The organism is Paenibacillus sp. DP01, assembly GCF_044784315.1.
Taxonomy (GTDB): domain Bacteria; phylum Bacillota; class Bacilli; order Paenibacillales; family Paenibacillaceae; genus Paenibacillus; species Paenibacillus polymyxa.
In genome coordinates this window covers 4,224,460-4,282,130 of the sequence record NZ_CP173059.1, presented here as the reverse complement: position 1 = coordinate 4,282,130, position 57,671 = coordinate 4,224,460, and the positions used below count along the sequence as shown (strand labels likewise).

General features: G+C 46.9%; 45 protein-coding genes and 1 riboswitch (2 of these 46 only partly in view). Of the genes, 36 read left to right on the top strand and 9 right to left on the bottom strand.

Going from position 1 to position 57,671, the window contains the following annotated elements:
* Both ACH59B_RS18715 and ACH59B_RS18710 read left to right on the top strand, forming a co-directional pair.
* Positions 1-287 carry the 3' portion of a PRC-barrel domain-containing protein gene (locus ACH59B_RS18715; RefSeq protein ID WP_016819088.1) on the top strand. The gene continues 235 nt to the left of window position 1, outside the view, so only the last 287 of its 522 coding nucleotides appear in the window; its start codon lies off the left edge, out of view; the stop codon is at positions 285-287.
* A gap of 10 nt (positions 288-297) precedes the next feature.
* Entirely contained in the window at positions 298-510 is a 213-nt protein-coding gene (locus tag ACH59B_RS18710) for a hypothetical protein (protein ID WP_013311529.1), read from the top strand.
* Positions 511-687: 177 nt separating this feature from the next.
* Here the strand turns inward: ACH59B_RS18710 and ACH59B_RS18705 are convergent, their stop codons facing one another.
* Entirely contained in the window at positions 688-2,661 is a 1,974-nt protein-coding gene (locus tag ACH59B_RS18705) for a methyl-accepting chemotaxis protein (RefSeq protein ID WP_017426724.1), read from the bottom strand.
* Positions 2,662-2,872: 211 nt separating this feature from the next.
* On the opposite strand from ACH59B_RS18705, the gene ACH59B_RS18700 reads away from it, so the two are divergent.
* The 11 genes from ACH59B_RS18700 (at position 2,873) to ACH59B_RS18650 (ending at position 16,301) form a co-directional block, all read left to right on the top strand.
* Entirely contained in the window at positions 2,873-3,940 is a 1,068-nt protein-coding gene (locus ACH59B_RS18700) for an AI-2E family transporter (protein ID WP_016819086.1), read from the top strand.
* Between the two features lie 350 nt (positions 3,941-4,290).
* Positions 4,291-6,924: an alanine--tRNA ligase gene (alaS, locus tag ACH59B_RS18695; protein ID WP_017426725.1), complete on the top strand. Its 2,634-nt coding sequence runs from the start codon at positions 4,291-4,293 to the stop codon at positions 6,922-6,924.
* Between the two features lie 136 nt (positions 6,925-7,060).
* Complete coding sequence (locus ACH59B_RS18690; RefSeq protein WP_007431624.1) at positions 7,061-7,321, top strand: IreB family regulatory phosphoprotein; 261 nt, start codon at positions 7,061-7,063, stop codon at positions 7,319-7,321.
* A gap of 9 nt (positions 7,322-7,330) precedes the next feature.
* Complete coding sequence (gene ruvX, locus ACH59B_RS18685) at positions 7,331-7,747, top strand: Holliday junction resolvase RuvX (RefSeq protein ID WP_016819084.1); 417 nt, start codon at positions 7,331-7,333, stop codon at positions 7,745-7,747.
* Between the two features lie 13 nt (positions 7,748-7,760).
* Entirely contained in the window at positions 7,761-8,063 is a 303-nt protein-coding gene (locus tag ACH59B_RS18680) for a DUF1292 domain-containing protein (protein WP_013372606.1), read from the top strand.
* Positions 8,060-8,365 carry a DUF1292 domain-containing protein gene (locus tag ACH59B_RS18675; protein WP_017426726.1) on the top strand — a complete coding sequence of 102 codons (306 nt, stop codon included), beginning with the start codon at positions 8,060-8,062 and terminating at the stop codon, positions 8,363-8,365. The genes ACH59B_RS18680 and ACH59B_RS18675 overlap by 4 nt, the downstream gene beginning before the upstream one ends.
* Positions 8,366-8,459: 94 nt before the next feature.
* Positions 8,460-9,488, top strand: coding sequence for an endolytic transglycosylase MltG (gene mltG, locus ACH59B_RS18670; protein WP_026065403.1), 1,029 nt, complete (start codon positions 8,460-8,462; stop codon positions 9,486-9,488).
* An 11-nt stretch (positions 9,489-9,499) separates the two neighbouring features.
* Positions 9,500-10,429, top strand: coding sequence for a peptidase U32 family protein (locus ACH59B_RS18665; protein WP_016819081.1), 930 nt, complete (start codon positions 9,500-9,502; stop codon positions 10,427-10,429).
* Between the two features lie 32 nt (positions 10,430-10,461).
* Positions 10,462-11,793 carry a U32 family peptidase gene (locus ACH59B_RS18660; RefSeq protein ID WP_013372602.1) on the top strand — a complete coding sequence of 444 codons (1,332 nt, stop codon included), beginning with the start codon at positions 10,462-10,464 and terminating at the stop codon, positions 11,791-11,793.
* Between the two features lie 224 nt (positions 11,794-12,017).
* Complete coding sequence (locus ACH59B_RS18655; RefSeq protein ID WP_017426728.1) at positions 12,018-14,267, top strand: methyl-accepting chemotaxis protein; 2,250 nt, start codon at positions 12,018-12,020, stop codon at positions 14,265-14,267.
* A 258-nt stretch (positions 14,268-14,525) separates the two neighbouring features.
* Positions 14,526-16,301, top strand: a complete 1,776-nt coding sequence (locus ACH59B_RS18650) for a penicillin-binding protein 2 (RefSeq protein ID WP_017426729.1) — start codon at positions 14,526-14,528, stop codon at positions 16,299-16,301.
* On the opposite strand, the gene ACH59B_RS18645 is transcribed toward ACH59B_RS18650, so the two are convergent.
* Positions 16,289-17,443, bottom strand: coding sequence for an AI-2E family transporter (locus tag ACH59B_RS18645; protein WP_016819077.1), 1,155 nt, complete (start codon positions 17,441-17,443; stop codon positions 16,289-16,291). The two genes, ACH59B_RS18650 and ACH59B_RS18645, sit on opposite strands and share 13 nt — an antisense overlap.
* 178 nt (positions 17,444-17,621) lie before the next feature.
* Here ACH59B_RS18645 and ACH59B_RS18640 point away from each other — a divergent pair, with 178 nt between their 5' ends.
* Entirely contained in the window at positions 17,622-19,070 is a 1,449-nt protein-coding gene (locus tag ACH59B_RS18640; RefSeq protein ID WP_017426730.1) for a polysaccharide deacetylase family protein, read from the top strand.
* 84 nt (positions 19,071-19,154) lie between these two features.
* On the opposite strand, the gene ilvD is transcribed toward ACH59B_RS18640, so the two are convergent.
* From ilvD to ACH59B_RS18625, 3 genes are all read right to left on the bottom strand, one after another.
* Complete coding sequence (gene ilvD, locus ACH59B_RS18635; RefSeq protein ID WP_016819075.1) at positions 19,155-20,843, bottom strand: dihydroxy-acid dehydratase; 1,689 nt, start codon at positions 20,841-20,843, stop codon at positions 19,155-19,157.
* Positions 20,844-21,186: 343 nt separating this feature from the next.
* Positions 21,187-21,435: a KGG domain-containing protein gene (locus tag ACH59B_RS18630; RefSeq protein ID WP_013372595.1), complete on the bottom strand. Its 249-nt coding sequence runs from the start codon at positions 21,433-21,435 to the stop codon at positions 21,187-21,189.
* A 174-nt stretch (positions 21,436-21,609) separates the two neighbouring features.
* Positions 21,610-22,644, bottom strand: a complete 1,035-nt coding sequence (locus tag ACH59B_RS18625; RefSeq protein WP_017426731.1) for an acyltransferase family protein — start codon at positions 22,642-22,644, stop codon at positions 21,610-21,612.
* A 314-nt stretch (positions 22,645-22,958) separates the two neighbouring features.
* Here ACH59B_RS18625 and ACH59B_RS18620 point away from each other — a divergent pair, with 314 nt between their 5' ends.
* The 4 genes from ACH59B_RS18620 (at position 22,959) to mgrA (ending at position 26,391) form a co-directional block, all read left to right on the top strand.
* Complete coding sequence (locus ACH59B_RS18620) at positions 22,959-23,765, top strand: alpha/beta fold hydrolase (RefSeq protein WP_017426732.1); 807 nt, start codon at positions 22,959-22,961, stop codon at positions 23,763-23,765.
* Positions 23,766-23,779: 14 nt separating this feature from the next.
* Positions 23,780-24,550, top strand: coding sequence for an HAD family hydrolase (locus ACH59B_RS18615; protein WP_017426733.1), 771 nt, complete (start codon positions 23,780-23,782; stop codon positions 24,548-24,550).
* On the top strand, positions 24,547-25,287 hold the full coding sequence (locus ACH59B_RS18610) for an NAD-dependent protein deacylase (RefSeq protein ID WP_017426734.1): 741 nt from the start codon (positions 24,547-24,549) through the stop codon (positions 25,285-25,287). The genes ACH59B_RS18615 and ACH59B_RS18610 overlap by 4 nt, the downstream gene beginning before the upstream one ends.
* A gap of 84 nt (positions 25,288-25,371) precedes the next feature.
* Complete coding sequence (mgrA, locus tag ACH59B_RS18605) at positions 25,372-26,391, top strand: L-glyceraldehyde 3-phosphate reductase (RefSeq protein WP_017426735.1); 1,020 nt, start codon at positions 25,372-25,374, stop codon at positions 26,389-26,391.
* Positions 26,392-26,528: 137 nt separating this feature from the next.
* Here the strand turns inward: mgrA and ACH59B_RS18600 are convergent, their stop codons facing one another.
* Positions 26,529-27,395, bottom strand: coding sequence for an AraC family transcriptional regulator (locus tag ACH59B_RS18600; RefSeq protein ID WP_017426736.1), 867 nt, complete (start codon positions 27,393-27,395; stop codon positions 26,529-26,531).
* 220 nt (positions 27,396-27,615) lie between these two features.
* Here ACH59B_RS18600 and ACH59B_RS18595 point away from each other — a divergent pair, with 220 nt between their 5' ends.
* The 10 genes from ACH59B_RS18595 to ptsP all read left to right on the top strand — a co-directional run bounded on the left by ACH59B_RS18595 (position 27,616) and on the right by ptsP (position 40,511).
* Positions 27,616-28,794 carry a galactokinase gene (locus ACH59B_RS18595; protein WP_026065404.1) on the top strand — a complete coding sequence of 393 codons (1,179 nt, stop codon included), beginning with the start codon at positions 27,616-27,618 and terminating at the stop codon, positions 28,792-28,794.
* Position 28,795: 1 nt separating this feature from the next.
* Positions 28,796-29,785 carry a UDP-glucose 4-epimerase GalE gene (gene galE / locus ACH59B_RS18590; RefSeq protein WP_016819067.1) on the top strand — a complete coding sequence of 330 codons (990 nt, stop codon included), beginning with the start codon at positions 28,796-28,798 and terminating at the stop codon, positions 29,783-29,785.
* A 17-nt stretch (positions 29,786-29,802) separates the two neighbouring features.
* Positions 29,803-31,446: a UDP-glucose--hexose-1-phosphate uridylyltransferase gene (locus ACH59B_RS18585; RefSeq protein ID WP_017426738.1), complete on the top strand. Its 1,644-nt coding sequence runs from the start codon at positions 29,803-29,805 to the stop codon at positions 31,444-31,446.
* A 184-nt stretch (positions 31,447-31,630) separates the two neighbouring features.
* On the top strand, positions 31,631-32,794 hold the full coding sequence (locus tag ACH59B_RS18580; RefSeq protein ID WP_016819065.1) for an iron-containing alcohol dehydrogenase: 1,164 nt from the start codon (positions 31,631-31,633) through the stop codon (positions 32,792-32,794).
* A 173-nt stretch (positions 32,795-32,967) separates the two neighbouring features.
* On the top strand, positions 32,968-33,486 hold the full coding sequence (locus ACH59B_RS18575; RefSeq protein ID WP_013372583.1) for a hypothetical protein: 519 nt from the start codon (positions 32,968-32,970) through the stop codon (positions 33,484-33,486).
* A 48-nt stretch (positions 33,487-33,534) separates the two neighbouring features.
* Positions 33,535-35,070 carry a flotillin family protein gene (locus tag ACH59B_RS18570; protein ID WP_017426739.1) on the top strand — a complete coding sequence of 512 codons (1,536 nt, stop codon included), beginning with the start codon at positions 33,535-33,537 and terminating at the stop codon, positions 35,068-35,070.
* Positions 35,071-35,262: 192 nt separating this feature from the next.
* Positions 35,263-36,135: a glucose PTS transporter transcription antiterminator GlcT gene (gene glcT / locus ACH59B_RS18565; protein WP_017426740.1), complete on the top strand. Its 873-nt coding sequence runs from the start codon at positions 35,263-35,265 to the stop codon at positions 36,133-36,135.
* A gap of 239 nt (positions 36,136-36,374) precedes the next feature.
* Positions 36,375-38,420 (top strand): glucose-specific PTS transporter subunit IIBC, encoded by a 2,046-nt coding sequence (ptsG, locus tag ACH59B_RS18560; RefSeq protein ID WP_017426741.1) that lies wholly within the window; start codon positions 36,375-36,377, stop codon positions 38,418-38,420.
* 110 nt (positions 38,421-38,530) lie between these two features.
* A complete protein-coding gene (locus tag ACH59B_RS18555; RefSeq protein ID WP_013372579.1) occupies positions 38,531-38,806 on the top strand; it encodes an HPr family phosphocarrier protein in 276 nt (91 codons plus the stop codon).
* Positions 38,799-40,511, top strand: coding sequence for a phosphoenolpyruvate--protein phosphotransferase (ptsP, locus tag ACH59B_RS18550; RefSeq protein ID WP_017426742.1), 1,713 nt, complete (start codon positions 38,799-38,801; stop codon positions 40,509-40,511). Before ACH59B_RS18555 ends, ptsP begins: the two co-directional genes overlap by 8 nt.
* A 127-nt stretch (positions 40,512-40,638) precedes the next feature.
* Here the strand turns inward: ptsP and gcvPB are convergent, their stop codons facing one another.
* The 3 genes from gcvPB to gcvT form a co-directional block, all read right to left on the bottom strand.
* Positions 40,639-42,135 carry an aminomethyl-transferring glycine dehydrogenase subunit GcvPB gene (gene gcvPB / locus ACH59B_RS18545; protein WP_017426743.1) on the bottom strand — a complete coding sequence of 499 codons (1,497 nt, stop codon included), beginning with the start codon at positions 42,133-42,135 and terminating at the stop codon, positions 40,639-40,641.
* Positions 42,132-43,487 (bottom strand): aminomethyl-transferring glycine dehydrogenase subunit GcvPA, encoded by a 1,356-nt coding sequence (gcvPA, locus tag ACH59B_RS18540; RefSeq protein ID WP_404302357.1) that lies wholly within the window; start codon positions 43,485-43,487, stop codon positions 42,132-42,134. Before gcvPA ends, gcvPB begins: the two co-directional genes overlap by 4 nt.
* Before the next feature lie 124 nt (positions 43,488-43,611).
* Positions 43,612-44,712 (bottom strand): glycine cleavage system aminomethyltransferase GcvT, encoded by a 1,101-nt coding sequence (gene gcvT, locus ACH59B_RS18535; RefSeq protein WP_193189980.1) that lies wholly within the window; start codon positions 44,710-44,712, stop codon positions 43,612-43,614.
* Positions 44,713-44,888: 176 nt separating this feature from the next.
* Positions 44,889-45,081: riboswitch (glycine riboswitch) on the bottom strand.
* Between the two features lie 302 nt (positions 45,082-45,383).
* Here gcvT and gcvH point away from each other — a divergent pair.
* The 8 genes from gcvH to pulA all read left to right on the top strand — a co-directional run.
* Complete coding sequence (gcvH, locus tag ACH59B_RS18530; RefSeq protein ID WP_016819056.1) at positions 45,384-45,782, top strand: glycine cleavage system protein GcvH; 399 nt, start codon at positions 45,384-45,386, stop codon at positions 45,780-45,782.
* A gap of 426 nt (positions 45,783-46,208) precedes the next feature.
* Positions 46,209-47,687, top strand: a complete 1,479-nt coding sequence (locus ACH59B_RS18525; RefSeq protein WP_016819055.1) for a PTS mannitol transporter subunit IICB — start codon at positions 46,209-46,211, stop codon at positions 47,685-47,687.
* A gap of 82 nt (positions 47,688-47,769) precedes the next feature.
* Positions 47,770-49,854, top strand: a complete 2,085-nt coding sequence (locus tag ACH59B_RS18520; RefSeq protein WP_404302354.1) for a BglG family transcription antiterminator — start codon at positions 47,770-47,772, stop codon at positions 49,852-49,854.
* On the top strand, positions 49,851-50,285 hold the full coding sequence (locus tag ACH59B_RS18515; RefSeq protein ID WP_340865288.1) for a PTS sugar transporter subunit IIA: 435 nt from the start codon (positions 49,851-49,853) through the stop codon (positions 50,283-50,285). Before ACH59B_RS18520 ends, ACH59B_RS18515 begins: the two co-directional genes overlap by 4 nt.
* Positions 50,282-51,427 carry a mannitol-1-phosphate 5-dehydrogenase gene (locus ACH59B_RS18510; RefSeq protein WP_404302351.1) on the top strand — a complete coding sequence of 382 codons (1,146 nt, stop codon included), beginning with the start codon at positions 50,282-50,284 and terminating at the stop codon, positions 51,425-51,427. The genes ACH59B_RS18515 and ACH59B_RS18510 overlap by 4 nt, the downstream gene beginning before the upstream one ends.
* Positions 51,428-51,637: 210 nt before the next feature.
* A complete protein-coding gene (locus ACH59B_RS18505; RefSeq protein WP_404302349.1) occupies positions 51,638-53,791 on the top strand; it encodes a DUF454 family protein in 2,154 nt (717 codons plus the stop codon).
* Positions 53,784-55,439 (top strand): thiol reductant ABC exporter subunit CydC, encoded by a 1,656-nt coding sequence (cydC, locus tag ACH59B_RS18500; RefSeq protein WP_404302347.1) that lies wholly within the window; start codon positions 53,784-53,786, stop codon positions 55,437-55,439. The genes ACH59B_RS18505 and cydC overlap by 8 nt, the downstream gene beginning before the upstream one ends.
* 308 nt (positions 55,440-55,747) lie before the next feature.
* Positions 55,748-57,671 carry the 5' portion of a type I pullulanase gene (gene pulA / locus ACH59B_RS18495; protein WP_404302345.1) on the top strand. Its footprint extends 605 nt past the window's final position, so only the first 1,924 of its 2,529 coding nucleotides appear in the window; the start codon lies at positions 55,748-55,750; the stop codon falls past the right edge of the window.

Below are 57,671 nucleotides of genomic sequence, written 5' to 3'. Positions count from 1 at the left end.
ATGATATACAACATACGTACTTGCTTGGACCCGGTAAACTGAAGGATTTATCCGTGCTAACAGAGGAAGGGCTTATGCTCGGGCACATCTCGGATGTTTATTTTGACCAGGAAATGGGCAATAACATAATAGGCTTGGAAATCAGCGATGGTTTTGTATCGGATATTATTGAAGGGCGGAAATGGCTGCCCTGCACCGAAGATATGTCCATCGGGGAAAATGCTGTTATGGTTCCCCCGTTAAGCGAGCAGCGTCTGGAAAAAGCCATATATTCTGTTAATGGATAGGGTGAGTTTATTGAGATGTCCGAATTGTAATTCCAAAGATATCGGAAAAATTGGCTCCCATCAATTTTATTGCTGGGGATGCTTTATCGAACTTCAAGTGAATGGTGAAAAAATGTCTGTCTACCAAGTGGAAGAGGATGGAACGCTCAGTTCGCTGGACGACTTATTCTTTGGAGATGAGATGGCACAACAGGACTTGCCGCAAATTCACGCTTCTTCCTAAGTTTGACTCGGGAAGTGGACAGGCTGTTTACGAAGAGGTGTGATCTTCCCCCTATGGCCTAACATATAGCTAAGTGGGTTGGATCATGCTTAATAAAAAATGGAGAGGGTGTCCCGAACGGCTATTGGCCTGGGGGCACCCTCTTTTGTATATCCTTTCTTGTGAAGATGGCTAGTTTTACAATTTAAAGCGTTTGACCTCTTCCAATAGAAGATCTGCATGAGAATCAAGTTTGGCAGAAAGGTCGGCAATATTGTTCATAGCATGACCTTGTTCTTGTACTGAGGAAGCTACTTCCTCGGTAGATGCTGCACTTTGCTCAGAAACAGCGACAACGCTGGAGATGACATCAGAAATATGTCCGGCATTTACACGCAGATGATCTGCTGCAGCAGAAACATCTTCAATTTGGGCAAGCATGTGCTGAGAAGCGCCACGTATGGATTCAAACGCCTGTCTCGTTGCAATGGCAGCATGCTCCTGCTCTACAGTTACAGCAAGAGCCTTCTTCATTTCTTCCGCGCTTTGTACTCCCGCAATTTTAATTTCTTCCAGCTTACTCATGATACTGTCACTGGAGCTACCTGCTTGTTCGGCCAGCTTTCTCACTTCTCCCGCGACGACGGCAAAACCTCGTCCGTGTTCCCCGGCCCGTGCCGCTTCAATGGATGCATTGAGGGCCAGTAGGTTTGTTTGTGCGGCGATATCGTGGATGGCCCCGGCCAGCCGCCCAATATCCTGGGTTTTCAGCGTGAGTGAATCTACCGCTTCTCCTGCCGCAGTGGTTGTTTGTCTGGACTCGGCTGCCAGTTTCGCTTGACGCTCTGCTGTTTCATAGCCGGCCAGCACAGCAGAATCAGTTTCGAATACAGCAGTTTGGGTCCGTTTGACACTTTCGCCAATCTGGTTGATGGAGCCTGTCATGTGTGTCAGCTTCTCAGAACCGGAATATACCGCCTCGGCTTGGTCGCTGGCTCCTTGCGCTAGCTCCTGAACTGCACTAGAAATTTGTGATGCAATGGTTCCTGTATCTTTGGCGTGTTGGTGCATATCATGGGAAGCGGAACTGACATCGCTAGCTGTATCTGATACCTTGCGCAACAGGTGAGAGAGATTGTCTGACATGAGGTTAAAATCTGTCCCCAGACTGGCAATTTCATCTTTACCCTTAATATCCACACGAGCGGTCATATCGCCTTCAGCTATCCGTTTGACATTTGTTTGGAGTCTGCGAATCGGCTTGATAAAGTTGTTTGCCGCCCAAATCGCCAGCAGCATAGCAACGACTAAAATGATAGCAACAGTAATAATCAACTGATTACGAGTAGAGTAATATTCCTGAAAAGCAATATCTTTAGAAATAGACAGGCCTACAATCCAGCCTGTGCTAGGCATTCTTTTAAAATAAAGCTGACGGTCACTGCCGTTGTAGCTATAGTCTGTTTTTCCCGAAGCTGTGCTGAGCAGGGTCGCGGTCGATGATCCTAACTCGGGGGTTTCCTTGAGGTTTTTGCCAGCCAGCTTGTTGTCTGGATGCGCGATTACGACTCCCTTTTGGTCAATCAGAAATGCGTAGCCCAATCCGTTCAAGTCTATGCCTTTAATCATTTTTGTCATATCGTTGAGCATAATATCCTCGCTGACTACCCCGGTGATCGAGCCGTTGGCATCCTTGAGAGGTTTAGCAATGGAAATGGTGAAGTCATTGCTGCCTGCATCAGTATAAGGTGAGGAATAGTACATTTCTCCCTTGGTTTTGGCGTCCTTGTACCACGGACGAGCGCGAGGATCGTAACCCTCTTCAAACCAGCCAGATCCATCCCAGTAAGATCCATCTTCATACCCTGCATAAATGTTGGAAATATTTTGATCCTTATAGTTTTGGAAAGCTGCTTTCAGAGATGCTATTTTGGCATCTGATGAAATATCGCTGGATTCCAGACTCGCAGCTAATGATTCAATAATTTCAGCTTTGCCGCCTGTCCATCCGTCGAGCTGATTGACGGTTTCGGAAGCTTTGCTGTTCATAAGCTCTTGGATATCATGATTGGCCTGATTTTTAACACTTGTCATGCTAATGACGGACAAAGGCCCAGCTGCAACGATTACAATGCAAGTGAAAAGGAGAATAAGCTTCATTTTTAAGTTCATGTAACGACCCCCGATGTTTCAGAAATGTGAAAGCTTAGGATAGTGCTTTGTACTTATATCGTCAGATCGAATGACTTTGTTTATTGTTTTCATCCATTTTCATCAATTTTTCGCAATGGTTATTAATGGGACATCTCAGACTGGCGGGAAGGATTAAAGTACAGGTACAGGCATATACTTAAAGGAGGCTAGTCCGGTAAGGGGGCACAAAATGGACCAATTAACGAAAAGTAGACTGTTCCGGTACGGCATATGGACGCTGCTGGGACTCGTCATTCTATATTTTATCTGGCTGCTGAGACCTTTGTTTTTTCATTTGTATGAATTTCTGAAAACAATCATTGCTCCGTTTGCGGTAGCGATGATCATCTCCTATGTACTTAATCCTGTAGTGAGTATGCTGGGCGGTCGAAAGGTGCCTCGTAGTGTAGCTGTACTGCTTATTTACGCTGTGTTTTTGGCCAGTCTTATTGTGATCCTGATGAATCTGATTCCGATGTTCATTGAACAACTGGATGAGCTGAATGAGCATCTGCCAGAGCTGACCATGCATGCGCAGGGACTAATGACGAATATGGACAGCGGTATTTTACCCCAAGGGGTGCGTACGGGGATGAATCAATGGTTTTTCCAACTGGAGAATCGGATGGCTACTGGGATTTCTACCTTTATGGACAACATCGGTGGGATGATCAACATGTTGTTTAATGTGTTCATCGTACCTTTTCTCATTTTTTATATTTTAAAGGATTTTGACGTGTTTGAACGGACGATTGTTTCTTATCTCCCGCGTTCTCGTCGTAAGGCGATTGTATCGGTGCTTAAGGAAATTGATCAGGCGCTTGGCAACTATGTCAGGGGCCAATTGCTGGTGTGCGTCATTATTGGCGTAATGGCGTATATTGGATATATGCTGATTGGCATGCCTTATGCGCTATTGCTGGCCGGAGTTGTGGCTCTTTTTAATATTGTTCCATATCTGGGCCCCTTTTTGGGCGCTGCACCGGCAGTAATTATGGCTTCTACGGTTTCCTTAAAAATGGTGCTTTTAGTGGTAGTCGTTAATTCCTGTATTCAAGTTCTTGAAAGTAATGTAATATCCCCTCAGGTGGTAGGGCGAACGCTGCACCTGCATCCGTTAGCCATTATTTTCGCTCTGCTAGTGGGTGGGGAAATTGCGGGAATTGCTGGCTTGATCTTGGCAGTTCCAGTGATGGCTGTTTTGAAGGTAGGGCTTCAGCATTTTTTTGCATATTACGTCAAGCGAAAAACAATCTAATTTCGTCTATATCCCAGATGCATGCTGTCTGAAATCGCGTTGACACGGCTAAATGACACGGATATACTGAATTGAGTATGTTTAAATGTGTTTATCCAGTAGGGAAAGCTCATTTCGGAGTGCGGGCTGAACCCGCCGGGATGCTCCCGTTACCAGTGAAAACAAGGCGATCGATCGTCCGTTAAGCAGATGTTGGTGTGCGCTTGCACATGTGGCATTTCGTACAGAGGGGACGGCGATAACCAGGGTGGTACCGCGATACAATCGTCCCTGATCCGTTCAGGGGCGTTTTTCTATTTTTTATGGCCTGTGCCAGAAACCAGTGACACCATAATTAGGAGGCTACTTATATGAAAGCTAGTGAAATCCGCTCCAAATGGCTGGAGTTTTTTGAAAGTAAGGGACATGTGATTGAACCAAGCGCACCGCTTGTTCCACACAAAGATCCTTCCCTGCTATGGATCAATGCGGGTATGGCGCCGCTTAAGCCTTATTTTGACGGACGCGTAAAACCAGAAAATCCACGTATCGCCAATTCGCAAAAATGTATTCGGACGAACGACATTGAAAATGTCGGTAAAACGCGTCGTCATCATACGTTTTTCGAAATGCTTGGGAACTTTTCTATTGGCGACTATTTCAAGGAAGAAGTCATCACATGGGCGTGGGAGTTTCTGACAGACCCGAAATGGATCGGCTTTGATCCAGAACGTCTGGCTGTAACGGTATATCCTGAGGATGAAGAAGCGTACAAGCTGTGGAATGAAAAAGTTGGACTTCCGGCTGAACGTATCATCAAACTGGAAGACAATTTCTGGGATATCGGTGAAGGCCCTTGCGGACCTTGTACGGAAATTTTTTATGATCGTGGCGAAGCCTACGGCAGCGACATGACAGACCCTGAAATGTATCCAGGGGGAGAAAATGAGCGTTATCTGGAAGTGTGGAACCTCGTATTCTCACAATTCAACCATAACAAAGATGGCAGCTACACGCCGCTTCCCAATAAAAATATAGATACAGGAGCTGGTTTGGAACGTTTTGCATCCATTTTGCAAAATGTCGATTCCAATTTTGATACGGATATCTTCCAGCCACTAATCCAGAAAACGGCTGCCATGGCAGGAGTTAAATATAACGACAATGTGGACAGTGATGTGGCTCTCAAGGTCATTGCTGACCATGTTCGTACCGTGACTTTCGCGATTGGTGACGGTGTACTTCCTTCCAACGAAGGACGGGGTTACGTCATTCGCCGTTTGCTGCGCCGGGCTGTTCGCTATGGAAAGATGTTGGGCATGAACCGTCCATTTATGTTTGAACTGGTGGAAACCGTTGGGGACATCATGGGCGTGTACTACCCTGAAGTCGTGGACAAGCGTGATTTCATCATCAAGGTGATTAAAACAGAAGAAGAGCGTTTCCATGAAACATTGACAGACGGACTAGCTATTTTGGCTGATATCAGTGCTCAGGCAAAGGCCGAAGGCCGCAATGTCATTAGCGGAGCAGATGCTTTCAAGCTGTATGATACGTATGGGTTCCCATTTGATCTCACAGAGGATTATGCGGACGAGCAGGGCTTGAAAGTTGATCGTGAAGGTTTTGATGAAGCGATGCAGGAACAGCGTCAACGTGCGCGTGATGCTCATCAAGACAATGCCAGCATGAAGATTCAGGGCGGAGCTTTGTCCGATCTGGCGGTTAAAAGTGAATTTGTTGGATATAATGACCTCATAACTGAGTCCAAAATTGTGGCAATTGTATATAATGATATGCTGGTGGAGAGTGTTAGTGAAGGGCAGTCCTGTCAAGTCGTGCTGGATGTGACTCCTTTCTATGCTGAAAGCGGCGGGCAAGTCAGTGACCATGGCTTACTGCGTGGTGGAACGGTAACCGCGAAGGTTGAAGGGCTGTTCAAGGCGCCGCAAGGTCAGCATGTGCATCAGGTCGTTGTAGAAGCCGGTGAGCTAAACGTAGGCGACACGGTAAAAGCTGAAGTAGATCAGGCTTCACGTGGAGAAATTGAGAAGAATCATACGGCTACGCATTTGCTTCACAAAGCGCTTAAAGAAGTACTGGGTGACCATGTCAATCAGGCGGGTTCCTTGGTAGAACCTGGGCGTCTGCGTTTTGACTTCTCCCATTTTGGTAGCATTACCCCAGAAGAGCTGGCAGATATTGAACTGCGGGTTAACCGTGCCATCTGGAGCCAACTGGATGTGACTATTGAACTGAAACCGATTGACGAAGCCAAGGCGCTTGGAGCGATGGCGTTGTTTGGTGAGAAATATGGTGATATTGTACGGGTCGTTAAGGTTGGCGATTACAGCATCGAGCTGTGCGGAGGGTGTCATGTCAGCAATACTTCGCAAATTGGCTTGTTCAAGCTTGTTAGCGAGAGCGGCATCGGATCAGGTGTACGTCGTATTGAAGCAGTGACCGGACGTTTTGGTTTTGAGTACATGGAAGGTCAATTAGAGCTGTTGAAGGTGTCGGCTGGGCTGGTTAAATCCAAGCTGTCCGAGGTGCCAAAACGCATCGAATCTTTGCAGCAACAGATCAAAGACCTCAGTCGTGAAAATGAATCACTGCAAAGCAAGCTGAGCGCTATTGAGGCGGGTCAACTGACTGATCAGGTTGTGCAAGCTGGCGGAGTGCAGTTGTTGGCTGCACGCGTGCAGGCCTCCAGCATGGATGCGCTGCGTGCGATTGCTGATGAGCTGAAAAGTAAGCTTCCTGCAGCTGTGCTGGTGCTAGGCGCTGCAATGGACGACAAAGTTAATTTTGTCGTTGCTGTCCCAGCTGAGCATACCAAGGCAGGACTTCATGCAGGTAAGCTCGTGAAAGAAATTGCGGCCGTATGCGGCGGCGGTGGCGGCGGACGACCTGACATGGCGCAAGCCGGGGGTAAGGATGCGAGCAAGCTGGACGAAGCACTTCAACGTGCACATGAATTGGTGTCAGCAGCCTCACAAGGATAAAGTTCGATAATTTTTGCGGATTTTTGGAAAAAAACGGACTTAGACATTTCCTTGAAGGGCTTTGCTTATGGTATGATATAAAAGAATAAGCTGGCATAAACATGTACACATGTTTTGTGGAAGCGAGGTGTCAACAATGGATTCCATGGACAAAACGGTCAAATTTAATGTCAAGGCGGATGAGAAGGAAGCTTCTGCTCAGGAGATTTTGTTGACCGTATATGATGCGTTGGTAGAAAAAGAATACAATCCGATCAATCAAATCGTCGGGTATTTGCTATCCGGTGATCCGGCTTATGTGCCACGGCATAATAATGCTAGAAGCCTGGTGCGTAAAAAAGAACGCGATGAATTGATTGAAGAGCTGGTTCGTTTCTATCTCGCTAAGCATCGTTAGGAGACAGGCATGAAAGTAATGGGATTGGATTACGGGGATCGCCGAATTGGGGTCGCCGTAAGTGATGCCTTCGGCTGGACCGCCCAAGGATTGGAAGTCATAGAACGACGCGGTGACGACAGCGAGTTCGGTAAAATTGCAAATTTGGTTCGTGAACATGAAATTGGTGAGGTTGTTGTAGGCTTGCCGAAAAATATGAACGGAACCGTGGGTCCACGCGGTGAGATTTGCATTGAGTTTGCGAACCGGCTCAAGGAGTTACTGGGTTTACCCGTTCACCTTTGGGATGAACGGCTGACGACGCGTTCGGCAGAGCGTGCGCTTCTGGAGGCCGACGTCAGCCGCAAAAAACGCAAGCAGGTGGTAGATAAACTGGCCGCAAGCCTGATCTTGCAAAATTATTTGGACGCACACAGTACAAGGTGAGGGGGATTTCGTAATGGCTGAAAATCAATTGGGTATGGAAGAAGAGCCGGAAATTATTTATATTGCCGATGACGAGGGCAACGAGGAAGAGTTCGAGGTCATTATGAAGTTTGAGGTAGATGGTTCCGAAGCGAAGTACATGATGGTTGCGCCAGTGGACCCTGAAGCTGATGAGTCCGATGTGTACGCCTTCCGTTACGAGGAAGAAGGCGATGATATTAAATTGTTTGTGATCCAAGACGATGCCGAATGGGAAATCGTCGAAGAGACCTTTAATACATTTGTAGAGGAAGAAGAAGAGGAAGACGGGAAATGACGAGCTATTCACGTGAAGACCTGAGCTGGACCTCTGATTTGAAAGAAGCTTTTGATGGTGACGTAGAGTTGCAGGATGAACAGGGTCATGCGTTACGCATGGAGTTGGAAGCAGAGTTCAAGGTAGGTGAGCAACGGTACGCCGTATTGCGTAGACCTGGCGCTGCTGCTGGCGAACATGAATTATATCATGTAAGCTCATCCACAGACGGCGAAATCTCCATCACCACCATTGAAGATGATGATGAGTGGGAAGATATTTCTGAGCTGTACGACGAATGTACGTTGCCGGAAGAGCTGTAAGTCTGGATAACGAGGAGATCAAACCTGAAAGGGCGGACCAGTCCGCCCTTTTTGGCTGTGAAGGAGTTGGGTGGATGTGAAGCGAAGGACAAGGATGCTTACGTTGCTTCTCCTGCTTGTTTGCATAGCAGGAGGTGCACTCCTCTATATATGGAATGCCATGCAGCCTGTTCAGCCGAAAACACAACCCGTTGCTTTTACGGTGGTAAGAGGTACGGGAACATCGGCTATTGCAGATACGCTGGAGCAAAAGGGACTTATACGTAATGCGCTCGTGTTTAAGGCTTATGTAAAATTCAAACAGCAAGGAAACGCATTTCAGGCTGGAAAATATGAAGCGCAGCCTGGCGCAACCTTTGATCAGTTGATTGCCAAGCTATCGGCTGGGGATGTAGTCAAAGAGGAAATGATTCGTTTTACAATCCCGGAGGGTTTTACGATTAGACAGATGGCAGATAAACTGCAAAAGGAAGGACTGGCGGACCGGCAGCAATTTTTGCAGCTGGCCAACGATCCGTCCGCTTTTGACGTCGCGCTGGTGCGGGACATACCAAAGCAGATGGGGCTTCGCTATGCGCTGGAAGGTTATCTTTTCCCGGAAACCTATGAACTGAAAAAAGGAAGCACAACCAAGGATATCATTCAGACGATGCTGGAGCAGACGCAAAAACGTCTGGATACCATTTCTGACTTGGATGCCGGGTTGCAGCAACGGGGTGAAACACTGCATCAGCTGCTGACAGTTGCTTCTCTGGTAGAGCGCGAGGTAGTTGTAGACGATGAGCGGCCTATCGTAGCTGGCGTTATTTATAACCGTCTTCAACAGGATAAAAAGCTGGAAATTGATGCTACAGTTCAATATATGCTGGACAAGCAAAAGGAACGACTGTATTACAAGGATTTGGCTGTAGAAAGTCCTTATAATACGTATATGCATCAGGGACTTCCGCCAGGACCGATTGCAAGTCCTAGTCTGAAATCAGTAGTGGCGGCTCTACAGCCAAAATCTACAGATTATTTATTTTATGTGACCAAAAAAGATGGGACACATAAACATTTATTTGCCAAAACGTATAAAGAACATTTGCATAACATTCAGATAAGTAACCGTAAGACAAATTAGGAGGTGAGCCTATGGCTTACAAACCCGAACTGCTGGCAACTGCCAGCTCTCCGGAGGATGCCCGCCATATGCTGGAGGCTGGAGCAACTGCATTGCTGATTGGAGATGACCGCTTTGGCATGCGACTGCCAGGACATTTTACCCCGGACCAAATCCGTGAGGTTGTGGAAGAGGCACGGAAGCATGCGGCGCAGGTATATGTATCTATGACGAATTTGATGACGAATGAGCTATTGCCACTTCTTCCCGAATATGTGCAGACCATAGCTGGATGCGGCGTAGACGCCATTGAGTTTAATGATCCAGCAGTGCTCATGGCTGTGAAGGAATATGCCCCTCATCTGAAACTCTTCTGGAACGGAGAGATGATTTCTACCAACTTCGCAACCGCCAACTACTGGGGTGAAAAAGGGGCATCACGTGTCATCTTGGCTCGTGAGCTCAGTATGGATGAGATTACGGAAATGATTCCAAAGTTGAACATAGAAGCACAGGTTCAGGTACATGGAATGACCAATATTTATCACTCCAAGCGTAAGCTTGTTCAAAGCTATATGCTGCACCAAGGTCGCACGGTAGAAGGTGATCTCGGCAGAGGGCGTGGCTTGTTTCTGATTGAAGCAGAGCGGAAGGAAGAGAAGTTCCCCATTTACGAAGATATCAACGGGACACATATTATGAGTTCGGATGATTTTTGTATCATGGAGGATCTGCATATTCTGATGGAGGCGGGCGTGCACAGCTTTAAGATCGAGGGCTTGTTGAAACCCACAGCTTACAATGAGGCAGTTGTCCGTGCTTACCGTAAAGCTATAGACAGTTATACAGCCGACCCGGATGCTTATGTTTATGATGAAAGCTGGCTGGATGAGGTTCGCCGCCTTCAAGACCCTGAACGGGAACTTTCCTTCGGATTTTTCTACAAAGAGCAGGTTTATTAATTACAAAATGAATTTACAGAGGGGGGAACGTCATGGGAACGATCACCAAAACGAGAAAATATACAGGTAAACGAAATCGTTTGGATAAGCCGGAGTTGTTGGCTCCTGCCGGAAATCTAGAAAAGCTGAAGTTTGCCGTTCACTATGGCGCGGATGCTGTATATATAGGTGGGCAAAAATACGGTCTGCGTTCTAACGCCGATAATTTCAGTTTTGAAGAAATGCGTGAAGGTGTGGAATTCGCCAACAAGTACGGCGCTAAGGTGCTTGTGGCGACTAATATCTATGCTCACAATGAAGATATTGCCGGAATTGAGGAATACTTGCGCAATCTGTATGAAGTAGGAATTCATGCTGTTATCGTCGCTGATCCGGCTATTGTATCCGTGGCATTGCGGGCAGTTCCCGGATTGGAAGTGCATTTGAGCACACAGCAGTCCACGCTGAATTGGCAAGCGGTAAAGTTCTGGAAAGACGAGGGACTGCCGCGTGTGGTACTTGGACGTGAAACCAGCTTGGAGGAAATCGAAGAAATTAAAAAGCATGTGGACATCGAAATCGAAGCTTTTGTCCACGGTGCAATGTGCTCTTCATTTTCCGGTCGCTGTGTGTTATCCAATCATTTTACAGACCGAGATTCTAATCGTGGAGGATGTTGTCAGTCTTGCCGCTGGAAATATGATTTGTTTGAGGATGCCCGACCAGGTGAGGTTTGGATATCTGAGGAAGAGGCACAGGACAACAATGTACTAAAACAGTTCCAGCTTGGCGTTAACCAGCTTCCATTGTTTGAAGAGAGCGATAATGCTTTTTCTATGGGTTCCAAGGATCTGTGTATGATTGAAAATATTCCTGATCTGATTGATGTGGGTGTAGACAGCTTTAAAGTGGAGGGACGTATGAAGTCCATCCACTATGTGGCTACGGTCGTGAATGTCTACCGTCAAGCGATTGATTCCTATATGGCTGATCCGGAAAATTATGTACTCAAACCAGAATGGATTGAAGAAATTAACAAGGCAGCCAATCGTCCGTTAAATACTGGATTCTTCTATGATACACCGGATCATGAGGATCATATTTATGAGCCGGAAGAAAAAGCGGTCCCTTATGATTTTGCCGGACTGGTCATGGACTACGATGCTGCAAGTGGCATCGCAACGATTCAACAACGCAACCATTTTAAACCAGGTCATGAAATTGAATTTTTCGGTCCGAACGGAACATTTTTCAAGCAAACGGTCGGAACGATCTGGGATGAGGAAGGCAACGAATTAGATGCTGCACGTCATCCGCTTCAACGAATCAAAATGAAGGTAGATCAGCCTGTATCATATTTTGATATGATGCGTAAAAAGAAGTAAATAAGTCTTAAGTCACAAGTTAAAAGATTCAAAAGCCTCTCCTATCGGTTGGAGAGGCTTTTTTTTGAATAGTTTTCTAGGAAAAAAGTTTCACAAAATTTAGTGGGTACTCAAAGGAAAGCTACATTCCTTGTCGAATAGTTCCGATAGAGACTATATAGATAATAGATACATAATGGATGACGTGGAACAAGAAACTAATTATATAGTGGTAGGTGAGAGGAATGGGTTTTCGGAAAAAAGAGGGGAATACAGCAAAAAGGCAACCCAAGAAAAAGGATCAAATGAAAGGTTTAAAAGGAAGTAAAGTAACAACGGATAAAGGGGAGGAGACGGTTGTGATGTCTTCGAAGGGTACTCCCTGGGTAGCTGAGGTCTTACGTAAATGCACAAACAATTTAAAGCGTTTACTTAAGCCTGAAAGATACAGTAAGGATTTTATGCATTTAGTCAAAAACTATAATCCGATCCGTTCGGTTGGGATGAAGTTGTTTCTGATCTTTTTTGCGGCCATTATGTTATTTGTGGTCAGCTTGGGAATGCTCTCGTACTACAGAGCTAAAAGCACGATTGAGCAAAATGCAGCTACAGCGTATCAGCAAACGGTTCAGCAAACTTCGGAAAAGCTTGATATTATTTTAGAGCGCTTTCAAGACACATCGACACAGGTATTTTTCGATACTGAATTAAGTGATCAGTTGCAAAAGGCTGTAAAGCAAGATAAAAATCCCTTTGCATCTTTTGTTGCTATGGGAGAAGTAAACAAGAAATTAACCAATATTGCTTTTACAAATAAAGCGATTGATTCATTGTATTTGTACCCGGAAGAAACCAGTTTAGCTGCAATGGGTACCGGAACACAAAAGGATGTACGGCAGGAAGCATGGTTTAACGATATTTTGAAAAACAAGGGAATGGTTTGGCTACCTACGCAGGTGAATGACAATGGCAGCAAGACCTTTCGTCTGGCACGATCCATGAACAGCATGTCCGGGTTGGGAGGGACTTATGTTCTGGTTATGGATTTAAAGGCCAGTGCGGTGGAGGACGAGTTGAAAGGTGTTAATTTGGGCTCAGGCAGTATGATTAGCCTTGTGACAGACAAGGGGGAGTTTGTAGGTTCTAACAATGAGAGCTTGGCCGGGGGTAAGACAAAGCTGGATTACGTTTCCAAGCTTGAAGGGATCGAAGGAAATCAAATTATGGAGCAGGTAGCAGATGGCAAAGAGCAAAGTGTGCTTACGGTTCATAATACACTGGGAACTTCCAAATGGATTCTCGTGGGTGTAGTACCTGTATCCGAGCTGGTGAGAGACGCTAAGGGGATTCTAACTACGACCTGGGTATTTGCTGCGGTGGCTGCACTCATTGCATTGTTCATCGGCCTGTGGATCGTGCGCCTCGTGGCTCGTCCACTGACACACCTGAAGGATTTAATGATTGAAGGCGCCAAAGGCAACTTGCAAATCCGAACGAACTATAAGGCTCAGGATGAAATTGGGCAGTTGTCCGCTAGCTTTGATACAATGATGGAGCAAATTACACTGCTGGTAGAACAGACGAATGCATCAGCACAGGAGGTACTGAATACAGCGACGGAACTGAGTGATGCCTCGAAGAAGACAGCCGTTTCAGCCAAAGAAATTGCAGCTGCGACGGAAGAGATTGCTCATGGTGCCACCAGTTTAGCAACAGAGGCGGAACGTGGTAGCGGATTAACGGGGAATATATCCCAGCAAATGGATACGGTTATGACTTCTAATTATGAAATGAGTCTGGTCGCACAAGAAGTTGAACAGTCCAGTGAAAAAGGGACAATTCAGCTGAAAAATCTATTGAGCAAGACTAAGGTTACGGAAGAAACTACGCATGCTTTGGTAGGCAAAGTAGATGAACTGAAGAAGACAACTTCCGATGTCTTTAAGGTGCTGGACGTATTGCAGGATATTGCTAAACAAACGAACATTCTATCCCTGAATGCGACGATAGAAGCGGCACGAGCAGGGACAGCCGGGCGTGGTTTTATGGTGGTTGCAAATGAGGTCCGTCAGTTGGCAGAACAATCACGTCAAGCCATTCGTACAGCTACAGGTATTACGAATAATATCGTCAATGAGATGAATGAAACGGTACAGGCGTTATCTGAAGTGTACCCGCTGTTCCGAGAGCAGATGGGAGCCGTACGAGAAACGACGGACATTTTCCAATCGGTGCAGCAGCAAATGGGCGAGTTCGCGCTTCGGTTGGGAACAGTCACCGCCTCCATTCATCATCTGAGTGAATCGCAGACTACTTTGTCTGAGGCAATGACCAATGTTAGTGCGGTGGCCGAGCAATCCTCTGCTACTTCGCAGGAAGTCGCTTCTCTCAGTAATGAGCAGGCCAATATCGGTAATCAGCTGGTAGGCTTGTCTGATAAGCTGGAAGGAGTTTCAGTGAATTTGAAAGAACAGCTTTCAAGGTTTACAGTGTAGGTGTTGTAAAATCAAGGTTATCAGGGAAATCTCTTGAGAAGGAAAGCAGATTATGAATAGAAACACAAAGTGGGCCTGGGTGGTTCTAGCCATTACTATTTTTATAACGGTATATTATTCGTTAGATGAAATTTTAGGTTGTAGCCCATATTCATCACTAGATATCCAATAAATTCGGTAACCCATTCAACATTACATGTTGAGTGGGTTTTCTTTTTCCATCACCGGACATACTACTGGAAAAATGATGAAAGGAGGATGGATGTGTCTAGGCGTCATAGCAGTTTCATTCGTCAACGTCGAATTGCATATATAGCCCTGGGGATCATGGTATCGCTACTGATTTTATGTTTCCGACTGGCTTGGATTCAGGGAACAGCAGGCATTCATTTGTCATTTTATGGGGGGCATTCGCTTAAAGAAATGTCAGTACGTCAGCGACAGGAAGGAATCGCTATTGATACTGGGCGTGGACAGTTTACGGACCGACACGGGCAGCCCTTGACTGGAGGAGTCGTATGGACGCCAGTGCTTTTTCCCGATGTAGATGGCCGAGCAGCTTCGCATGGACAGGAGCTGGCCAAGTTATTGCATACGAGTAAAGGGCAACTGTTGACGCAATGGAAGGGACTGCAATCTCCGCTCATATGGAGGGATGGACGTGGAGAGCCTGTACAAATCCATCCGAATGAAGCGGGCAGACTGCTGAAGTTAGCCCCTTCGCTCATAGAGCTTGTACCGTATGCGCAACGTTATAGGGACTTGCCCAATGGCAGACAATGGCTTGGTTTTATGTATGAACGTGGTGAACGAGCAAGTGAACTGCCGATGGGGGCAGCTGGCCTGGAAAGAACGCTAGAGCCGCTGCTAAGCGGCGTTGGTGAGACATTCGTCTCTCGGTTTGTAGATGCCCAACGTCGTCCATTGACTCATGTCCCGCTTCGTGTCAGTGCTCCATCCAATAGTCACTATCCATTACAGGTGCAGACTACAATTGATCTCCCGTTGCAGGAACAGATTGAGAAGCTGACAGAATCTAACCACTTGGCAGAAGGAGCAGTCGTTGTGCTTGATGCAGGTAACGCGGATGTGATGGCGATGGTGTCTCGTCCTTTCTATAATCCCGCTCATGTTGATCCGCAGCAGAAAACAGACTGGTCTAATCGTGCTCTCAAAGCAGTAACGCCTGGTTCAATTTTTAAGTTGGTTACGGCTGCGGCTGCACTTGAATCAGGTGTGGTTCAACCGCAGGAGCAATTTCATTGTCATGGAGCCTATGGCAAGTACGGCTTGTCATGCTGGAAAAAAGAAGGACACGGAACCCTGAACCTGGAGGAAGGGCTTGCCGTATCCTGTAATAGTGTGTTCGCCCATCTCGGCGAACGGCTTAACGCCGAGCAAATTCAGGCCGCAGCCTCTGCACTAGGATTGAGTCGAACCGTGGGCTGGCAGGACCGGGATCTGGCAGGGCTAGCTCAATTCAGACCGATGGATCACGAAGAAAAGGGAGCCGTATTCGGCTCCCATACAAATGCATCTGATCCAGGCGTACGTGTGCAGACAGCTATCGGCCAGCGTGATGTGCTGGTGACGCCTCTCCAAGCAGCTAACCTCATCGTCACCTTGCTGCACGATGGTCAAGTACATGCACCGCGCATCGTAAAACGCGTCAGCTACGCAGACGGAAGCACCTTGCTGGAGCTACCTGCTCACGCTGCTCCTTTACCCCAAGGCAGCCGCTCGATTCGCACATCCACGGCTCATACGCTTCGTGAAGCAATGGAACAAGTTGTGACACACGGTACAGGTGCCTCCTTGTGTAACAAAACCTGGAAGCTGGCCGGTAAATCGGGTACGGCCCAAGCTTTAAAAAACGGTCGCCCCATAAATCACCAGTGGTTTATTGGTTACGGTCCGATAGAGCGGCCACGTTATGCGGTTGCCGTTCTTGTGCAAAATGCTTCAACGCATGCTGCAAATCAGGCCACAGCACTGTTCGGCCAAGTCATGGATCTGCTAGCTCAATCCTCTTGAGTCCTGCGAGTAGCTTCACGCTCTTCCTCCTGAATTTTGACGATAAAAGGAGGCTCGTCAAATTCCTCAGTCGGAAACCGAATCCATTGCTGCAAATAACCTTGCTGCCACAATTCCTTGAGCAAAATGATCAGAATGGGGGATAGGATTAATCCGGCCAATCCGAAGATGGATAACGATATAATGGCAAAGGAAAGCATTAGATAGGCAGATGAGACGCCGATGGAATTACCAGTAATTTTGGGCTCCGCCAACTGGCGCACAATCACGGTGACAGCCATGACAATAAGCAAGCCTACAGCCAAGCCGGTATTCCCCGTGATGAACAAATACACTGCCCACGGAATAAAGATAACAGGCACACCCAACAACGGCAGAATATCAAACAAAGCTGCTACGAGCGCCAACGATAGGGCATTATCTACTTGCAAAATGAGTAAACCTATAAATACGAGCACAAAGGTAATTCCTACCAGTAAGGCTTGAGCCTTGAGAAAGGCGGAAATGGCTTTAAGTACATGATTTTTTAGAAAAAGGTACGCCGTTTTTAGTGTCTTCGGTGTTTTACTGCGGGCAATTCCTTTCCAGAGATTAATTTCCATACTCAAAAAGAACGCTAAAATGATGGCAACCGCAAAGTTGCCCATAAAAACAGTGAAGGAGCTGAGAAATTGAATGAAAAAAGATAACCCTAGCTGTGCCCATTTCGTAGCAATGGTGGTAGCAGTCGCAAAATAATCATTTACACGTTCGGTAACACCCGGAGGCAAGGCAGCAATTTTATCTTGAGAAAGATGAAGAATCCGCGTGAATTCCGTTTGGATAATCTGGGTATAATGTGGGAGGTTTTGCGCGACTTTTGTAAATTGAGTAACCAGGATCAGGCCCAATCCGAAAAAAATAGCCATTAATAAGATGATAAACAGCAATACGGAGAGTGCGGAGGCAAAAGGCTTTTTCATGCCTTTGCGATGAAAATAACGGGCAGCAGGTTCAATGCACCAAAACACGACGAATGAAAGGAACACAGGTGCGGCTAGCTGATACAGTTTGCTGGATACGAACATAATTAAATACACGGTTAATACGATCAGACCGATATCAAAAACAGTACGCCAATATTTTTTGTACAATGGAAGCATATGTATACAACGACTCCTTTAAGATTTTTATTTATTGTACACTAAATTGAATCTCAATGCTGACCAGTAGCAATGGCAAAATCTCGGCATGCTTACATCATTGTGATAACATATAAGTAAGTGAGTTTTCCTCAGGAGGCCTGCTTGGAAGTTCAGAATAGAAAAGTGGGGATAAAACGTGCAGACTTTGCTGTTATGGATGTTTTACATTTCAACTTTTTATGCTTTTATTCCGGCGCTGGTGAGTCGTATATTTGGTTTCCGGGTGTTTAGGCGTGGAAAAAGTGACCAAGAATATGCACTAACCTTTGATGATGGTCCTGATCCAGTCTATACACCACAGTTGCTCGATTTACTCAAGCGTTTTGATGCCAAGGCTACTTTTTTTGTTGTAGGGTTGAATGCCGAAAAACACCCTGAGCTTCTGAAGCGCATGCATGATGAAGGTCATCTAATCGGTATTCACAATTATGTGCACAAATCGAATTGGCTTATGCGGCCTGTTACTGTTAGAAGACAAATTGCCCAGACAGAGTCAGTCATTCGTCGAGTAACTGGCGAAGGAACGACCTTTTATCGTCCACCTTGGGGGATTGTGAACTTTTTTGATATTTCCAAAAACAATGGTCGTCGAATCGTATTATGGTCCTCTATGTTTGGTGACTGGAAGGCCAGCATTGGAGCGAAACAATTAGCAGAAAGAATGCTCAAAAAGCTGAGGGGTGGCGAGGTGATGCTGCTCCATGACTGTGGTACGACATTGGGGGCAGACGCAGAAGCGCCACAGAATATGCTCATTGCGCTAGAGAAGCTATTGAGGGTCGCCCAGGAACGGCAATTACGCAGTGTCCGCGTGGATACATTGTTTTGCCGTCAATCTGGCTATCATTCCACTGTCTCCTGCTTGTCCAGTACAGATTGGATGAAAAAAACGATGGTATTCGGATGGCTACAATACGAGCGCCTTTTTCACGCCTTGTTCCGCCTTCGTCCTGTTAGCAAGAATAACACGATCTTTTATTATCGTCGCCGTATCTATCATGGACCCAATATTAACATGGAGAACGGTAGGTGGCTGGAAAAGGGGGACCCCATAATTGAGCTTCATTTTGACAATAAAATGTTGTTTCAATTGGGAGCGACGGCAAAGTCCTTGGTACATCTAGCGATTCAATTGATTCGGGTTGTGAAAAGACAACTGCCTGATCTTACCCAACGGGTTGTACATGATTCTGGTATGAAGGGTGTAAAGGCGATCTATGCAGTAAGTATGATTCATCGAGGGCCTGAAAAATTAGGCTTTCAAATTCAGGAGCTTCCCCAAGGACTGTTTAAGCATGCATCTACTGTATATTTAAAGCTGTTATTTCGTGTCATCCATCCTTCGGGTTCAGAACAATTGAGTGAAAAAAAAGAGGTCATGGTACCGAAACTAATCGTGATGCCCATTGATACCTTGTTTGAACGTTTTCAACCGGGGGATTCGCACCGGGCAGACCAGGCTTTTGATCCAACTGATCAAAGGGATGTGGTTCATACACTCAACAGTGAAATGACCGAAGAAGGGGAGCCTATGCATACTTCGATCAGGGCTTCACAAACAGCGGATACAGGATCAAGCAGTTGACCTAATAAAAAAAGCCTCTCGATCCTTTGTAGGAGTCGAGAGGCTTTTTAGTGGTTCATACAATAATCTATCTTGGCAAAGCACTTAGATTTTCATAATTCCGCCGTTACTTGCGTTCGTCACCAGCTTGGAATAACGCGCCAGGTAGCCTGTCTTCACTTTCGGCTCGAAGCCTTTCCAGTTGGCACGACGACGGTCGAATTCTTCGTCCGTAATGTGAAGCTCAATCTTACGATTGTTCAGGTCCAGCTCAATGATATCGCCGTCCTCAACAAAAGCGATAGGTCCGCCTTCTGCTGCTTCGGGGGAAATATGACCGATGGAGATACCACGGGAAGCACCTGAGAATCGTCCGTCTGTAATCAGACCAACCTTGGCACCAAGCCCCATGCCCACGATTTGTGAAGTCGGAGCGAGCATTTCAGGCATACCAGGTCCGCCCTTAGGACCTTCATAACGAATAACAACAACATGTCCTTCGGCAATTTTACCGTTAGCGATGCCAGCCAGTGCATCTTCCTGTGAATCAAAGCAGATGGCAGGGCCTTTGTGATAACCGCCAACAGAAGGATCAACCGCACCGACTTTAATAATGGAGCCTTGTGGTGCCAAATTGCCGAATAATACAGCTAGACCGCCGCGCTCGGAATAAGGGTTGTCCAATTTGTGGATGACGTTAGTGTCCAAAATTTCCTGACCCTCTACGTTTTCACGAAGGGTTTTCCCAGTTACAGTAATACAGTCACCATGCAATGCGCCCGGTTTCTTCAATAGCTCATTCAGCACTGCGCTTACGCCACCTGCATTATGAACATCCTCAATGTGATAGTCGGAAGCAGGTGCCAATTTGGACAAATGAGGTACACGGTTCGCGACTTCATTGATGCGTTCGATAGGGTAGTCAACCTCAGCTTCATGGGCAAGTGCCAATGTATGCAATACGGTATTCGTAGAACCACCCATTGCCATATCCAGTGCAAATGCATTATCAATGGCTTCTTTAGTCACGATATCACGTGGTTTGAGATCAAGCTTAATCAATTCCATCAATTGGCGTGCAGATTGTTTGACGAATTCTTTGCGTTCTTCTGCTACGGCGAGAATGGTACCGTTACCTGGCATAGCGAGTCCCATCGCTTCTGCGAGACAGTTCATAGAATTCGCTGTGAACATTCCTGAACAGGAGCCGCAGGTTGGACAGCCATATTGTTCTAGCTCAAGCAAACTTTGATCATCGATTTTGCCAGCCTGGAATGCACCTACACCTTCGAAGACGGAAGTCAGGGAAATAGAGCGTCCGTTCTTATCTTTACCAGCTTTCATAGGACCGCCGCTGACGAAAATAGTCGGAATGTTAACACGCAATGCCCCCATCATCATACCAGGGGTAATTTTATCGCAGTTAGGAATACATACCATGCCGTCAAACCAGTGAGCGGAAACGACAGTTTCCAAAGAGTCTGCAATAATTTCACGACTTGGCAGAGAATAACGCATACCGATGTGTCCCATGGCAATGCCGTCATCTACACCAATAGTGTTAAATTCGAAAGGTACACCGCCTGCTTCACGAATGGCCTGCTTGACAATTTTGCCAAATTCCTGCAAATGGACGTGGCCCGGTACGATGTCAATATACGAGTTGCATACCGCAATAAACGGTTTGTCAAAATCTTCTTCTTTGACACCCGCTGCGCGCAGCAAGCTGCGGTGAGGAGCGCGGTCAAAGCCTTTTTTAATCATATCGGAACGCATTTTCGTCTTAGCTGTCATGATGCTGGTTTCCCCCCAAAGTATAAAAATGGTATGGCATTCAATTGAACGCCGTAATAGCGCAGATGTTTTCTAAAGAGTCTATCATAGTTGTGCGCATATTTCTACATATATGAGGATTTTGAAAAAAGTATAGAAGTGTTCTGTAAGCAACAATATATAGATAGGAACAGTTTTATTTATCTATATATTGCATCTGTAAGGATTTGAATTGGATTCTTCAAAACTCTGATATCCTGATATATTAGCCTATCGGATAAATAGGAAAAGCCCATTCCGCTATAAAACGGATGGGCTCAGGCTTGTTTTTATGTTAAAGGAGGGTGGAATATGAAACTATATTTTAATTTCTGCCACCTTTACGACCGATGTCTCTGTAGAAATTTTTGTCATGCGACTCAGCTGTAGCATCGCCGCCCTTTTTGCCGATTTCCTGATAAAACTCTTTATCATGTGAGTTTGCGGTTGCTTGTCCGCCTTTCTTGCCAATCTCCTGATAAAATTCCTTATTGTGCTTCTTGGAGGTAGCTTCCCCACCCATACGGCCTGCTTCTTCGCGACTCATTTTACCCTGATTTTGATTACGTGCCATTACAAATCACTCCTTATTAAAAAGTTGTTTTTTGTTGCGCGTATCATTTACTTACCACATCTTGCCTGTATGAAACAGGCACTATGCGCGAAGTAAAGAGGGGGAGACCCACTTCCATTCTCGTCTGTAAGTGGGTTGTCGCGTCCTGATTGTGAAATATCAATGGATAAAAAGTTACGCAGACCGTCTAAAAAGATAAGGAGCGGGCTTCAACATCCACTCTACCTGTGGCTCAATCAGAGGCCGTGTTGCAGTTCGAACCCAAGGCATGGTCAACAGACAGCACAGACCTGTGGCGCACACTAGAATCAACATGACTTCCACAGGAGTATCTATATACTCGTAGACCCCCTTTGCAACAACGGAACGGACGATTAAGCCATGCAGCAAAAAGACATATAATGTACGTCGTCCCATCTCGGTTATACGTCCTGTGACGGCTGGAACAAAGCTTAGAAACGCCATAGATGCTATCCATTGAACTCCATAAATGCCGATACGGTAAATCCCTGCGTACCATTCGGTATGGCCCAGTTCACCATAAGTCATGTTGCCATATAGCCAGCCTGCCGGGATACCAAAATACGACGTTCCCGCCAGTACCATAAGTAAAAGAGATACAATACCAGCGATGATACGGACAGGTGTTGTGAAGAAGCGTCGAACGTCGGCATAATTCAAATGATAACCTGCTACAAAGTAAGGCAAATAAACAAAGGTTCTGCATACGCTTAGCCATATACCGTCTACGGGGAGATATCCGACAAGGATACCCAGTAGCACGGATATGCCCAGTTGGAAGACTGGTGGTATTTTCTGAAAAGATAGCATCAGCAGTCTCCAGCAGATGTGGCTGGCAAGGAACCAAAGCAGCAGATAAGGAGCAAAAAAAGAATGATGGATATGGGGAACGTGAAAGATTACGATATCCAAAATTGAATAAAGGGATTGGAAAATCAGATATTGCATACCGATCTGAAGCAGAACCTTTTGTCCTGCGAGACCCGTCAAAGTGGTTTTGGCAAAGTAGCCTGTAACGAGTACAAACAACGGCATATGAAACATGAATATCCAGCTGAACCATTGTTGGGCAAGATGAAGTGAACCGACTAATGGCTCCAGGGCGTTTCCTGCAAATACGCATATAATCAACAGAAATCGCAAATTGAGAAAAAAGCTTTCCCCTTGTACATCATGGCTTGTCGTCATGTGTTTCCCTCCGAACGGCTTCTGCCGACTAAACTATTTAAAAAATAATTCTTTACATGGAACAAGGTACGATACTCTGGATTGTAACATTGTGATTTTATTCACAATAGTAAGCGTTATCATGTCCTTTTTATGTGGCGAAAGCTTGAACACGGAATAAAGATGGGCTTATGTCTGGAAACGTGTGCTAATTTGACCCTGTACAGGCAACGATGTTACCCTAACAAGGTTATAGTTATGCTAACAAATACAGCGACACCATTTAGATTCAAGTTGCGAATCACGAGGTACGAAAGGCGAAAGGAACTTATACGATGAGAAGAAGAACAAGAAGATCATACAACTCCTATGGAACACGCGGATCTCGGAAAATATGGAAAATTCTTTTAGGCATCCTAATTGTCATTGTGCTAATCGTGGGTTGGGGAGCATGGAAGGTATTTACGCCTTATCAGCCTGACGAGACGGCTGCTGCTGCATTAGCCGAAATAGCGGATACTGTGAAAGTAAATGAGCAAGAGCATTGGTTAAGTTTTGAGCCTGCCAAAAGAAGTGGATCAGGAGTCATTTTGTACCCAGGAGCGTTGGTTAAACCCGAAAGCTATGCGCCCTTGGCACGCCGTCTGGCAGAAAAGGGTCATCATGTGATTATTGTAAAAATGCCACTGAACCTTGCATTGATCTCACCGGATTTGGCGAATGAAGTGCTAAAGGCGTACCCGAAGGAAGTCTTTGTTATTGGCGGACATTCGTTAGGTGGTGTGATGGCGGCCCGATATGCAGCTGCACATCCTGATCAGGTTAAAGGTGTATTTTTCCTTGCTTCCTACCCGGATAACAAGGGTAATTTAAAGGATAAAAATCTGCCAGTGATTTCTCTACTAGGAAGTGATGATGGAGTCATCCAGATGAAAAATGTCCAAAGTGGGAGAACTTATTTACCTGCCAACACGCTGTATTTTACAGTCGAAGGGGGGAACCATGCCCAATTTGGCAGTTACGGTGCCCAGAAAGGGGATAATCCTGCGAAAATTAGCGCCGTTGAGCAATGGAATCAGACGGTAACGGCTTTACAGGACTGGATGAAAGAGAGTGTAGATTCAGCTTCTAAGAACCCGTAAAGGAGGTGTGATGCATGTCTGAGCTGATCGTGCAGGGGAAGCGATATTCATGCCGTGGCATCTTATTCGATAAAGATGGCACACTACTGGATTTTATTCAGTTGTGGGGCCCTTGGGCTCGTTCTATACTGGATATGATGGAGCAGCATCTTGTCGTGGCGGGAGCTGGTTTTACGATGGAAAAAGGCAACATTCTAGGCACTGTTCACGATCAGGAGGGACGTGTGATCGGTTACGATCCTTCTGGTCCGCTGGCAATGGGGACGGTGGATGAAAGTACAGGTGTGCTGGCTTGGCAGCTTTATACTGCCGGTGTCCCGTGGAATGAAGCTGTGCGGCTTGTCCGCGAATTTAATAAAACAGCGATGGCTGACGTCCGCCGACATCGGGCAGCGAAGGTGTTTCCGGGGTTGCGGACCTTATTGGAGCAGAGTCGCCGTGCCGGATTGAAGCTGGCGGTTGTGACCTCTGACAGTACAGAGGCTGCACAAGAGCATCTGGAGTGGATGGGGCTGACATCCTATTTTGACGAGATCATCGGACATGATAGGGTTACATACGGTAAGCCTGACCCGGAAATGGCTGAAAAAGCTTGCGCGTTACTAGGACTGTCGCCAGCGGACGTGGTAGTGATCGGAGACAGTAATGGGGATATGCAGATGGGCAAGCGTGCCGGAGTACGGCTAGCCATTGGATTTGCTCCGGAACCGGAGCGTTCCGGTCATTTGCTGGATGCGGATAAGGTGGTTCGTGGATATAAAGAGCTGGAGGTGCGTAGAGCATGAAAGTTAATACGTTGGCGGATTGGATACAGCAATCGCAGAATATTGTTTTTTTCGGCGGAGCAGGGACATCGACGGAAAGTGGTATTCCAGATTTTCGTTCAGCAGCAGGCTTGTATCAGAGCGAGGAAAAATTACCTTATTCTCCCGAGGTTATGCTTAGCCGCTCTTTTTTTGTGAAGCATCCTGAGGTATTCTTCGGTTTCTATCGCAGCAAAATGCTGCATCCCGATGCGAAGCCGAACGGCTGTCATCATTTCCTCGCGTCTTTGGAAAAGCAAGGCCGTCTTAAAGCGGTTGTGACGCAAAATATTGACGGATTACACCAGGCTGCAGGAAGTATGAATGTACTGGAGCTTCACGGCTCGGTACATCGCAACTACTGTATGGAATGCGGTCGCTTTTACGATCTAAATGAAGTGATGAACAGTTCCGAGGTTGTACCTAAATGTCCGGTAGATGGAGGAATGATCAAACCGGATGTCGTTTTATATGAGGAAGAGTTGAATCAAGATACCCTTATTCAATCCATTCAGGCCATTTCTCAAGCAGATCTGCTGTTAATTGGAGGAACGTCACTGACAGTTCACCCTGCGGCAGGCTTGATTGCTTATTTTCGCGGTAAACATACAGTTCTGCTGAATACAGACCCCACCTCATATGATCACAAGGCGGATCTTTTGATCACTGAACCGATCGGTAAAGTTATGGAAAAACTTGCTCATCAATTGGGCTTGTAATCGTTTTCTTGTCAACGCCCGGATAAAAGCGCTATGATGATGTTGTGATGGACATAACAATGTTTCGAGAGAGGCTGTGATAGCATGGTTTATTTAGCTGGCGAAGATCGTTATGAAAGTATGAAATATAACCGTACAGGGAGGTCAGGTCTTAAGCTGCCCGCTATTTCGCTGGGCTTGTGGCACAATTTTGGCGGGATTAACAACGCGGAGAATGGTCGCAGCATGATTACTCGCTCCTTTGATCTGGGCATTACGCATTTTGATTTAGCTAATAACTATGGTCCTCCTGCGGGTTCAGCTGAGGAATTTTTCGGACAAGTGTTAGCCAGTGATATGAAGCCGTACCGGGATGAATTGGTTATCTCCACCAAAGCAGGCTACCATATGTGGGAAGGTCCATATGGTGACTGGGGATCTCGCAAGTATATGATATCCAGTCTGGATCAGAGTCTGAAGCGAATGGGGCTGGACTATGTCGATATATTCTACTCTCACCGCTTCGATCCGAATACGCCGCTGGAAGAAACGATGGGAGCACTGGATCATATCGTACGTTCCGGTAAAGCGCTGTATGTGGGTGTGTCTAATTATAGTGCAGAGCAAACGGCAGAAGCAGCTCGTATTTTGAAGGAGCTTGGCACACCGATGTTGATCCATCAGCCGAGATACTCTCTGCTTGACCGCTGGATTGAAAATGGATTACAAGATGTACTGGACGAAAACGGGATAGGCAGCATTGCCTTTTGTCCACTGGCTCAGGGACTGCTGACCAATAAATATTTGAACGGAATTCCCGAGGATTCACGTGCAGCAAGCACATCGGTTTTCCTGAATGAGAACCATGTGACGCCTGAAACTCTTCGCAAGGTGCGCGCCTTGAACCAGATGGCTGCTGCACGTGGACAAAGTTTGGCTCAATTCTCACTGGCATGGGCTCTACGCGGTGAACGTCTGACCTCTGTCCTGATTGGGGCTAGCCGTGTAAGCCAAATCGAAGAGAATGTTGAAGCCTTATCCAATCTGGAGTTTTCACAGGAAGAGCTGGACCGGATTGATTCGATTCTAAATGCCGGGAACGGACAAGACAGCGGCACAGCCTAATGACAAAAGGCATTTCGGAGTCATTGACCTAATTTCACATTCTCTTATACGATATATACTTAACAGCCCGCATTCGCTTGAAGGATGCGGGCTGTTTGTTATTGGCAGGGAGCTAGGGAAACCTGCCAAAGCTTACTTTACAACTGAGGATACTGCTTAACCTTGCTCCGGTACTCGGTTGGAGACTGACCACAGAAACGTTTGAATTGACGTGAGAAGTATAAAGCATCGGTTAAACCTACAGATGCAGCCACTTGCTCGACCGACAGCTCAGGACGTTCACGCAGCAGTTGACGTGATTTGTCGATCCGTAGTTTAAGCAAATAGGTGACGGGGGAGATGCCCGTTTCTTTTTTGAATATCCGTGATAAGTATGCACGGTTATAACCAAGTCCTTCAGACATTTGCTCAATGGAAACGGGGTGTGCGTACTGAGTGGACATGTATTGAACCATCTGCTTGACTGTACGTCGAATTTGCGAATCCGCCCCAGACGGATCAGTCCAGTCACTTAGGTAATTACTTGCTTCCCCCATAATTAGGTACAAGTAGCCCAAGGCTGAGAGATGGGAGCTAGATTTTCTGCTGTAAAAGGCCAATTGCATTTGTTCCAGATAACCGGGAATAGGACTTTGATCGGCAGCATGGAAAACAGGCTGATGAACACGCAGTCCTGCCTCTTGCACCACCTGCTCCGTATGGTGTCCGGTAAAAGCAGACCAACGATAGCGCCATGGTTCTTCTTCATCAGAGGTATAGCTCACCAGCTGACCGGGATGAATAAGGAAAAAATCGTTTTTTTTAAGCTGATATGTGTGCTGTTCTGTTCGAAAGATGCCTTTGCCCGACTCTACAAAGTGGAGCAGATAGTAATCATAGATTTTCGGCCCCACAGCATGACCGGATTTGGTCTGGCTCTCTCCTGCAAAAAGCACATGCAGCGGGCTATTTTCATAAAACACCGGATTAGAGGCGACAGCATAACTATATGAATGCGCTTGCAAAATAGAGTCATCCTTCCTGCATTTGTGAATAGTTTAGCGGATGCGGTATACTTACATTGTACATGTCCAAGTCACATTTATCCATAGCTTAAACACATGGATGCATTACATTGTGTGACGCTTTCATTTATACTGAAATCATAAGAGATGTCAACCTGATTAAGATATTACAGGGAAATCAGGGAGACTTTTACTAACGGTGAATGAGGTGGATGCGGATATGAACTCTACTGAATTAAAGAAACATTTTATTGAAAAATATGGTGAAAGCAGCAATGAACTGCTGATATTTCATGCACCTGGGCGCGTCAATCTGATTGGAGAGCATATCGACTATAATGGTGGTTATGTACTCCCGGCTGCGCTGGAATTTGGTACGACGCTGATCCTTCGTGCGCGCAATGATGACCAAATTCATTTTGCTTCGACAAACCTGTCGTACGAAGTGTCTATCCCCCGCGGAGAGATAGGTAAAAGCAAAACGGATGAGTGGGTGGATTATCCGGTGGGTGTGCTGGTGGAGTTGGCTCAAAAGGGAGTGTATCCTTCTAGCGGATACGATCTGCTCTATCATGGAGAAATACCGAACGGAGCTGGATTATCCTCCTCAGCCTCGATTGAGGTCGTGACCGGCTACGCTTTCCTGACTACCGAGAAGCAGAAAACCGACACAGTCGAAATTGCTTTGTTATCCCAGCGTGCAGAAAACAATTACGTGGGTGTCAATTGCGGCATTATGGACCAGTTCGCTGTAGCGAACGGAGCGGCTGATCATGCAATTCTGCTGATGTGCGATACGCTGGAGTACCGTAAAGTGCCATTCCGCACGGGAGCTTATAAGCTTGTGATCGGCAATACAAATAAGCGCCGCGGTTTGGTGGATTCAGCCTATAACGAGCGTCGCAGTCAATGTGCGGAAGCACTGTCCATTTTGCAGCAGCAGGAGTCGTCATTGGAGTACCTTGCACAGCTGGATGAGGCTCGGTTTGGAGAGCTTCAGCATCATATTGCAGATGAAACAGTTCGCCGCCGGGCACAGCATGTGGTGGAGGAAAACGCTCGTGTGCTGGCCTCTGTCGAAGCTCTCGCGGCGAATGAACTTGCAGCTTTCGGTCAGTTAATGAACGCTTCACACGATTCATTACGTGACCTGTATGAGGTCAGCTGCACCGAGCTGGATGTTATGGTGGAAGAAGCACGACGCATTCCTGGCACGCTGGGTGCTCGCATGACAGGGGCTGGGTTTGGAGGTTGTACGGTTTCATTGGTTCATGAGGACGATGTGGAACGTTTTGTGAAGGAAGTCGGCGAAGCTTATCAGACCCGTACAGGGCTGGAAGCCAGCTTTTATGTATGCAAGGCAGGAGACGGAGTTAAAGAACTGAAGGAGGACGAATAACATGGCCATTTTAGTCACAGGTGGAGCTGGATATATCGGTTCACATACCGTAGCAGAACTGTTGGATCTGGGAGAAGAAGTTGTCGTGCTGGATAACTTGCAAACCGGACACAAAGGAGCATTACTTGGAGGCAAGTTGTATGAAGGTGATTTGAGAGATAAAGAACTTCTGTCCAAACTGTTCTCTGAAAATAAAATCGACGCTGTTATTCATTTTGCAGCCAACTCGCTGGTTGGGGAAAGCATGCAAAATCCTGGGAAGTATTATGACAACAATGTATTTGGTACGTTGAGCTTGCTGGAGGCGATGAAAGATGCCGGCGTAAGCAAGATCGTATTTTCCTCGACTGCCGCTACTTATGGCGAACCGGAAAAGGTGCCGATTGAAGAAGGTGACCGTACTGAGCCAACTAACGTGTATGGTGAAACAAAGCTGATGATGGAGCGCATGATGTCCTGGTTTGATAAAGTATTAGGCATCAAATACGTGTCTTTACGGTATTTTAATGCAGCTGGTGCCCATGAGAGCGGCAAAATCGGTGAAGATCACCGACCAGAAAGCCATCTGATCCCATTGGTGCTCCAGACAGCATTAAAACAGCGTCCACATATCGCTGTGTTTGGTGAGGATTATGCGACACCTGATGGTACGTGTGTCCGTGATTACATTCATGTAAGTGATTTGGCGGATGCTCATGTGCGCGCAGTGAATTACTTGCGTGAAGGTAATGACAGCAACATATTCAATCTGGGCAACGGGCAGGGCTTCTCTGTGAAGGAAGTTATTGAAACGGCACGCAAGGTTACTGGACTCGACATTCCAGTTGTGACAGAACCCCGCCGTGCAGGCGATCCAGCAATATTGGTTGCATCTTCTGACAAGGCCCGTTCGGTGCTGGGCTGGAGTCCAAAACGTACCCAGCTGGAGGATATTATTAGCGGAGCATGGGGATGGCATCAGTCGCACCCTCAAGGCTACGGCGACGAATAGACGGGAGACGATGACATATGAGCGAGCGCCAATCTGTAGATAAAGGCCAAGACCGGGAACTTTCCCGGCACCTGGCCCATGACATCGACGAAACTGTACAGCAATCGGCTCTATATGCGGTGGAGCAACTGGTTGCTTTCGCACATAAGAAGGGCTTGATTGGTCTGCAAGATACGGATTACAGTCGTAATCTGCTATTGGAGCAGTTCGGGTTTTCGGAGCCTTATTCCGGTGGGGAAGCAGGGGGCATTATTGCCCCCGAAGCTCTCCAGCCTGTGCTTAATGTATTGATAGATTATGGTTTTGCCATAGGGCTTATCCCTGAAAACACGGATACGTATCGTGATTTGCTGGATTCCAAAATCATGGGCCAGCTAATGGCGAGACCGTCTGAAGTCATCCGTGACTTTCATCAAACGGAGGCTGAACGTGGTATAGAAGCGGCTACAGATGCTTTTTATCAATTATCCATCGATTCGAACTACATTCGAATGGATCGGGTGGCCAGCAATGTGTACTGGAATCAGTCAACGCCTTACGGAGATATGGAAATTACGATTAATTTGTCCAAGCCAGAAAAAAGTCCCAAGGAAATTGCAATGGCGAAGCTTTTACCGCCGCCTGTTTACCCCAAATGTCAATTGTGCCGTGAAAACGTTGGATATGCCGGAAGGGTAAACCATCCGTCCCGCCAAAATTTGCGTATTATTCCGGTCGAATTGAATAGGGAACCGTGGTTTTTTCAATATTCACCTTATGTGTATTACAACGAGCATTGCATTGTGTTCCATCATGATCATGTACCCATGAAGCTTACAAAGGATACGCTGCGGCGGTTGCTGGCCTTTACGAAAGCGTTTCCGCATTATTTCATTGGCTCTAATGCGGATCTGCCTATTGTCGGAGGGTCTATCCTAACTCATGATCATTTTCAGGGTGGTCGTCATACATTCCCAATTGAAAAAGCGGGTGTGGACGGCGTATACCATAATGAAGAGTTTCCGCAGGTTACGGCAGGTATTGTAAACTGGCCGATGTCGGTCATTCGTTTTACGTCAACAGATCCCGACGCACTGTTGGAGGCGGGGAATGCTGCTTTTGAAGCCTGGAAGGGTTATAGTGATCCATCGGTAGACGTTCTCTCTCATACCGAGCTGGAGGGGGAAACGATTCCGCATAATACAGTAACGCCGATTGTGCGCCGGGATTCTGAAGGAAGATATCAGATGGATCTCGTACTGCGGAACAATCGAACGAGTGAAGAATATCCGGAAGGTATTTTCCATCCCCATCGCGAGATGCATCATATCAAAAAGGAAAATATCGGTCTGATCGAGGTGATGGGGCTTGCCATCTTACCAGGTCGACTCAAGGATGAGCTGGATGGAATTGCTGATATCTTGTGTGGGGACGACGAATTGGCCGTGGCTATGCAGCAGGAAGGACATCCACTGTTTAAGCATGCAGACTGGATTTACCAGTTGAATACCCGGTTCGGTCGCCTGTCTGATAAGGAGACGGCTGTTCGTACCGTACAAAATGAGGTTGGACTGAAATTCAGTGAAATTTTAGAGCACGCAGGAGTGTATAAACGGAATCCATCCGGTCAGCAAGCGTTTGGCCGTTTTATGAAACAATTGGGCTATACCTTGGGAGAATAAAGTTGCTTATGTTGCCACATAATACAATACGAGAACCCTCCCAAGATGTGAAATGTAACCATACTCCTTAAGGGGTATGGTTTTTTTCTGAAAATAAAGCAATTTGTTTCCTGTAACCATAAAGGTTATAATAGAGTAGTTTCTTAACATTAAACTTTAGAATTATTGGAGGCGAACGTTTGCGATGAAAGCATTCGAATTTTATAATCCTACACAATTGATCTTCGGTAAAGGACAATTGGAGGCTCTCAAGCGTGAAGTTCCTAAATATGGAAAACGTGTACTACTTGTATATGGCGGCGGCAGCATTAAGCGCAGCGGTTTGTACGATAATGTAATAAAATTGCTTGGTGAAATTGGTGCAGAGGTAACAGAACTGGCGGGTGTAGAACCAAATCCTCGCTTGTCTACGGTACATAAGGGTGTTGAATTGTGTAAAACAAATCAAATCGACCTTGTACTGGCTGTGGGCGGTGGTAGTGTACTGGATTGCTCCAAAGCTATTGCTGTCGGTGCAAAATATGATGGGGACATGTGGGATTTTGCAGAGCGTAAAGCGGCTCCCAAAGCAGCCTTGCCATTAGGTACGGTTCTGACCATGGCTGCAACCGGCTCTGAGATGAACGCAGGTTCTGTTATTACAAACGAAAAAACTCAGGAAAAATTGGGCTGGGGTAGCGTACATGCGTTTCCTGCGTTTTCCATTCTTGATCCGGTGAACACATACTCTCTGCCACAAAATCAAACGGTTTACGGAATTGTGGATATGATGTCACATACGCTCGAGCATTATTTCCATTTGGAATCCAATACTCCGGTTCAACTGGGCTGGTGTGAAACGATTTTGCGTACGGTCATAGATGCGGCGCCGGGACTGGTTAACGATCTGGAAAACTACGAGCTGCGTGAAACCATTATGTATTGTGGTACGATGGCACTGAACGGCTTCCTGAACATGGGGCTGACAGGTGACTGGGCTACTCACAATATTGAGCATGCTGTGTCTGCTGTTTATGATATTCCGCATGGTGGAGGACTGGCTATTCTGTTCCCGAACTGGATGAAACATAACCTGCATGTGAAGCCTGAACGCTTCAAACAGCTGGCTGTGAATGTGTTCCATGTAAACCCAGAAGGTAAGAGTGATGAAGAAGTAGCGTTGGAAGGTATTCAAGCGTTGCGTGATTTCTGGAGCTCGATTGGTGCACCAAGCCGTCTGGCTGATTACGATATTGATGCGTCCCAAATTGATGTAATGGCTGATAAAGCTGTGAAATTCGGACCTTTCGGTGGCTTTAACAAGCTCAATCGCGAAGATGTAGTCGAAATTTACAAAGCATCCCTGTAAACAGCATTTGGATCATAATAGGCACGTTTGTGCGTCATTAGACGTACGAACGTGCTTTTTTGGGTTTAATTTGGAATATTGGAGGTAAATTTTGAAACTTTTTAAGGTTGAATACGTAAACATAGTTATAGACTGGAAACCAGGCTGAAAAGGTACATGGAAGGAGGAGTCGCATGGAAACCTTATTTTGGTGGTTGTTGGCAGGAGGCGCAATCTTTACTGTGGTTAGTGTGTTGATCGGGGATGTACTCGGTAGCTGGCTGGATGGGGCGTTAGAGTTGCCGGGCCTTGATTGGTTCAGACCTGTCGTTCTACTTGGGGCTATGACTGCTTTTGGCGGGGCTGGAGTACTACTGACAAAGTATACTGGGCTGACCATGGGCTGGGTTGTTGTGCTAGCTTTAGGGATTGCACTTGTTATTGGAGTGCTAGTGTTTTTTGCATTTATCAAGCCCATGGCGAATTCAGAGGTATCCAGCGGCTTCTCGATGCGTGAACTAACTGGCAGAATCGGTGAGGTTACCATTCCTGTACCTGAGGTTGGTTACGGGGAAGTTATGATCCGCTTGGGTGCAGGCAACACCATACATACAGCATCTAGCTTTGATCACAAACCGCTAGCTGCGGGAACCCGTATTGTCGTGGTTGAGGTCGCAGAGGGCGTCGTCCGCGTAGCGTATCTGGACACATAGACGGCGCATTCGCTTAACTTGAAGGGAGCGTGATCGGGAGTGTCAAGTTTGCAAGATATTGTGTTGATCCCTGGAATTGTTGTCATTGTTATCGTCATATTAGGGATTGCTTTTTGGGCCCGTTACAAAACGGTAGGACCGGATGAAGGAATGATTGTGACAGGTTCTTTTCTGGGAAATAAAAATATTTCCGAGGATGATTCTGGTCGCAAGATTAAAATTGTACGTGGTGGGGGCGCTTTCATTTGGCCTATTTTCCAGCAGTCCGAATTTATCTCTCTGTTGTCTCACAAATTGGACGTAACTACACCGGAAGTATATACAGAGCAAGGAGTACCCGTGATTGCGGATGGTGTGGCGATCATCAAGGTTGGCAGTTCCATTGAGGATGTAGCCACAGCAGCCGAGCAGTTCATCGGAAAGCCGCTGGAAGCGCTTAGAGGAGAGGCTCAAGAAGTGCTGGAGGGACATTTGCGGGCAATCCTCGGCTCCATGACGGTAGAGGAAGTATATCGTAATCGGGATCGGTTTGCGCAGGAAGTACAGGGCGTGGCTGCGCGCGATCTAAAAAAGATGGGTTTGCAGATCGTTTCATTCACCATCAAAGATGTGCGCGATAAACATGGGTATCTGGATGCGCTTGGTAAGCCGAGAATTGCTGCTGTCAAAAGGGATGCAGAGATTGCAGAAGCCGAGGCAGTGCGGGATGCCCGAATTCAGAAGGCACAAGCAGAACAGGAAGGACAGAAGGCCGAGCTATTACGGGATACGAATATTGCCGAGGCGGCCAAGGAGAAGGAATTGAAGGTGGCTTCGTTTAAGAAAGAACAGGATACAGCCAGGGCAGAAGCCGATCAGGCTTATCACATTCAGGAGGCCCGTGCTAAGCAGACTGCTGTCGAGGAACAGATGAAAGTTGAGTTGGTACGTAAGGAACGGGAGATTGATATTCAAGCCAAGGAAATACAGGTACGTGAAAAGCAATATGATGCGGAAGTGAAAAAGAAGGCGGAAGCCGATCGGTATGCAGTAGAACAAGCGGCGGAAGCCGACAAATCACGTAAAATGCGTGAGGCGGAATCGCTGCAATACTCGATTGAAACACAGGCTAAAGCGTCAGCTGAACAAAAACGTCTAAACGGGCAAGCAGAAGCGGATGCAGAACGGGCCAAAGGTACAGCCGATGCAGATGTCATCCGTTTGCGTGGTCTCGCGGAAGCTGAGGCCAAGGAAAAACTGGCGGAGGCGTTCCAGAAGTTTGGAGAGGCTGCCGTGCTCGATATTATCGTGAAAATGCTGCCGGATCTGGCAGGACGCATTGCCGAACCGATTGCATCCATTGATAAACTGACTGTTGTGGATACGGGTAAAGGGGAAGGAGCAACTCGTGTCAGCAATTATGTCACGGAACTGATGGCGACGGCTCCCGAGATGCTTAAGAGTGTATCCGGTATTGATGTAGAGCAGTTGATCAAGGGACTAACCACTGGAAAAAAAGGCATTCATTCCGTACCTTCCTCCGATGATGCGAACAAGCTACACAATCCACCCTTGGTTGAGGTGGCACTAACGGATAAAGAATAACGATAAGCCTCTGGGGAGTAGATTCTCAGCCTTCAAAAGACCGCTTTTCATCACAGCATTTCCTGGAAATTGTGATGAAAAGCGTTTTCTTTTTATTGACCTTTAGCGGAATATTTGGTACTTTAACGTGGATTCCTCTGAGCTTCATGCTATAATTCTTAGGATCAAGGTTCTGATAAAAGAGGTGCGGATGTGAGCAGCCTAAAAGTGGCCAAAGCGCTGAATAACAATGTGATTATAGGGATGCATCCCGAGCATGATGAGGTTGTCGTGATTGGAAAAGGAATCGGTTTCAATCGCAGACCCGGCGATCTAATGCCGTTGGATTCAGTTGAAAAATTATTTATATTAAAAAGCCATGAAGAGCAGGAGCAATACAAACGATTGCTTCCTGAGCTGGATGAAAAGCTCATTGAGGTCATCGGTGAGGTGCTTCATCTTGTTCAGCTTCAAGCCAAAAAGCCTCTTAATGAGCACATACTAATTGCTTTAACTGACCATATTGCCTTCTCCATCAACCGTCATAAACAGGGGATTACGATTCATAATCCGTTCTTGTATGAAACTAGGGAAATATATCCTCAGGAATACAAGATGGCTGAGCAGGCTGTTGCTTTGATCAAGGATAAGATGGACGTGGATCTGGGAGAAGATGAAATCGGATTCGTAGCTCTGCATATTTATAGTGCTATGACGAACCAACATATCTCCGAGGTTAGGAAGGATTCTCGTCTGATTGCTGACATGGTTCAGGTCGTCGAGACGACACTCGATTACCGAATTCCTATCCAATCCCTTGATTATTCCCGTCTGCTGACTCATCTGAGATTTGCGATTGAACGTGTACGACGAGGAGAGATTGTGCAGGAGATTTACCGATTGGACAAGCTTTTGAATGAAGAATATCCAGAAATGTATATGCTGGCCTGGAAACTTACGAAGATTATGGAGAAAAGGCTACGTAAACCGGTGTATCCAGCTGAAGTTAGCTATTTGACGATGCATCTGCAGCGTTTGTCCCAACGCAAGCAGGGAGAGCAACAAACCGTGATAAAGCCCGAATAAAAAAGTATTGCCTCGCATTTAGCGTGGTGCTATAATCAATTTTGCAATGAGGAAGACAACAACTAAACATTTTAACGTGTTACTGATTCGATCAGGCATGAGTTGTTTTAAGTTATGATTGTTTACAGCCTAGTGGGGTATGCTATATCCCAAGGTTGTGTTCAAACATACTTAAATCGGCTCATGCCTTTTTTGTTGTTTTACCTCTGTTCTAAATTTCAGAGAAGGATGTGGATGGTATGTTTAAAAAGCTTTTCGGCGTTTTACAGCGTGTCGGTAAAGCGTTAATGCTTCCAGTAGCCATTTTGCCAGCTGCGGGGCTTTTATTGGGTATCGGCAACATGCTGGTCAATCCTGATTTTCTCCAGTACATCCCTGCGTTAAATGCGGGCTGGGTTCAATCGGTAGCGACAATCATGATGAACGCCGGACAAATTGTTTTTGATAATCTGGCGCTGTTGTTTGCAGTCGGCGTAGCCGTCGGTCTGGCGGGCGGCGAAGGTGTAGCAGGTTTGGCTGCGATCATCGGTTACCTCGTAATGAACATTACGCTGGGTACAGCTGTAGGTGTTACACCTGGTCTGATTGCTCAAAAAGTACCGGGTTATGCGAATGTGTTGGGTATTCCTACACTTCAAACCGGGGTGTTCGGCGGGATTATCATCGGTATACTGGCCGCTGCTATGTACAACCGATTTTTCAAAATCGAGCTTCCTTCGTACCTGGGCTTTTTTGCGGGTAAGCGCTTCGTTCCAATTGCAACAGCAGTATCTTCACTGATTGTCGGACTGGCACTGGTTTTGATCTGGCCCCCAGTTCAACAAGGACTTAACGCTGTATCTCACTTTATGGTGTATTCCAACCCGACCTTGTCGGCGTTCCTGTTCGGAGTTATCGAACGTGCGCTCATTCCGTTTGGTTTGCATCACATCTGGTACTCACCGTTCTGGTTTGAGTTTGGTGAATATGTGAACAAAGCAGGTCAAACCATTCACGGTGACCAGCAGATCTTCTTCAATCAGCTTCGCGACGGTGTGGCACTGACAGCAAGTACGTTCCAAGTAGGTAAATTCCCATTCATGATGTTCGGATTACCGGCAGCAGCACTTGCGATGTATCATGAAGCAAGACCGGAGCATAAAAAATATGTAGCAGGCATCATGGGTTCAGCAGCCTTGACTTCATTCCTGACAGGTATTACGGAGCCACTGGAATTTTCCTTCCTGTTCGTAGCTCCATTGCTGTTTGCAGTACACTGTGTATTTGCAGGTTTGTCATTTATGACGATGCAAATTTTGAATGTTAAAATCGGCATGACGTTCTCTGGTGGATTTATTGATTTCCTGATATTCGGGATTATTCCAACCCGTACACCATGGTGGTATGTAATTATCGTCGGTCTGATTTTGGCGGTTATTTACTACTTCGGATTCCGATTCATCATACGGAAATTCAACTTGAAGACACCAGGACGTGAAGAAGCTACAGATAATGTGGAGGGTGCAGCAAGCGGTAGCAGTGACGAGCTTCCACATAACATTTTGGCTGCTTTCGGTGGTTCATCGAATATCAAGCATCTGGATGCATGTATCACACGTCTTCGGATCGAAGTTAATGAGAAATCAAACGTGGATAAAGCTCGTCTGAAACAACTTGGCGCCTCAGGTGTCCTTGAAGTAGGTAACAATGTACAGGCGATCTTCGGTACCCGTTCCGATACGATTAAAACTCAAATGGCTGATATCATGGCAGGACGTACACCTGCACCTGCTCCTTCAGAACCAGCTCCACAAGAGGAAAAGGAAGCCGGAGAACAAAAGCAAACGATCGTTGTGGAAGATATTGTGATGCCAGTAAACGGTGAATTGGTTGACATCTCGTCCGTTCCCGATCCGGTCTTTGCAGAACGCATGACAGGTGATGGATTTGCAGTTGTGCCAAATGATGGAACAATTGTTTCTCCTGTTTATGGTAAAGTATTCAATGTATTCCCAAGCAAGCATGCGGTTGGTATTCAATCCGATGGTGGTAAAGAAGTGCTTGTTCATATCGGGGTGAATACAGTGAAGCTTAAAGGTCAAGGATTTGACGTTTTGGTGAACGAAGGCGATCTTGTGTCAGCCGGCCAGCCTATTATGAAAGTAGACCTGGAATACGTGAAGGCAAACGCTAAATCCATCATCTCACCTGTCATTTTTACCAACCTTCCAGAAGGATCTTCGGTAACTTTAAATAAAACTGGAGTATTGAAGGCTGGCGAAGATGGTATAATTACGATAAAATAAACTCTATGTGTTTCGGATTAGTTGATTAGGCGGCTTAGGCCGTCTGATCAATTATCCGGTATGCTGCGTGTAAACAAATATTATTTTTAGGAAAGTGGGAGGAACAAATTATGCAAACAACTTTTAGAATTACGGATGAAGACGGTATCCATGCACGTCCTGCAACTGCGCTGGTAAATACAGCTAACAAATTCAGCGGTGCTGAATCTTTCGCCGAAGCTAACGGTAAAAAAGTAACTTTGAAATCCATTCTGGGTGTATTGTCTCTTGGTCTGGAACAAGGGGATACTATTAACATTATCTGCGAAGGCGCTGAAGCTGCTGAAGCATTGAAAGCTCTTGAAAATGTAATCGTTAACGAAGGGCTGGGCGAAGTTCATGCTTAAAATTTCCGGGATTGCCGCTTCGGCAGGCATAGCCATTGCCCGGGCGTTTATCTTGGAGCATCCGAATTACGCTGTAGAGAGACGCGCGGTTGGTGATGTTGAAGCTGAAATCGCAAGATTGGATGCGGCTTTAGCAGAATCTCAAACCGAATTGGAATCGATTAAGGAGAAAACGCTTCGTGAACTGGGTGAGAAAAAAGCAGAAATTTTTGCATCTCACCTGCTGATTCTGAATGATCCTGAATTGATCGATCCGGTTAAAGCTAAAATCAGAGACGAGCAGCTCAATGCTGACTATGCTTTGAATGAAGTAGCTACACAGTTTGTTTCCATGTTTGAAAACATGAAAAGTGCATATTTGCAAGAACGCGCATCGGACATGCGTGATGTAACCAAACGGGTGCTTAATCACCTGCTTGGTGTTCATTTTGTCAGCCCTGCAGAAATTGCCGAAGAAACGATTGTACTTGCGGAAGATTTGACACCTTCCGACACAGCTCAGCTGAATCGTGAATTTGTTAAAGGCTTTGCAACAAATATCGGCGGACGCACTTCGCACTCGGCTATTATGGCTCGTTCATTAGAAATTCCTGCTGTTGTAGGAACAAAAAATATATTGTCTCAAGCTAAAAGCGGCGATTTGATTATCGTCGATGGTCTGGATGGTCACGTGTTCGTGAATCCTACCGAAGAAATCGTTGCAGAATACCGTGCTAAACAGGTGGCATATGACAAGCAACGCGAAGAGTGGCGTAAGCTGCGCGGCGAAGCTACGGTTTCCGTCGATGGTGTCCATGTCGAATTGGCAGCCAATATTGGTACGCCTAACGATGTAGCTGGTGTTCTAGACAACGGTGGTGAAGGCGTTGGCTTGTATCGTACGGAGTTCTTATACATGGGACGCGACAAGCTCCCATCCGAAGATGTACAATATACAGCTTACAAAACGGTTCTGGAAAGAATGGAAGGCAAACCGGTTGTAGTCCGTACTTTGGACATCGGTGGAGATAAAGAACTTCCTTATCTGGATCTGCCGAAAGAAATGAATCCGTTCCTCGGATTCCGTGCTATTCGTCTGTGTCTGGATCGCCAGGATATTTTCCGCACTCAATTGCGTGCTTTGTTGCGTGCAAGCGTGCACGGTAACCTGCGCATTATGTTCCCAATGATTGCTACGCTGAACGAATTCCGTGAAGCTAAAGCTGTTTTGTTGGAGGAAAAAGAAAAGTTGGTAGCCGAGGGTGTATCCGTATCTGAAGAAATTCAGCTGGGCATCATGGTAGAAATTCCTTCTACAGCGGTATTGGCTGACCAATTCGCTAAAGAAGTGGATTTCTTCAGTATTGGTACTAACGATCTGATTCAATACACAATGGCAGCGGATCGTATGAACGAGCGGGTTTCTTACCTGTATCAACCATATAATCCATCCATTTTGCGTCTGGTGAAAATGGTTATTGATGCCGCTCACCGTGAAGGACGTTGGGTTGGTATGTGTGGTGAAATGGCAGGAGACACAACAGCAATTCCGTTGCTGCTGGGTCTGGGACTGGATGAGTTCAGCATGAGCGCAACTTCCATTCTGCCAGCACGTAGTCAAATCTCCAAGTTGTCCCGTGCGGACATGGAGAAATTGGCTGCAAAAGCTCTGGATATGCAAACAGCCGAGCAGGTTGTTGAATTGGTTCAAAGCATCGAAGCATAAGGAAGGGTATCACATTTTCAAAGGTTATATCTTTTTCCAACAAAAATTGCTGTATACATACAGCAGCCGGTATCTCAACAGATACCGGCTTTTTTGTATGCTTGGATTGTTGTGTTTGAATTTAACCTTAACTACATGCGCAATTCAGCACAGGCTTACGGGCTGCAGTGGTTTCATCCAGGCGTGTGAGTGGAGTGGTATAGGGTGCATTGAGCACCAGCTCAGGGTTCTCCTCGGCTTCGCGCGCAATATGAATCATAGTGTCGACAAAAGCATCCAGCGTCTCTTTGCTTTCTGTTTCCGTCGGCTCGATCATGATGCATTCCTCTACATTTAGCGGAAAATAAATGGTAGGCGGATGGTAACCGAAATCAAGCAATCGTTTGGCTACATCCAGCGTGCGTACTCCAAATTTCTTCAAACCTCGCCCTGACATGACAAATTCGTGTTTACAATGCCCAGGATAAGGCAGGTCAAAGTGCGGAGCCAGCCGATGCATCATGTAGTTGGCATTGAGTACAGCGCATTCGGACACCCGCTTCAAGCCATCAGGACCGTAGCTGCGGATATAGGCATAGGCTCGGACGAGAATGCCGAAGTTTCCGTAAAAGGCTTTGACCCGCCCAATAGAATCTACGTGCTCCCGATCCCAGCGGTACACACCCTGCGGATCACGTACGACAAACGGCTTGGGCAAATAGGGAATCAGTCGCTGCTTTACGCCGACGGGTCCAGCGCCCGGGCCCCCTCCACCGTGCGGAGTACTCATCGTTTTGTGCAAATTGAGATGCACCACATCGAAGCCCATGTCCCCGGGGCGGGTAATCCCCATGATGGCGTTGGAGTTTGCCCCGTCATAGTAGAGCAGACCACCTGCGTCATGCACGATCGCGGCAATGTCAGTAATTTGCTTCTCGAACAAGCCCAGCGTGTTCGGATTGGTCAGCATGAGCGCAGCGGTGTCGTTGCCTACCGCTTGGCGGAGCGCGTCCAGATCCACCAGCCCCTCAGGGGTGGAGGGAAGGGTGATTGTTTCGAAGCCCGCTACGGTTGCACTGGCGGGGTTCGTACCGTGCGAGGAATCCGGCACGAGCACCTTGGTACGTCGCTCACCACGTGCCTCGTGGTACGAGCGAATCATCATCAGCCCGGTCCATTCGCCATGGGCGCCAGCAGCGGGCTGGAGCGTGACGGCATCCATGCCGGTCAACGCAGCCAGATCGTTTTGGAGCGTATGCAGCAGATCCATAGCCCCCTGGATGCTATTCTCCGGCTGATATGGATGAATTTTAGCGAAGCCTGCGTAACGGGCGACATCCTCATTCACTTTTGGATTGTATTTCATCGTACACGAGCCAAGCGGATAAAACCCGTTGTCGACGCCGAAGTTGCGCTGGGACAGGGCGGTATAATGGCGAATAACATCTACTTCGTATACCTCGGGTAATGCCGCAGGTTCGCTGCGCAGCGCATAATCCGGCAAAAGCTCTGCCACCGGGCGACGAGGAACGTCGCACTCGGGAAGGGAATAAGCGATGCGACCCGGACGGCTCAATTCAAAAATGAGCGCTTGATCGTGTTCCTTCAACAGCTCTTGTTTCTGGTCCGGTCCGGTGTGTGTCATAGCAATCCCTCCAAGGTGTGTACAAATTGGTCGATCTCTTCTTTGGTTCTTTGCTCCGTCACTGCAATCAGCATGTGACCCGCAAGTTCCGGATAGTCCCGGCCCAAATCATAGCCTGCGATAAATCCAGCAGCTAGCAGATTGTCCTGAAGTTGGCTCATATTCGTACCTTCAGGCAGCCTAAGGGCGAACTCGTTAAAGGTCGGTGCGTGAAACGAGGCAGTTATGCCATTCAAGCTCAGCAATTGTTCTAACGCATAGCGGCTTTTATGCAAATTCAGCTCGGCTACTTCCTGGATACCCTGTTTACCCATGACAGACAAGTACACAGATGCAGATAAAGCAAGCAACGCTTGGTTGGAACAAATGTTAGACGTGGCCTTTTCGCGGCGGATATGTTGTTCCCGCGCTTGCAAGGTCAGCACGAAGCCGCGTTTGCCGTTGCGGTCCGTGGTTTGGCCTACGATACGCCCAGGGATACGACGCATATGTGCCTGAGAAACGGCAAAGTAACCGCAGGTTGGACCGCCGAGGGAGGACGAGATCCCAAGCGGCTGCGCGTCTCCTACAACAATATCCGCGCCCTGCTTACCGGGCGCCTCCAGCAAGCCAAGTGCCAATGGGTTGGCACTGACGACCATTAGCCCCTTGTGTGCATGGATCAGGTCAGCCATCGGCTTCAGATTTTCCACGGCTCCAAAAAAGTTGGGGCTTTGGATCAAGACAGCCGCCGTCTGTTCCGATACGGCCGCGGCAAGCGCATCGACATCCGTTACGCCGTCCGAACAGCCGATCTCCACGATGTCCAAGTCCAATCCGCGCGCATAGGCTACCAATACCTGGCGTGCCTCTGGATGGACAGACCTTGATACGATAAGCTGTTTACGGCGCGTGGCTGCGGCGGCCAGTGAGCCCGCTTCCGCCAGAGCTGTCGCTCCATCGTACATGCTGGCATTCGCTACTGCCATGCCTGTCAATTCGCAAATATACGACTGGAATTCAAAAATGGCTTGCAGCTCGCCCTGGCTTACTTCCGGCTGATAGGGGGTGTAGGCTGTGTAAAATTCGGAACGTGAGGTGATGTGCTGAATGACGGACGGAATATGATGATCATAAATACCTGCACCAAGAAAGCTGGCATGTGTGTCTGTATTGGCGTTGTGTCCGGCCAGCTCGGCCATGTGGCGAGTTAAGGCTCTTTCGTCAAGCCGAGAGGAAAGAGGGAGTTCCCCTTGGTATCGAATTGCCTCTGGAATGTCACTGAATAAATCATCAATGGATGATACGCCCACCACACGCAGCATTTCGGCTTGATCTTGTTCGGTCATGGGGAGATAGCGATGCTGCTTCATAAGTTCTGGCTCCTTTCGAAAAGCAAAATTTAGATAGTAAATTAGCTAATACATAATCGTAGTTGGAAAATCCAGAATTTCGTATCTGACATGATCATTTTTTTGAAATGAAGAGGATTTAGGATCAGCGTGGCCGCTTATAAAAGGGGGCTGCGACCACTTCCGCACGCAGGCGTTTACCTCGAATTTCGACCTCTAACGGTGTAGATAGGGTGCTAAAACGACTGTCCACCAGGGCTAGCCCCAAATTACGCTTCAAGGTGGGCGATTGAGTCCCCGTTGTGACCTCACCAATGTGTTGGCCTTCCGCGAAGACTGGATAATGAGCGCGCGGGATACCGCGGTCAATCATTTCCAGCCCGATCAACTTGCGAGGAATTCCTTGTTCTTTCTGGTGTTGCAGTGCTTCTCTGCCGATAAAATCTCCTTTATTCAGCTTGACGAAGAAACCTAAACCAGCCTCAAGCGGTGAAATGGTGGCAGATAACTCTTGTCCGTACAGCGGCAGCCGTGCCTCAAACCGTAGTGTATCGCGAGCACCAAGCCCAGCGGGAATTAGCCCATACGATTCACCGCAACGAAGCAAACCATTCCACACGGCGGGCGCTTCCTCAGCAGGTATATAAAATTCAAAACCGTCTTCGCCGGTATATCCGGTTCGGGAGACGAGTGCTTTTGCTCCGAACAATTGCACGTTCTCATGGAATCGGAAAGATGCCAGATTCGTAATATCTGTATCTGTCACGGCTGCGGCAATATGTGCTGCTTCCGGACCTTGTAATGCCAGCAATGCGATCGCATCAGACACATTCTCCAGATGAACCGATGCAGGTACGTGGCGCATGAGCCAATCCCAATCTTTGTCGATGTTGGAGGCATTCACAACGAGCATGTAGCGCTCTGGTCCTTTGCAGTATACAAGCAAGTCATCCACTACGCCTCCATCGGGGTAACACAGGAGTGAATATTGTGCCTGGCCCGGTTCCAACTGGCTGACATCATTCGTGGTTACCCATTGCAAAAAAGCCTCGGCTTCTTTGCCCTCAACCAAAAACTCGCCCATGTGCGAGACATCGAATAAACCCGCGCGTTGCCGGACGGCCTCATGCTCTTTTTGGATGCCGCTAAACTGAACGGGAAGCTCCCACCCGCCAAAGTCAATACAACGAACCCCGGGCTGCGTCCCGTAAGACGAAAATAATGGTGTTCTTCGCAAATTAGACATTTTTTCACTCCTATCCAGTGTAATCGGCTAAACAAAAAAGACAGGCTGAAAGAAACGTATAGACGGCAGTCCATACTCTTCTTTCAGCTCTGTCCTTGATACCAGAAAGTTACCCCGGTGTGAACCAGGTTTCCCCTTGGGTGATCCGCTCTAATCGCGAATGCTCTCCAGAGATGCGTCCGGCAGAGGTCCTTTTGCCTGAGAGATTCACCTGCAATGCAAGTTTACTCCTTCGGCGCTACCTTTTGGATCAACGGTAGGTTACCCGGTTTTGCAGGTAACAAGTTGATCCGAGTTCGCGTGCACAACTGTCTCAGAAACGACAACAGCTATGCGAATTTTTTGGGTAGTCTCTCCCTCCGCGTTCATCCGCGTTTGCAGTTGTCGGGGTATTTCCAAAAGCATTTGCTATAACCCATTAATACGCAAATTCATTCAAAATGTCAATAAAAATGTCATATAAAACAATCCAAAAAACATTTAATGTATAAATAAGGATATGTAAGCGTTTGTTACAAGTTATCATTTTTTAATATTCTATGCTATATGAGATAACATGAAGTATTTTTGTTAGTATTATTGACATGATTGCTCATGTTGTCATAATCTTAACCTGTCTAATACAGGTGATTAAAAGCATTTTATTCATGTGGAAGTGAGGCGAAAGCAGGATGAGTGAAGTGAAACGGGAACTTTGGTATACAGACGAACATGAGTGGGTTCAGCGCACAGCAGACGGGACGTTGCGGATCGGCATTACAGACTTTGCACAGCATCAACTGGGTGATATTGTTTTTGTGGAATTACCTGGGGCGGGAGCAACGATTGAACAGGGGGCAGAGATTGGTACAATTGAATCGGTGAAGACCGTATCCGACCTTTTTGCTCCGGTGGCGGGAACCGTATTGAAAGTAAATGAAGCTCTGGAAAGCACACCTGAGCTGGTGAATGAATCTCCCTATGAAAAGGGTTGGATGATTGAAGTAGAGATGGGCAATGATGTCGAGGAAGCTCTGAGCAAGCTGCTGTCTGCGGATCAGTACGAGCAGTTGATTTCGGATGAACAATAACGAGCAATATAAGATGGAATATTAGCGCTTTATTCTAAATTTTTATATGGATATTGAATTGAATAAAAGCATCGTTAGTCCGCTCGTTTTGTGTATAAAATAGTCGCTATGATCTGACATGGCGGCTATTTTTTTGTTGTCTTTTAGAAGACGTAATTACGTCGATTTATTAGATTTAGAGGTGAGCTCCTCTACATAAGGTGCAGATTTACAGCACTGTTTTTTCGACTAATTTCTATTGTTATCGGTCATATTAAGAAGAATTATGCAGGTATAATACGTTGTCCGTTATTTTAAATTTAAATGTTGTCATCAACGTTCATGACGAAAGTACGTTTTCATTTCGTTGATGAAGATAGCGCTGTCATTTAGTATGAATTTTAAGAAAAGGTAGTGATGCTATTTACTCACAAGGAGGATATGAATATGAGCACAGTGGACACAAAGTCCAGTTCAAGCGGTGGCGCTCGTGTCGCCGTACAACGTTTTGGCCGTTTTCTCAGCGGTATGGTTATGCCCAATATGGGGGCCTTTATCGCATGGGGATTAATTACGGCCCTTTTTATTCCGACCGGGTGGTTTCCGAACGAGGGTTTTGCACAACTGGTTGATCCGATGAAAAATTATTTGCTGCCGCTATTGATTGGTTATACAGGAGGCACAATGATTCACGGACAGCGTGGAGGTGTGATCGGTGCCATTATGACGATGGGTGTCATTGTGGGGGCCGATATCCCGATGTTCCTGGGCGCAATGGTAGCTGGCCCGCTGGCTGCATGGATCTTGAAGAAGTTCGATAAGGCCATTGAAGGCAAAGTCAAATCAGGTTTTGAAATGCTGGTCAATAATTTCTCGGCCGGGATTATCGGTGCCATTCTAGCACTGCTCGCTCATGTGGGGATTGGCCCGGTCGTTCAAACCATCAGCCAAGTATTGTCGGCAGGGGTACAGTTTCTCGTAAATGCAGGGCTCTTGCCGCTTGTCAACCTCATTATTGAGCCCGGAAAAGTATTATTTCTCAACAACGCACTGAATCACGGAGTATTGAGTCCGATTGCGCTAGAGGAAGCTGCAAGAACAGGAAAATCCGTTTTGTTCATGCTTGAATCCAATCCTGGGCCGGGGCTCGGTATTTTGCTGGCCTATTGCCTGTTCGGTAAAGGCTCTGCGAAGTCGTCTGCTCCTGGTGCAGTTATCATTCATTTTTTCGGCGGGATTCATGAAATTTATTTCCCTTACATTTTGATGAAGCCGATTCTAATTCTCGCTGCTATAGCAGGGGGCGTTGTGGGAACCTTCTGTTTTATGTTGACAGGTGCCGGACTGGTTGCTGCTCCTTCACCAGGCAGTATCATTGCTTATTTCCTGATGACACCAAAAGGCGGATATTTGCCGATGCTGAGCGGTGTAATCGCTGCTGCAGTCGTATCCTTTGCTGTTGCCGCAGTATTGCTCAAGACAGGTAAGCAAAAGGAAGAGGGGCTGGAGGAAGCTGCATCCCGCCTGAAAGATATGAAAAATCAAAGCAAGGGTGCAAGTGCTAACGCCACTGTAATGGAAGATAACCACGCATCTGATCGTGCTGCTGAGATTGCCGCAGATCGAATGCTCAAGGATAAATCCGAAGTGAACAAAATTGTCTTTTCCTGTGATGCAGGTATGGGTTCAAGTGCCATGGGAGCTTCAATTTTACGCAAAAAAATGAAACAGGCGGGCGTGGGCGTTACGGTAACGAATACGGCAATCAGTGAAATTCCACAGGATGCGGACATTGTCATTACGCAAAAAACATTAACAGACCGGGCTAAAACGGTAGCCCCGAATGCTGAGCACATTTCCATTGACAATTTTCTGAAAAGCCCTGAATACGAAGCGCTGGTTGACCGTCTGAAATCCGACTCTTAATCCCTATAAAGTCAGCCGTCTGTGTACAGTTTGTATTTCCTGCTGAAAGGGAATAGAGCTTGGGAAGGAACGGTATGCGCTTATGAATATTACGAAACGACAATCTGACATCGTGGAGTATCTTTTGGGGCAGCCCCATGAGGTTACGGCCGGAGAAATTGCCGAGAAGATTAATGTCAGCACAAGGACGGTCCATCGGGAACTTGGCGCAGTCGAGTGCTGGTTGGCGGCTCATGAGGTAAAGCTGGAGAAAAAATCAGGGATCGGTATCTATGTGGATGCCGACCCGAATCAGCTTGCAAGTCTACGGGAGCAGTTGCTGCAAACGAAGTCAGACGATTACTCGGCTGAGGAGAGAAAGATTGTAGTGCTGTGCATGCTGCTGGATACACAGGAGCCGATCAAGTTACTGGCGCTGGCATCGGATTTGAAAGTCACAGTAACTACGGTCAGTCATGATCTGGACGAATTACGAGGCTGGATTGCAGATCGAGGGCTCGTGCTAGTGCGCAGACGGGGATACGGTGTCGAGATTACAGGACGGGAGATAGACAAAAGACGGGCGATTTCTGAGCTGGCTCTCGAATATTTGGATGAATCGGCTCTGTTTTCCAGTCGTGAGGAGCTTCGTCCGGTGACACGTGTCACTGAAAAGTTGCTGGAGATGATTGGCAGGGAGAACTTGCTAACCGTGGAGAACGCCCTCTGGCAGCCTCATGATCAATGGCTGAAAAACATGGTGGAAAGCAAATATATGGAGTTGCTGATTCAAATTTGCGTGTCACTGGCACGTCTACGACTCGGGTACGTTGTAGATCATCGTGCCTCCCTCCCGTATTCGAAGACAGATTCGGAGGAGAATATCATGCTGCGCACAGCTATGGTAGAACGCATATGCGCAGAGTTGTCGGCGGCGCTGGCTATTGACTTTCCAGACCAGGAACGAAGTTATTTCAGGTTGCTGTTCCGTGATGCTGAGGATCATTCCACCCGGTTGCTCCCACTGGATGATCTTATACTGCTGGAGTTGGTTCATGAGTTGATCCGTCGTGTGGAGGCAGAGACAGGCACACCACTTGCAGAGGACCGCGTTTTGCGTGAAGGACTGATAGCCCATATGGCTCCGGTACTCAAACGTTTGAGGGAAGGAAAGTCCATCCGCAACCCTCTCCTTCAGCAAATCCGCAAGGATTACGGCAGCTTGTTCGACTCGGTCAAAAAGGCTGCGGCGGATATGACCGAAATGGAAGTACCGGATGAAGAGATCGGATTTCTGGTCATGCATTTTGGCGCTTCGTTGGAGCGACTGCGACAATTGCAGCGGGAGGTTCGAGCCATCGTAGTCTGTACGAGCGGAATTGGGTCCTCCAGACTTCTGGCAACCAGACTGGCCAAGGAGCTACCACAGATCAAAATCGTGGATAGGGCCTCATGGTACGAGGCAACGCGGATTCCGAAGGAGGATTATGATCTGATCATTTCGACAGTGGAGCTGCCGCTTGAACCGGATCGTTATCTCAAAATCAGTCCGCTGCTGACGCAAGAGGAGAGTGACCGTCTGCGTCATTTTATCCAGCATATTACACTCAATCAACTCAATGACCATCCTCAGGAACAGGCTGTTCAGCCCGGCCAGGGCATGGAGTGGCTTACCGGTCTACGGAAAAGCCTTGAGGAGATTGTACACATTGTACAGCAATTTCAAGTGTACCCGCTGGAAAATCAAGGGATGGATATGTTAGCCACTATAGAGGCTATCTGCATGTTGGAGGCAGTGCGGGGAAATGTCACAGAGCCTTCTGTTGTTGCTGAACAACTTGTAGAAAGAGAGCGTCAAGGGAGTCAGGTGATTTCTGATACCTCCGTTGCTTTGATTCATACGCGCAGTCCCTATGTTCGCCAGCCTTCGCTGACCTTGTATAGGCTGGCTGAGCCGCTGCTGGCGGATGTAGATGAGCAGGTAGAATGCGTTCTGCTGATGTTGGGACCTCGTGAGTTGCCGAAAGAAAGCTTGGAGGTATTGAGCGAGATTAGTGCATTACTGTTGCAGGAAGACATGATTACGCTACTGGAACACGGTAGCAGGGATCAGATTGCCAATTATATATCGAGTGAGCTGGCTGAATTTTTCCACAGTAAATTAGGGACAGGGAGGAATCTAACGTGAGTATTATGACGATAGACAAAATAAAAATGAACGCAACCGCCAAAGACAAATATGAGGCGATTCGTATGGCAGGACAAATTCTGCTGGATGCAGGACATATTACAAGTGAGTATATTGACAAGATGCTTGAACGCGAGGAGATCGTATCCACCTATATTGGGAACGGGCTGGCTATTCCACATGGTACCAAGGAATCCAAGACGCTTGTTCAATCCACTGGCATCTCCATCGTTCAGTTCCCGCAAGGCGTAGATTTCGGGAAAGAAAAAGCATACATGGTGATCGGCATTGCAGCCCAAGGCGGCGATCATATGGAGATTTTGACGAGTATCGCGGTGGTATGTGCGGAGGAAGAGAACATGGATAAACTTCGCAACGCAGTGGCTCCACAGGAAATTATAGATCTGTTCGAAAGTGAGCTGGAGTTATGAGAGCTGTTCACTTTGGAGCAGGAAATATCGGTCGTGGCTTTATTGGGCTGATTTTGTCACGTGCAGGCTATGAGGTTGTCTTTTCAGATGTCAACGAGACCCTTGTATCTGAGTTACGCCGCCGCAAGCAGTATACGGTAGAGTTGGCGAATGATACGAAGGATACGGAGACAGTTACGAATGTAACCGCGATTGACGGTAGAGATGCATCGGCTGTAGCGGACGCGGTAGACCATGCTGATCTGGTCACGACCGCGGTAGGGGTTAGCATCCTCAGGCATATTGCAGCAGGTATTGCCGAGGGCATAGCGCGGCGGGTAGAGCGAGGGGCAGGCCCGCTGCATGTGATTGCTTGCGAAAATGCAATTGGGGGCAGCGCCCAACTAAAAGAGCATGTTTTTGCACTACTGGATGAGGCGACTCGTGCCAAGGCAGAGTTTTCGGTTTATTTTCCCAATGCCGCTGTAGACCGGATTGTGCCGATTCAGCATCATGAGGACCCGTTGCATGTGCAGGTAGAGCCTTTTTACGAGTGGGTTGTGGATCGCTCGCAAATGGCTCCTGATCATCAAGAAATTGAAGGCATTCTTTACGTGCAGGATCTGGAGCCTTACATTGAACGCAAGCTGTTCACGGTGAATACGGGCCATTGCGTGGCAGCCTATATTGGTTATGTCGCAGGTTATGCCACGATCCAGGAGGCCATGAAGGATACCAAGGTGGTAGACTCCATACAAGGGGCGCTGGAGGAAACAGGAGCGGTGCTTGTGAAGCGCTTCGGTTTGAATCAAGGGGAGCATAAGAAGTACATCTCTAAGATTTTGGATCGCTTCCGCAATCCTAATCTGACAGACGAGGTTACTCGGGTCGGACGTTCACCGCTGCGCAAGCTGTCTCCCAATGACCGTCTTGTACGTCCCGCGCTGCAAGCGCAGGAGTATGGTATCCCGACCGATCATCTGGCGTTGGGAATGGCTGCCGCCTGTAAATTTGATATTACGGAAGACCCCGAAGCGGTTGAGCTTCAGCAGGTGATTCGCAGCCAAGGGGTGAGTGTAGCGCTGACACGTTATACGTCCATACCTGCAGATGACCCGTTACATCGGCAGGTATTGGAGCAATATGATATTATAAGTTCGTAAAACAACGCAATAACACGCACTCATTTTGATAATCCTCTTGAAGACAAAACATCTACATGAGCACAAAAGTGTTCTGTAGAGTTGAACTTCAAGAGGATTTTTATATGCGTGATTTACATCACATAACAACCTGACTAAATTATATATATTGATAATGATTATCATTATCTATAAAATATCATTAACAGTATATATATTAGGGGGATTACAGTGAAACCGATTTATATTACCTTAGGGTTTTTATTTTTGGCACTTGGAGTGATTGGCGTAGTGGTGCCGTTGTTGCCGACTACACCGTTTCTGCTGCTGGCAACCTTTTTCTTTATGCGGGGGTCTGAAAGGATTCATCAGTGGTTTTCGAATACATCTTTGTATCATAAGTATCTGGAGAGTTTTGTACAAACCAGGTCGTTGAAGCTGTCTACAAAAATTACGTCATTGGGCTTAGCGTCAGCTATGCTCATTACAGGCTTTATCTTTACCCCCATTGTGTGGGGCAAAGCGCTCATCGTTTTGGTCATCCTGTTCAAATATTATTATTTTATATTCCGAGTCGGAACTGTGAGGGAAGGTAAGGCGGAAACTCCGTCTTCATCTGAAGCCGTCCCTACTCCGAAAAAAAGGTCTAAAATGGTCGACAGTCGTCTACTAGGCCTGGTGGAGCATTCTCGAAAATATATCATCTTGGGTGTGCTCGTACAGTGGATCGGTCTTTTAGGGAGTATAGCCGCCGTTTTGTCTATGGCCTTTGTGATGCAGCAAGCATGGGAAGGACAAGTAACTCGCCAGCTAATTCTATCCATGACAGTCATTGTTATTGCTGCCATTGCCGTTCGCTTCCTGAGTAATTACGCAGCCAGTATGTTGTCCTATCGGGCTTCAATCAATGCTAAAAAAACGCTGCGCTTGCAGATTTACAGCAAGCTGTTAAAGCTGGGCCCCTCTTATACGGATCATACCTCCACCTCAGGGGTTATTCAGGTTGCTGTAGAAGGGGTGGAGCAGCTTGAAACCTATTTTGGTAGATACATGCCTCAGCTATTTTATAGTCTGCTTGCACCTGTAACGTTGTTCATCACCCTTTCTTTTGTCAGCTTCAAAGCGGCTATCATTCTATTGATCTGCGTTCCCTTAATTCCAGTGTCCATTATTGTTATTATGCGGATGGCTAAAAAGCTGTTTCGGAAATATTGGGGCAGCTACGTCAATTTGGGCCACAGCTTTTTGGAAAATGTACAAGGTCTGACCACGCTCAAAATTTATGGGACAGACCAGAATAAACATCAGGAAATGAACACAGCGGCTGAGGATTTTCGCAAAATGACAATGAAAGTCCTGACCATGCAGTTAAACTCCGTAGCTGTCATGGATCTTATCGCATTTGGTGGTGCCGCCGCAGGTGTGCTGGTCGCGGTTAGCGAATATTCTTCGGGTCACATTGGCTTGGCGGGAGCGCTCATCATTGTGTTGCTGTCGGCAGAGTTTTTCATCCCGCTGCGTCTGCTCGGTTCCTACTTTCATATTGCCATGAACGGAATGGCAGCAAGTGACAAAATATTCGAAATGTTGAGTACAGAGGATCTTGTACAAGGACAACAAAGCATAGAAGCTACAGACATTCGATTGGAACGGGTAAATTTTGCTTACGACGAAAGAGATACCTTGCGTAATATAACCATGGACATTCCTCAAGGCAGCTTCGTTTCCATTGTTGGAGAATCAGGCTCAGGTAAAAGTACGGTAGCCGGATTGATCGTTGGACATCATGAGGGTTATCAAGGAAGCCTGACGATCGGAGGAATCGAACTGACCTCCATTTCGGAAGAAAGCCGCATGCGTCATATGACCTGGATCGGTTTTAACAGCTATATTTTTAAAGGCACCGTCGAAGCAAATTTGAGAATGGGCAATGAGCACGCGGATGAGCAACAAATGCTGGAGGCATTGCGGCAAGTGAAACTGTATGATTTTATTCTCTCCGAAGGGGGATTGGAAGCAGAGATAGAGGAGCAGGGTGCGAATCTGTCAGGAGGACAGCGTCAACGTCTAGCACTGGCCAGAGCGTTGCTGCACGACAGTCATGTATATATTTTTGATGAGGCTACTTCTAACATTGACGTTGAGAGTGAGGAAGGAATCATGGAGGTCATACATGCACTGGCAGGTCAAAAAACAGTGATTCTCATCTCTCACAGACTGGAAAACGTGATCCAATCTGACTGTATTTATGTGCTGCAAAATGGTTTGGTGGCAGAATCCGGAACGCATCAGGAACTGTTGAGCAAGCAGGGACATTATGCGGAGATGTATCTCAGTCAGCATCGGATGGAACAGTTTGTAAAAGGGGGTGCAGTATATGCGTAGACCCGGTTTACGAATCATGGGTCAATTGTTGGTCTTGGCAGGACCTCTTTTACCTGTGCTGCTGATCACTATTGTTACAGGAGTGCTTGGCTTTGCTTGTGCTATTGGCATTATTGTGTACGGGGCCCTTGCCCTACTGACAGCAACGGGCATCACGACAGGCTACAGCATGACATTTTTGCTGACTGCCATCGTGCTATGTGCTGTATTGCGCGGTGTATTTCGTTATGGCGAGCAAATGAGTGGTCATTATCTCGCTTTCAAGCTGCTGGCTGTGCTGCGAGACAAGGTGCTTCAAGCCTTGCGTAGATTGGCCCCAGCCAAGCTTGAAGGCAAGGACAAGGGGGATCTGATATCGCTGATTACAAGTGATATTGAGCTGCTGGAAGTATTTTATGCGCATACGATAGCGCCTGTTATGATTGGCATCATCACTTCACTGCTCATGGTATTTTTTATAGGCTCTTATGAGCCTTTACTAGGCTGGATCGCTGCGCTTGCTTACATAACCGTCGGTTTGTTTATTCCCCTACTTACGTCACGTATCGGCAAGCGCCAAGGGATGGAATACCGGAGCAGCTTCGGCCAGCTGAGCAGTTATTTTTTGGACAGCTTACGTGGGATGAAGGAAATTGTGCAATATGGGCAAGGGGAACAACGATTAAATGAAATTAACCGTCGTACGGATCAGTTGGATGCCAAGCAGAAAGAGTTGAAGCATCATGAAGGCATCACAAGAGCAGTCACAGATGCAGCTGTAGTCGGATTTTCATTCTTGATGCTGCTAGCTGGATTGTATAGCATGTCTAAAGGACAGATGGATTTTACAAGTATGCTGATTTCAGTCATTGCTCTGTTTAGTTCATTTGGTCCGGTGGTCGCACTGAGCAATTTGTCCAACAATTTGCTTCAAACGCTGGCAAGCGGGGAGCGAGTGCTAAGTCTGCTGGAGGAGAGCCCGGAGGTAGAAGAAAATATGAATGGAATGACCGTTGGCTTTACTGGAGCGCAGATAGACAAGGTGACTTTTGCATACGATGGTCAAACGGTGCTGAATGATGTAAGTCTCACGATACCACACAAGCGAATTATAGGTATTCAGGGTAAAAGTGGGTCCGGTAAGTCAACGTTGCTGAAGTTGCTGATGCGATTCAGGGACCCGCAGAAGGGTGGGATTTTACTATCTGACCACGATTTGAAGGACATTGAGACCCGACATTTGAGAAGCTTGCAAAGCTACGTCGATCAGCATACATTCCTGTTTGACGATTCCATTGCAGCTAATATCAAAATTGGAAAGCCGGATGCTACACATCAACAGGTTGTGGAAGCAGCCCGTAAGGCATCAGTACACGATTTTATTATGACATTGCCTCAAGGATATGACAGCCGGGTCGGAGAGTTGGGGGACAGGCTGTCTGGGGGAGAACGCCAGCGCTTGGGGCTGGCCAGAGCCTTTGTTCATGATGCGCCCCTCTTACTGCTGGACGAACCAACTAGCAATTTGGACAGTTTGAACGAAGCGATTATTTTAAAATCGTTAAAAGAACAGCAACAAGACAAAACGATTATCCTTGTTTCGCATCGAAGCTCCACTATGCGAATGGCTGACGAAATTTTTCAAATGGATAACCGCCGACTCTCATGAAAATGATACATGTTGTAGCACGCTTTTTTCAGTCAAGCTATAAGTGATAAAAGCTAGGAAATAAATGTAATGCTTTGGAGGCGAAAGCTGTAGCCTGTTCATCGTTTTGTCATAAAATGGAGTGTGCGCGTTGAAATGGGAGCGTCATCCTTATTTAAATCATCCAGCTTTTCAAGCTTGTCTTATTTTGATAGCCTATGAGGTGAGGATTTTGCAAATCCTGAGGTATATTGACAAGTCATAAACATCATAAATGATGGATGAACAGAGGCTATAAGCCGATGTATAGAAATGGGTGGTGAACAGGAATGTCTGATTTCAATCAGCTCAAGGGACTTGAGCACACAGCATATCCCATATATGAAGGCTATGATTTGGGTCTTACTTATACGCCTGCGGGCAGCAAATTTAAGGTATGGGCACCGACTGCACAGCAGGTTCATATCGCGTTGTATACCGACGCAGGGGTGTACGATCAGGAAGGAATCGTTCAGGAGCACGGCGGTGGTCAGGAATTTCTCATGAATCGTGATGGTCACGGAGTATGGTCTATAGAGCTGGAAGGCGACTGGAACAGATATTATTACATGTACAGGCTGGAGTGGGCGGACCACAGCATTCATTATGCTACCGATCCATATGCCAGAGCGGTATCAGCCAACGGGCAACGTACGGCTATCATTGATTTGGATCGAACGAACCCGGATGGATGGGAACAGGATGAGGGACCCGTACTTGAGCGTACGACAGATGCTATTATCTATGAGCTTCATGTGCGTGATTTTTCGATGGACCCCGATTTTAATACGGGTATAAAAGATTTATCTACTGCTCAGGGGCGGTTTGCAGCCTTTACGTATACGGGATTAATGGATTCCGAGGGTAACAGTGTCGGACTGGATCATTTGCTGGAGCTGGGCATTACACATGTTCATTTGCTTCCAGTGGCTGACTTTCATACGGTGAATGATTTTTCGGAATTAGGAACTGAATATAACTGGGGCTATGATCCGCAGCATTATAATGTGCCGGAGGGATCTTACTCTTCCAATCCAGCTGACCCGGAGATGCGTATACGAGAGCTGAAACGGCTGGTACAGTCTCTGCATACTGCTGGCATTGGTGTCATTATGGATGTTGTGTACAATCATACGTATTCGGTGGAAAAGGGTCCGTTTGAGCCGATTGTACCAGGATATTATTACCGTACGGATGAGCAAGGGAAGCTCACCAATGGATCAGGTGTAGGTAATGAACTGGCAACCGAACGTCCGATGGTGCGCAAGTATATCAAGGATTCACTACGCTATTGGGCAGAGGAATATCACATAGATGGCTTCCGGTTTGATTTGATGGCGTTAATTGATACACCGACTGTAGAGCAGCTTACCCGAGAGCTTCGCGCTGAAATACGTCCCGATCTGCTGATCTATGGTGAGCCTTGGACGGGTGGGGAGTCCCCGCAGCCTTTGCTTACATTAAAAGGAACGCAGCGGGATAAGGGCTTTGCCGTTTTTAACGACAATTACCGCTCTGCCATTAAGGGAGATAGCGACGGTACCGGGAATGGGTTTGCCACGGGGGCGGAAAATCAGGAGGAACGGGTACTTCAAGGTGCTTTTGGAGCTATCTATGATTTTACAGCTCATCCATCAGAGACCGTCAATTATGTAACGGCCCACGATAATCTCAATTTGTGGGATAAAATTTTGACGGTGAGACATGTTCGGGAGAACTGTCGTTTTCCGCAATGGGAGCAGGGGAACCCCAAAGATGGAAGGACAGCCGAACAAGCCGTAGCTGAAGCAGACCCGTATCAGGAACTGGATGAAAGTAACCTACTTGAAAACGAAACTGTACGTAAGTCTCTGTTGGCTAACGGCATGATTCTGACATCGCAAGGTATTCCTTTTATCCATGCAGGGGATGAACTGCTACGTTCCAAATATGGAGACCATAACAGCTACCGAAGCTCTGATGTGGTAAACGCTATCCGGTGGAATAACAAGGCGAGGTTTCGATCCGTGTTTGATTACTACCAGGGCTTAATTGCTTTGCGGCGCAGTCACCCGGCATTCCGTATGGATCAGCGTGAGCTGGTGGAGCAGCATATGGAAGTCCTGCAAAGCAGTGGGCATGTGGTGGCTTTTGCATTGAGGCATCATGCTAACGGCGATGTCTGGAATCATATTGTGGTGATTTATAACGGTTCGGATACAGAGCAGACAATAT

What these genes read in the sequence shown, in the direction of transcription:
- ACH59B_RS18580 (WP_016819065.1), top strand. Translation starts at nt 31,631, where the DNA reads ATGAAAGCATTCGAATTTTATAATCCTACACAATTGATCTTCGGTAAA.
- ACH59B_RS18625 (WP_017426731.1), bottom strand. Translation starts at nt 22,644, where the DNA reads ATGACGACAAGCCATGATGTACAAGGGGAAAGCTTTTTTCTCAATTTG.
- ACH59B_RS18660 (WP_013372602.1), top strand. Translation starts at nt 10,462, where the DNA reads ATGGGAACGATCACCAAAACGAGAAAATATACAGGTAAACGAAATCGT.
- ACH59B_RS18555 (WP_013372579.1), top strand. Translation starts at nt 38,531, where the DNA reads ATGCAAACAACTTTTAGAATTACGGATGAAGACGGTATCCATGCACGT.
- ACH59B_RS18510 (WP_404302351.1), top strand. Translation starts at nt 50,282, where the DNA reads ATGAGAGCTGTTCACTTTGGAGCAGGAAATATCGGTCGTGGCTTTATT.
- ptsG (WP_017426741.1), top strand. Translation starts at nt 36,375, where the DNA reads ATGTTTAAAAAGCTTTTCGGCGTTTTACAGCGTGTCGGTAAAGCGTTA.
- mgrA (WP_017426735.1), top strand. Translation starts at nt 25,372, where the DNA reads ATGGTTTATTTAGCTGGCGAAGATCGTTATGAAAGTATGAAATATAAC.
- gcvH (WP_016819056.1), top strand. Translation starts at nt 45,384, where the DNA reads ATGAGTGAAGTGAAACGGGAACTTTGGTATACAGACGAACATGAGTGG.
- gcvPA (WP_404302357.1), bottom strand. Translation starts at nt 43,487, where the DNA reads ATGAAGCAGCATCGCTATCTCCCCATGACCGAACAAGATCAAGCCGAA.
- ACH59B_RS18645 (WP_016819077.1), bottom strand. Translation starts at nt 17,443, where the DNA reads ATGCTTCCATTGTACAAAAAATATTGGCGTACTGTTTTTGATATCGGT.
- mltG (WP_026065403.1), top strand. Translation starts at nt 8,460, where the DNA reads ATGCTTACGTTGCTTCTCCTGCTTGTTTGCATAGCAGGAGGTGCACTC.
- ACH59B_RS18520 (WP_404302354.1), top strand. Translation starts at nt 47,770, where the DNA reads ATGAATATTACGAAACGACAATCTGACATCGTGGAGTATCTTTTGGGG.
- alaS (WP_017426725.1), top strand. Translation starts at nt 4,291, where the DNA reads ATGAAAGCTAGTGAAATCCGCTCCAAATGGCTGGAGTTTTTTGAAAGT.
- ACH59B_RS18705 (WP_017426724.1), bottom strand. Translation starts at nt 2,661, where the DNA reads ATGAACTTAAAAATGAAGCTTATTCTCCTTTTCACTTGCATTGTAATC.
- ACH59B_RS18680 (WP_013372606.1), top strand. Translation starts at nt 7,761, where the DNA reads ATGGCTGAAAATCAATTGGGTATGGAAGAAGAGCCGGAAATTATTTAT.
- gcvT (WP_193189980.1), bottom strand. Translation starts at nt 44,712, where the DNA reads ATGTCTAATTTGCGAAGAACACCATTATTTTCGTCTTACGGGACGCAG.
- ACH59B_RS18630 (WP_013372595.1), bottom strand. Translation starts at nt 21,435, where the DNA reads ATGGCACGTAATCAAAATCAGGGTAAAATGAGTCGCGAAGAAGCAGGC.
- ACH59B_RS18650 (WP_017426729.1), top strand. Translation starts at nt 14,526, where the DNA reads ATGGATGTGTCTAGGCGTCATAGCAGTTTCATTCGTCAACGTCGAATT.
- ACH59B_RS18585 (WP_017426738.1), top strand. Translation starts at nt 29,803, where the DNA reads ATGAGCGAGCGCCAATCTGTAGATAAAGGCCAAGACCGGGAACTTTCC.
- ACH59B_RS18655 (WP_017426728.1), top strand. Translation starts at nt 12,018, where the DNA reads ATGGGTTTTCGGAAAAAAGAGGGGAATACAGCAAAAAGGCAACCCAAG.
- gcvPB (WP_017426743.1), bottom strand. Translation starts at nt 42,135, where the DNA reads ATGACACACACCGGACCGGACCAGAAACAAGAGCTGTTGAAGGAACAC.
- ilvD (WP_016819075.1), bottom strand. Translation starts at nt 20,843, where the DNA reads ATGACAGCTAAGACGAAAATGCGTTCCGATATGATTAAAAAAGGCTTT.
- ACH59B_RS18620 (WP_017426732.1), top strand. Translation starts at nt 22,959, where the DNA reads ATGAGAAGAAGAACAAGAAGATCATACAACTCCTATGGAACACGCGGA.
- ptsP (WP_017426742.1), top strand. Translation starts at nt 38,799, where the DNA reads ATGCTTAAAATTTCCGGGATTGCCGCTTCGGCAGGCATAGCCATTGCC.
- ACH59B_RS18700 (WP_016819086.1), top strand. Translation starts at nt 2,873, where the DNA reads ATGGACCAATTAACGAAAAGTAGACTGTTCCGGTACGGCATATGGACG.
- ACH59B_RS18690 (WP_007431624.1), top strand. Translation starts at nt 7,061, where the DNA reads ATGGATTCCATGGACAAAACGGTCAAATTTAATGTCAAGGCGGATGAG.
- ACH59B_RS18595 (WP_026065404.1), top strand. Translation starts at nt 27,616, where the DNA reads ATGAACTCTACTGAATTAAAGAAACATTTTATTGAAAAATATGGTGAA.
- ruvX (WP_016819084.1), top strand. Translation starts at nt 7,331, where the DNA reads ATGAAAGTAATGGGATTGGATTACGGGGATCGCCGAATTGGGGTCGCC.
- ACH59B_RS18615 (WP_017426733.1), top strand. Translation starts at nt 23,780, where the DNA reads ATGTCTGAGCTGATCGTGCAGGGGAAGCGATATTCATGCCGTGGCATC.
- ACH59B_RS18525 (WP_016819055.1), top strand. Translation starts at nt 46,209, where the DNA reads ATGAGCACAGTGGACACAAAGTCCAGTTCAAGCGGTGGCGCTCGTGTC.
- cydC (WP_404302347.1), top strand. Translation starts at nt 53,784, where the DNA reads ATGCGTAGACCCGGTTTACGAATCATGGGTCAATTGTTGGTCTTGGCA.
- galE (WP_016819067.1), top strand. Translation starts at nt 28,796, where the DNA reads ATGGCCATTTTAGTCACAGGTGGAGCTGGATATATCGGTTCACATACC.
- ACH59B_RS18675 (WP_017426726.1), top strand. Translation starts at nt 8,060, where the DNA reads ATGACGAGCTATTCACGTGAAGACCTGAGCTGGACCTCTGATTTGAAA.
- ACH59B_RS18610 (WP_017426734.1), top strand. Translation starts at nt 24,547, where the DNA reads ATGAAAGTTAATACGTTGGCGGATTGGATACAGCAATCGCAGAATATT.
- ACH59B_RS18665 (WP_016819081.1), top strand. Translation starts at nt 9,500, where the DNA reads ATGGCTTACAAACCCGAACTGCTGGCAACTGCCAGCTCTCCGGAGGAT.
- ACH59B_RS18575 (WP_013372583.1), top strand. Translation starts at nt 32,968, where the DNA reads ATGGAAACCTTATTTTGGTGGTTGTTGGCAGGAGGCGCAATCTTTACT.